The organism is Vibrio sp. 10N.286.55.E10 (assembly GCF_002872555.1).
GTDB classification, from domain to species: domain Bacteria; phylum Pseudomonadota; class Gammaproteobacteria; order Enterobacterales; family Vibrionaceae; genus Vibrio; species Vibrio crassostreae.
On sequence record NZ_MCSD01000035.1, the window covers coordinates 134,935 to 192,605 of the forward strand.

Sequence of the window (57,671 nt, forward strand, 5' to 3'; positions counted from 1 at the left end):
AATTGCAAGAAACAATTAAATGAAATGTAGAATGTGAAAAGGATCGTGTTTTTGTTTTGAGGATCGTTATTTGAGTTGGATAAAAAGGACTTTTTTTCATGGGGATACTTTTTGAGGAACAAAAAAGCCCAGCAATAAGCTGGGCTAAAAAGAAGAAGGGGAAAGCTGAATCAGTTATTCGGCAACACTTTTCATACCGAATGTTTTTAGTGTCTCAATTCTAGCATTGCCGTTCTTAGCGTATACATAGAGACCTGCACTGTCTTCATCAGAGAAGATGTTATTGGTCATCACAGTACGACCTCCATCGGTAAAGACTTCCACAGAAATACTGTCCATAAAGATACGGATGTTTGCTCGATCTTTACTCGCACACTCTAGTGGGCATGTTCTACGTAAGGCTGAACGACTGCCCGATTGAGTACGATCAAAGGCCAGTTCGCCTTTCTTTAGATCCAACTCAATCAGTGTTTTCTGCTCACCTTTACTGCGAATTTCAAATACAATGCTATCACAGTCGCTTGCGGCTAGATCGATGTCAGCAATGATTTCACAGTGAACATTATCACCTGCTTCAAATGCGAATTTTTCACCATCGTTTAACTGGAGCTCTGTATGTCTTTTTGGAGAATGGCGCAATTTTTCAACTTCTTGCACAGGCGTGAACTTCAGTTTCCCATCGTGACATAAAGAGACTTCTCGGGCCAAAGTGATACTACCGTACCAACCCAGTTCACTGGTATCGTAAGTGCCATCACACCATGGCATGAATGGCCATGAACCGATCCAAGCTTGTATGAGAGTGCGCCCATTTTCATCATCGAACACTTGTGGTGCGTAGTAGTCGAATCCCCAATCTAGAGAACCCATCGTAGACCAATGGAACTTACCAGTTCGGTAATCAAGGTCACCAACAAGGTAAACTACTTGACGCTGTTGCATACCCATAGGTGAATACATAAGGACGTGTTTGTCACCCAATTTGAAGATATTTGGGCACTCAAGCATTGTCCCGAGTTCACCCATACTCTCTACACAATAACCTACGAATTCCCAATCGGTTAAATTGTCTGATTTGTGAAGGCAGACTTTACCGAATCCATTGGTCTCGTAGTTTGATGGGTTAATTAGATCGCTCACGCCATCTGTTACACCAGTCACCATGTACCATGAGCCTTCATGCTTCCAAACCTTTGGATCGCGGAAGTCATGTAGGTTAATTCCCTCTGGTGGATCAGATAAGATTGGGTTCCCGTCATATTTGTCAAAGTTAACGCCATCAGTCGACGTTGCCATACATTGAACTTGGCGAGCTTGTGCACATCCCGTATAGAAAAGAGTCATCACACCATCGTTATTCACAGCACTACCCGTGAAGATACCTCCGCCATCCCAGCCGTCATATTCTTCGCTTGGTGCTAAAGCTTCTGGCAGTGTTTCCCAGTGAATGAGATCTTCGCTGACTGCATGTCCCCAGTGCATGGTTCCCCACTTGCCAGTAAAAGGATGATGTTGATAGAAAAGGTGGTATTTACCCTGATATTGAATCAGTCCATGCGGGTCATTAATCCAGCCTACCGGTGCTTGGTAATGGTAATGTTCACGCCAATGGTGCTGCTTAACCGTATCTTTATGCTCAGCGATGTATTCTTCAACTTGATCAATAATTGCCTGATGCTTCTTCTTATCGAATACCACAAGGACCTCCAATGTTATCGAAATATATTTAATTGCAACCTGCAATCAAATATATTTCATTTAATTGCAGCTAACAAATATAGTATGATGAACTTGAGATTGCGCTCACATAAGTAAAGTAGACTCAATTTCTAACTATATGATTTTATTGAAACTTAACTTTTTCTATATATTGTGTAGATCCATTGGAACGTTATTGCAGATCAAATTGGTCAGGAGAACTATGAATAAGCCTATGAGAAGCGGACTGGGCGTTTCGTTAGATGATGTACAAAATCATAATAAGCGCGTCATTCTTAATGCACTTCACAATAGTGGTAGTTGCTCCAGAAAAGAGATCAGCCAATTGGTTGGACTTGACCAAGCGACGGTAACTAGAGCGATAAAACCTCTAATAGAACAAGGGCTTATTGTTGAAACTGGTGTGCGAAAAGCGGCACGTGGTCGAAGCTCTATTTATTTGGGGTTCAATACCCAACATCTACGAATTGTGTCCGTTCGAATACAGCGTACTAACTTCTCAATTGATACCTACGATCTCAATGGTGTTTCGCTAACCAGCCTAGTCAAACCAATTAATACTGATAATAGCCCAGAAGAGCTGATCGAGTATTTGACCAAGCAAGTGAGCGATGTTCTGAATGAGCAGGAAGGTGATATTTTAGGGATCTCGGTTGCGATGCCCGGCCCATTCTTAGAGCAAGATAATAAAATTATACTGATGACCGACGCAAAAAATTGGCAAGATGTTGATTTTATTTCCCACATGCGAGAGCAATTTCCAGACTATCCAATCTATGCAGGCCATGATGCAAAATTGGCTGCACTCGCGGTTTGGCGCCAGCTACAAAGCACTTATGAAGCAAGCGTTTTACTGTATGTATCTCTTGGGCAGGGTGTAGGTTCAGGCCTCGTGATTGAAGGGCAGGTTTATCACGGTAGTTTAGGGACGGCTGGAGAGATTGGTCACACATCAATCAATTTTCAAGGGCCGCAATGTAAGTGTGGCAATCTAGGTTGCCTTGAGCTGTATAGCTCAACAACGGCCTTGGTTGAACGTTACAAGGAAGAGGCCTCATTAACATCCGCGGACTTTGAAATGGTAGTAAATGCATTTCATGACAGAGAATCTGCTGCGATAAACGCGGTTGATTACTTAGCTAAGTGCTTAGCACATGGATTAGTAAACAATATTAACCAATTAAACCCTGATTTAGTGGTAATTGGTGATGAACTGACGCAATTAGGGGCTGATTTCTTAAATCGTGTAAAGGAATACACATTTCGTTTATTACTTCCGGATCTGGCAAGCAATATCGAACTGGTTCTTGATGAAAGTGATGAAGATTTGGTTCATAAAGGAAATTATCACAACGTGATGTCAAATGAGCTACTTTTGCCTTTAGCACATCTAGGGATTAAAGCCACCAACACACCTGAAAGTTCTAAATAAAGTTAGCTAACACAAACCAAAAAAATAGCCGCTAATCAGCGGCTATTTTTAGTTATCTAAACGAAGCTTCAATTACTTCGATCTTTCTACTTCTTCGTCTCTTCTACTTTTTAGTCTCTTCAACGACAGCTTTCATCAATACTGATGTATCCATGCGGCCTTGCCCTTCGGCAGACAGTGCCTTGTAGGCGTTGTTAGTCTTTTCAGTCAACGGAAGTTGGATACCTTGACGTTCTGCTTCATCTAGGCAGAAACCTAAATCTTTGATCATCCAATCAATTGCGAAGCCGAAATCGAACTTGTCTTGCGCCATTGTGGTAGCACGGTTTTCCATCTGCCATGAACCTGCTGCGCCGTTTTTAAGGCAATCAACCAGAGTTGGGATATCCAAACCTGATTTTTCAGCAAGTACCAAGCCTTCAGATAAGCCGTTCAATACACCCGCGATGCAGATCTGGTTAACCATTTTTGCGCGTTGGCCTTGGCCGACTTTACCCATCAGAACTGACGATTTACCGTAAGCTTCGAATACAGGTTGAAGGTCGTTGAATAGCTCTTGCTCACCACCACACATGATAGTTAGCACGCCGTTTTCTGCGCCTGCTTGGCCACCAGATACTGGTGCATCCATAAAGCGAACACCTGATTGCTTCGCAGCCACTTCAAGCTCTTCAGACAGGATTGCAGACGTTGTTGTGTGGTCGACAAGAATCGCGTTTGGCTTCATTGCAGCCAGTGCGCCTGTTTCGCTGGTTGTCATGCTGCGCACGTCGTCATCGTTACCCACACAAACCAATACCACGTCGGCTTCTGCGACACACTCAGCCACAGATTCTGCCGCTTTACCTTGGTGTTTATCAGCCCAGTCTAGCGCTTTGCTGTGAGTGCGGTTAAATACCGTTACTTCGAAACCAGCTTTGACTAGGTGACCTGCCATTGGGAAGCCCATAACGCCTAGCCCGATAAAACTTACTTTCATTTCTTTCTCCTTTTATTTGACCAAGTCATCGCTATGAAAAGATCGAACACTCTCAATCAATGCATCAATAAGCAAGGTCAAAGCCTTTGGCTGATATTTTCTTTCTTTGTACACTAAATACGCTTGGCGATCACCCCGATGATATTCGGGAAGCACTTGAATCAAATTCATCTCTCGGGATACATGACGAAAAGGCAATGATGCAAGCCCTAAGCCTTTTTGCGCCGCGGCTGCCACCGCATGAATGTCGTTGACGATGAACTTAGGTTTAATCGTGATCATCTGCTCTAAGCGGTCGGATTTGTAGAGCGGCATATCAAACACATCATCAACGTTAATCCAATCTTGAAGCTCTAAGTCGTCCGGCTTTTCTATTGTTGCTCGCGAATCTAAGTATTCCCGACTCGCGAAAAATCCGTGTTTGGCTTTAAAAAGTGGTCGAGCAATCATGCCTTCCATGTCCGAGATCTTAAACGTGATCAGTAAGTCACGATCGGTCTGCGGAATAAGCTGCTGCTGGCTCAGGGTGAGGTCGAGCTGAACGTTCGGATATTGAGTGAGGAATTGCTCTACTGTCGACCCTAGAAAGCCACTATAGAAGTTGTGAGGCACTGCGAGCTTAATCTTACCTTGGATAGCATCACGCTCTTCCAACAAGCTATTAAAGCCTTGATGGATAGATTCCATGCCACTGCTCAGTGCAGCAAAGGCCGCTTCACCATCTTTGGTGGCCACCAGCTCACGACCTTTTTTTTCTAAAAGTCGGATATTGAGGCGCTCTTCCAATGCAGTTAATCGACGCGACATAGTCGACACTGGCAGTTGCAGCCGTTTCGAAGCCGATAGCAAAGAGCCCTCTTCAACCACTGCACAGAATAAGAACAGATCATCAATGTTTCCAAATATGGAATTCATACTTCTATATGTGCCTATTTTTCTCATTAATGGATAGGAGTAACCTTATCTCATCAACAACAGAAAATCACGGGAGAAACATAATATGAACAACAAACAATTTTGGGTAACCGCGATTTTATCCTCCCTGACCATGGCGACCATCATGTCTGGGTTAATTTCTGGCTACAAAATGGGGTTCAGCCACGAATGGCCGCCAATCTGGATGCAAAGCTTTTTCATTGCTTGGCCGTGTGCCATCGTGCTCAACCTCACCGTGCTCCCTTTGATCAGAAAACTCTCTGCATGGATTTGTCGCCCGAGAACGCTTTGCGAACCTGAGATCACGGAACGATGATCAAGGGTTAATGTTCAGGAGCTATGTTCTAGACAATATCATTAAGAGGCTGCGACCAAAGAGATGCGTTCAAAAAACGCTGTTCATGGATAAACGCCTGAATTACGCCCATAAAAAAACCGAGCACTAGGCTCGGTTTTTTAATAACTGTTGTTACTGTAAAGATTACAGCTCAGCGTTGTGGTAAACCTGCTGAACATCATCACAGTCGTCAAGCATGTCTAAGAACTTCTGGAACTTCTCAGAATCTTCTTCAGCTACTGGCGTAGTCGTTTGAGGAACAAAAGTGATTTCCTCAACGTCTAGAGTTAGCTCTGGGAACGCAGTGTTTAGTGCTGTCTTCGTTTTGAAGAACTCAGTAGTTGGAGCGAATACAGTGATAACACCGTCTTCTAGCTCAACGTCAGTCACGTCTACGTCTTCCATCATTAGCGTTTCTAGGATGATCTCGTCATCTTCGCCTTTGAACTGGAATACAGCTTGGTGAGCGAACATGTGAGAAACAGTACCTTCAACACCGATTTTCGCGCCAGTCTTAACGAAACATTGGCGAACGTCTTGGAAAGTACGGTTGCCGTTGTCAGTTAGACAGTCAACGATTACGCTTGTGCCACCTGGGCCAAAACCTTCGTAACGAGCTGGTTGGAAGTCTTCACCGCCGCCGCCGTTCGCTTTATCGATCGCTTTGTCGATAACGTGAGCGGGTACTTGGTCTTTCTTCGCTTTAGCAATCAGGTGCTTAAGAGGTAGGTTCATGTCTGGGTCAGAGCTGCCGTTCTTAGCCAGTACGTAAATCTCTTTACCGTATTTAGAATAAACTTTAATTTTTGCGCCTGCAGTTTTCGCCATTGAGGCCTTGCGCACTTCAAAACTTCTTCCCATCGGGATCTTCTCTCTGATTCAATTAACGGTGCAAATTCTAGCAAATTACTGTGTCATTTCAATTCTACAGCACTGCTGGGCAAGGTTTGTCTGCGTTTATGCGACACCCATTACCCGTTTGTATTTTTCTACAGACTGTTCAAACCACACCTTTTCATCTGGGTCACCTAGCTTCATTGCTTCTTCAACAATGGCTTCAGGGCCACATTTCGCTTGCTTCAGTTTCCATACAAGAAACGATGCTTGCTTATCCAGTTCGATTCTATTTTTCTCGCTGGGTGGAAGGAGTGAAAGGTTGATAGACATTGCTAGCCTTCGTCTGTAATACACTTGGCCGAGAAATATATCATAGAGCAGCCTCATAAAACCAATACTATGAGTAACAGAAAGGGTTTATGAGACCCGAAACCAAGCAAGTCGCTGATGCAGGTCAAGCTAGTTTGAGAGAAGTGACGCCCCATGATGCGAAAGTATTGCTTATTCGACTCACCTAATGAGCCGAATAATGAGTTAATCACATCACAAAGGCGAAAGAGTGATTTCTAATCTATGAAACTACTCACTCACCGCGAATACATCACAGCGTGAGGCGCAGATGAAATCATTTTTGTGGAGACCTTTGATTGAGTGACTCCACCAAGTGACGGTGACTTTGCCCCACTCCAATAAGATCGAAGGATGGTGGAACTCTTCTTCTGCCAACTCTGACACTTTGTTGCTGAATGCCCATGCTTGCTTGTAGTTCTTAAACTTAAACACCTTCTCAAGCTGTGGGATGCAGTCTCTTTCCATGATCTGCCAATCAGACAACTCCAACAGTAAAGATTGTTGCTCGTCTTTACTTAGGGCAATCGCGTCGATACTGCAGGCTTCGCATTTTTGTTCATTCAACATTTGTTGGTTCCTTGGGTTCAAAAAGTGGTGGTAGTAACCCCGCATCAATCGCGAGATCAGCTTGCTGTAATAGGTTTTCCTGACTGATTTTGAAGAGCTCAGATAGCTCGTCGATCACGTAATATTTCGGCTGCATGATGTCGATGCGATAAGGAGTTCTTAAAACCGTTTGCAGATCGAACCGCTCGCGAACGGCCAAATCCCCTCCCAACGCATACATGGTTTCCGCCGGAGACGAAAGGATGCCACCGCCATATATTTTCAGTTGTTGGCCTTCTTTTACTAAACCGAACTCGACCGTAAACCAATACAAACGGGCAAGATAAGCGCGCTGTTTTGATGTCGCCGCTTGGCCTAGTTTTCCATAATGCTCAGTGAATGCTGCGAAATCAGCATTAGTAAGCATGGCACAATGACCAAAAATTTCATGAAAGAAATCAGGTTCTTGTAAGTAATCGAACTCATCTCGCGTTCTCAAAAATGTCGCGACGGGGAATTTCTTATTCGCGAGCAAATCAAAGAAACGGTCGAAATCGATTAACGCCGGAACAGGCTGAACCTGCCAACCTGTTGTTTCCTTTAGCACTTTATTTATCTCTGGAAGCTGAGGAACTCTGTCTAATGGCAGATCCAGCAGGGTCAAACCGTGCAAATAGGCATCACAAGCGCGGTCACTAATGACGTCCAGTTGCCTTTTCACCAAGTCGTGCCAAATGGCATCTTCTTCGAGGCTCCACTCAACCCATCCCTCTTGGCTCACGGGCTTAGAATGATATTGAGTCATTACACACCTCCTTTCGAATGTCTCACTTTAAGCCTATCTCCACTCCTTATAAGCGCCAATTTGCGCGATTTTTCGAAATAGGCGATCGTGTAACATTTTATTTACACAATTCCGCCAGACGCTTATTTTGCTGAACTTTTGACTTTGTAAAACCTAAATACCAGACTGAAAACGTTAACTTTTTGTTAAAGGTAAAGGAATGCACGAAAGCAATAAGCCCATTTGGCAGCCAAGCGAGCAGCGTATCGCCGATGCCAACTTAACCCGATTTATCGATAGCCTTGAACAATCTGGGTTAAACCTAGATAGGGACGTAAAAAGCTACGCCGAACTCCATCAATGGTCTGTAGAACATCCGGAATCGTTTTGGAAAAACGTGTGGCAGTTTTGTGAAATGGTTGGCTCGCAAGGCTCTACTAACAAGGCAGAAAGCGAGACCATCAAAGCTCAAGGTGAGAGCCGCTGGCAGCAGCCTAAATCGAATCGTGATGCGGTTTGGTTTCCCAATGCACAAGTAAACTACGCCGAGAACTTGCTGAATTTGGCGTACGTCATGCCTAATGAACTGGCGATTTGGTTTGAGAATGAACGTGGCGAACAACAGAGTTATACATGGAAAACCCTGTGTGAAGCGGTCTCTAGCGTTCAGCAATGGCTTGTCGATAGCGGAGTGAAGCAAGGTGATGTGGTTGCTGCGTATACGCCCTATCTGCCACAAACCGTAATAGCGATGCTGGCAACCACCAGCTTGGGCGCGATTTGGACATCGACCTCGCCTGATTTTGGTGTCGAGAGTGTGATTGAACGATTTGGCCAAGTGAAACCCAAGGTGCTGTTCACCTGTGATGGCTATACCTTCAATGGCAAAACGTTCGATATGACGGACAAGAACCGTGAAATCATCGAGCACTTAACCGATCTAAAACAGGTGTGTCAGATCGGTTACTTGGGAAGGAATGACTTTGAAAATGATGTGTCGATTCGAAGCTGGCACAGCATGATCAATCATTATCAGCCACAACCTGTACGATTTGTGCGTGTCAGCTTCAATGAACCATTGTTTGTACTCTACTCTTCCGGCACAACAGGCAAGCCAAAGTGTATTGTTCACTCGGTTGGTGGCACCACCATCAACCACCTAAAAGAGCATCAGCTTCATTGCGATGTTAAGCCAAACGACCGCGTGTTCTACTACACCACTTGTGGTTGGATGATGTGGAACTGGCACGTCTCTGCGCTTGCCAGCGGCGCTTGTTTAGTGATCTTTGATGGTAGCCCGGTTTACCCGCAACCCAATGTTCTATGGGACTTGGCACAGCGCGCCGATGTGTCGCTGTTTGGTACCTCTGCCAAGTATCTAGAAGCGATCGAGAAGGCAGAACTCTCGCCTATCGAAAGCCACTCTCTTCCTCACCTAAAAACACTGTGCTCGACCGGTTCTGTGCTCTACCCAGAGCAGTTTGATTATGTTTACGAACACATCAAACAAGATCTGCATTTGGCGTCTATTTCTGGTGGTACAGATATTTGTGGCTGCTTTGTGTTGGGTAATCCTATCTCGCCAGTGCATCGCGGTGAATGCCAACAGGCAGGGCTTGGCGTCGACATCAAGGTGTTCAATTCGTCTGGTCACAAGGTTAATCACGAACGTGGTGAACTGGTGTGCACCAATTCCCTCCCAAACTTCCCAGTTGGCTTCTGGAATGATACCGGAGAGCGCTACCACAGCACTTATTGGGATAGATTCGAAAATGTATGGCACCACGGTGACGAAGTCGCACAGAGCGTGCATGGCGGTTATCTGTTCTACGGGCGAGGTGACACTACACTCAACCCTGGAGGTGTTCGTATTGGTACTGCTGAGATCTACCAACAAGTGAACACCATTGAGGGCATCATAGATTCCATCGCCGTCGGTAAAGATGTCGACCGCAATGAGCAGATCTGGCTGTTCGTTCAGTTGCAGCAAGACGTGGTTCTAAATGAAACGCTATTGGCTGCCATCAAGAGCAAGCTCAAGTCCTCTTGCTCACCAAGGCATGTGCCGAGCCAGATTTTTGCTATCAGTGACGTGCCGAAAACACGCTCTGGCAAACTGGTGGAATTGGCGGTGAAACAGGTGGTGAATGGTAAGGATGTAGAAAACCTCGGGGCTATCGCTAACGCCGAGGTTTTGGAAGAGATAAAGCGTGTAGTTTCGCTTTAGTGTTAAGACCTAGAAGAGCGTGAGTGAGAAGCGCCCCTCCACGGATAATGAAGTGACGCTGTGGAGGTTTTTTTGATCTTAGTATTCGATGTTTTTAGGTAGAGTAGTCAGGATATGTCTGTCACTTTTTAACTCTAGCTTTAAGCCGTTCCAACAGACTGCTCGAACTCATTTCGGCCCCGTAGTGTTTTATTCAGTAGCCAAATTGGCAATGTTCTTTAGTTACTTTTTCTTATGTTGCTTGTATTTTTTAGATTGATGTCAGGTTTGAAAACGGTCTTGAATCTAAACTTTCAGACAAATTAGCAATAATGGAAAATCACTTAGTCTCGCGGTATAGGACACTACCTATGTCGAAATAGGATGGATGTATAAGTAATGCAGAACAACTATGTGAGGTTGGAGAAGGTAGTGAGGTATTTAGAATCTCACCTTGATCAACCGATGGTAATAGAAGAGCTATTATCAAAATTTCACTTCTCAAAATACCATTTTCATCACTTGTTCCGAGCCTATTATGGCGAGGGTGTATATGCGATGCGTAAGCGCCTGCTTTTAGAGAGGGCGGCACGAAGTATTGCTTATGGGGATGAGAGCATGACTGAGATTGCTTTTTCTTGTGGCTATGAAAACCAAGCTTCTTTTAATAAGGCGATGCGAAAGCAGTTCTCTTGTACACCATCGTATATTCGTCATCAAAAAACAGTTCCTGCCTTAAAAGGGCAACAACTCACTAGTTTTGAGGACATAAAGATGAATATAAACGTTGTCGATCGCAAGTCTACGGAAGTCCTGTATTCCAGAGGTAGTGGCAAATACAATGATGCTGCTGCAACCGCATGGGGTCAACTGATGCCGTTTGTTTATTCTAATCGCTTAATTCAACCCGAGACAATAACGATAGGAATAAGCCATGACGACCCGAATATAACCCTTGTAGATAATATACGCTACGATGCATGTGCAACGATCGTTACTGAGATGGAATTACCTGAAGGTATCGAGCGCAAGACAATCTTGGGTGGCAAATATGCCAAGGCCTTACACAAAGGTACTTACGAGAAACTCTCTGAAGCTTATAGCTATTTACTCTTGAAATGGCTACCAGAGAGTGGGTTTGAACTGCGAGATCAACCATGCTTTGAGGTATACCTGAATCGAGACCCAAGACGAACTAAACCTGAGAATTTAAAAACCGAAATCTATATTCCGATCAAATAGCTAAGAGAGCTTCCCTTGAGTCAGTCAATCACGGCTGACTCACTTTTGCCCCAAAGTGAGCCAGAGAGGGATTGAACTCAGTTTCAAACCCTGCAACTTGCCTTACTTTTCTCATGCCTAGAGTTCCAACAATGTAGCTAAATGTTTTAATCCACAACAGACTAACCTTTAATCATACTTACGCACGAATATGTTGTTCAACTATTTTTAAGCCATTGAATAATAGAGAACTAAAAGAAAATTTTTGATTGATAACGTGCCTTGAATCGGAAGCAATATGTGCTTGCACGGTTTTCAACTGAAAATTAGAATCAAACTTGATTATATTTATAATTTTCAGTTGGTTAGGTAAAGCTCTTGATATATGCTGTATACATCAATTCGTGCTGGCACGATATTAAAATGTTATAAGCACAAGGAGTGCATTGTGGAAAAGTTTGCAATATTATCAGATATTCATAGTAACATTTTTGCGCTTGAGGCAGTGGTTAAGGATGCTAGAGCGAAAGGTTTTACGGCTTTCATTAATTTAGGTGATATTTTATATGGTCCGATAGCTCCGAGGCAGACATATGATTATTTGAAATCATTGGGTGCTATAACTATATCGGGTAATCAAGACCGACAGATATACGAGGCAACGGAAGCTGAAATAGAATCAAATCCTACAATGCAATTTATTCTATGTGAGTTGGACCAAGAGCCACTCAGTTGGATGAAGCAACTACCATTCGACTTACAAATCACAAATGACATTTATGCATGTCATGGGACACCAACGGATGACCTTGTGTATTTACTAGAGGATATTAGTACTGGAAAACCAATAGTTCGAACTGATCACGAAATACTTGAAAGACTAAATGGTATTACCTCTCCGGTTATCATTTGTGGTCATACACATACACCAAGGTGTGTTGAGCTATCTACGGGGCAATTAGTCATAAACCCTGGTAGTGTTGGTTTGCAGGCATATACGGATGACGAACCAAGTGTTCACTCAATGCAAAACTTTTCTTCAAGAGCATCATACGCGACATTACAGCGAAACACCGATGGTAAGTGGGACGTTGTTTTCCATAAGGTAACGTATGATGTAGAAAGTGCAGTAAGTGAAGCTCAAAAGAGAGGCAGAAATGACTGGGTTCATTTTCTATCCACAGGCAGGTGCTTATAACAAGCATTTAAGGTTTCAAGATACTTTTTCTAATCTTGTATAGATGATTTAGAGCTATAGTTCTAAATCATTTTTGTCCAAAATTGTCACAATATGATTTTTAACCCTTGGCATTTCCTGGTTCAAAAGCTCTCCCTTTTCGATTAGTGCCCCGTAAAACGGCTTTTACCGACAAACGGTTGTGTGCAAGATATATGGAGCATTTCGCTATCAGACAACATCTGGAGTAAAGGCAGCCGATTGAAAACCGATGACTGAATGAAGCAAGTAACGGGAGAAGCATTAAACACTAAACACTTTAAGCAGCCCTTGGTTGGCCGATAAAAACCGATTCTAAACTACTAAGCTCGTGAATCCTCACCTCAGTATGGCCTCGTGCCTTTTCTAAAGTTCTTAATGCGATCTGCTCATCATATTTAAAACAAAAATAGAAAAATAGTCATTTTATAGCCTGAGATAATATTCACTAAAGACGAATCATTTATACCAAAAAAGACTCCACCGCTAGATTGTATCCAAGCTTATGGATATTTAATCGAATTTAAATAATTGCCGTTTCCACAGCTCCATTTCTAGTCAAATGATAATTTGATAGCTATCACATTTAGAACGGTTATTTTCCCATACTATCTCGGCATGTTAATTACTTAAGAGTAATTAACAACCTAGTCATTGTTATTAATAAGCTTGAACCCAACTAGAAATAACAAGCGGTTAATTCCTACGTAAAATAAAATCATTATAAAATGATCGGAGACATTATCATGCGCATAGTATTAGCTTTAGGCGGTAACGCTCTTTTAGCAAGAGGCCAAGCATTAACGGCTGAGAACCAACGTGAAAATATAATCAAATCCGCGGCGAGTATTGCCGCGATCGCTCGCGAGCATGAGATTGTTATCGTTCATGGTAATGGCCCACAAGTAGGTTTGTTGATGGAACAAAACGCAGCTTATAGCGAATATTCACCAGAGACGACCTCGTACCCAATGGATGTGCTCGGCTCTCAAACCTGTGGCATGGTGGGCTACATGTTACAACAAGAGCTAAGAAACATTGATCCTGAATTAGACGTAGCGACGCTAGTCACGCAAACTGAAGTATGCAAAAAAGACCCTGCGTTTGCTAACCCGACTAAATTTGTTGGCCCTGTATATACAGAGCAACGAGCTAAAGAGTTAATGGCTCAGAGCACAATGCAATTTAAAGCTGATGGCGAGTACTACCGTCGCGTTGTGCCTTCTCCTCTGCCCAAAAACATTGTTGAAATTCAGCAAATTGAAACTCTTCTAGATACAGAAAATCTTGTTATCGCTTGTGGTGGCGGCGGTGTTCCCGTGAGTATCGAGCAAGGTAAGAGTACTGGCGTAGAGTGCGTAATTGACAAAGATCTTACGGCTGAATTACTGGCTGAAAAAATCCATGCTGACTTATTTATTATCTTAACAGATGGTTCGATTTTCCGTAACTATGGTAAAGAAGACCAAGCAGAAATGAAGCAAGCAACGCCTGCTGGTTTAGCAGAATTTTCATTCCCTGCTGGTTCTATGGGGCCAAAAATTGATGCCGTTTGTAAATTCGTTGAAGCTGGATTGGGTAATGCGGCGATTGGTTCACTATTTGATTTAGATAAAATAATTACCAATGAAGCTGGTACTCTAATTACGAAAGGCGAAGGTGTTATTTATTATTAGCATTATCGAATGATAATCACAACTAATATAAAACCTTGGGTTAAAGCCTCTTATTTAATAACGAGGCTTTTTTATTAAGGCCATATTAGTGCCAAATGGGATAAATATTCATTCACTCACTCACTGAATTTAATATTTTTATTTTTGGAAACAGCTTCTTTCAAGAAACGGTTTGGTAGCGCAAGGGAAGAGTATTTGCGTTTACATCAATGAATCTACATGGACTCATTCGCATCCGCTTGATTCTCTGGCATCGCCTCAATAAAAGCGGGCAACTGATTACACGCCTCAACAATCGAGTTAATCAACGGATACGGCGACATATCAACGCCAAAGCGCAGCGCGTTATACACCTGCGGCACCAAGCAGATATCGACAATGCATGGTGAATCCGTGAGGCTATACACCGAGTCACCGTGTGCTTTTCTGTGCTTTGCCAACTTCTCTTCTAGAGCACAGAAACCTTGGCTCATCCAATAGTGAAGCCAGTCCATTTTTGCCTCTTGCTCGCACGACAACTCTCGCTCCAAATACTGCAACACACGTAGATTATTCAGAGGGTGAATTTCCATCGCAATGTCCTGAGCCATCGCCAGTGCTTGATAGCGCAATGGTGTTTGCTCTGGAATGAGCGAGGAGTCAGGGCTGCTCTCACACAAATAGTGTTCATCGAGATATTGAAGAATAGCCAGTGACTGATTGAGTTGAACTTCACCATCCACCAGCACGGGCACTAATTGGCTGGCGTTGAGCTCACGATATTGTGGGTCATGCTGCTCGCCGCCATTACGCACCAAGTGCACCGATTTAGACTCGTAGTTGAGTTGCTTCAGGTTTAATCCAATACGCACTCGATAGGCTGCGGACGAGCGCCAGTAACCGTAAAGTATAATGTTCTTGTTCACGATGCTCTCGCTCATACAGAAATCCTATTACGTGGATTATAGCGCTCGATACTGGCTCACTTTTTGGTCAATCGCACCAAAAATGGAGTCACCAGCTGCATCGAACATCTCAAGCTTGATCGAATCGCCAAACGACATGAATTGAGTCGAAGGCTTACCATCACGAATCGTCTCAATCATTCGCACTTCGGCAATACATGAATAACCCACACCGCCTTCGGCAATTGAGGTGCCGTGGTCAGTCCCTTGCTTATTAGAAACCGTGCCCGAGCCAATGATTGCACCGGCCGATAGTGGGCGAGTTTTCGCAGCATGGACTACTAGTTCAGCAAAGTTGAAAGTCATATCGACGCCCGCATTCGGACAACCAAAAGGCTGGTCGTTGTAGGTCGATATCAACGGTAGATGTACCTTGCTGCCTTTCCATTGCTCGCCAAGCTCATCAGGTGTTACCGCAACCGGAGAGAACGCCGAAGACGGTTTAGACTGGAAGAAACCAAAGCCTTTCGCGAGCTCAGCCGGAATCAAGCCGCGCAGCGACACATCGTTCACCAACATCAGTAATCGAATCGACTCGTGCGCCTGTTTAGCACTTGCACCCATTGGCACGTCACCGGTCACAATCGCGACTTCGCCCTCAAAATCGATACCCCACTCGTCGCTAGCAAATTCAATATTGTCACGTGGACCAATAAAGGCATCTGAGCCGCCTTGATACATTAATGGATCGACCCAGAAGCTTTCTGGCATTTCAGCACCACGAGCCTTACGCACCAGCTCAACGTGGTTTACATAAGCGCTGCCATCAGCCCATTGATAAGCGCGTGGCAATGGTGATTCACAATACTGAGTGGCAAACACTTCACTTCCCGTCACATGCCCGTTATTGAGCGAGGTGTATAACTCTTCTAACTGAGGAGCAACGCTGTCCCAGTTATCCAAGGCTACCTGCATGGTGGGTGCAAGATGTATTGCGTGGAAAATCTCCGTCGCTGGCACGCACTGTTTGAGATCTTTACTCACGACCATCAATAGGCCATCGCGAGTACCATTTTTCTTGGTTGCTAATTTCATCCTTGTTGCCTCTTACTTCTCTTGCCAACTGTAGACATATTCTTTGTTTTCAACGCTATCGAGTTCCTCAGAGAACTGCAGTGCATGGCGAGTATCGATCATCACCGCCACTTCGTCGGTGAACTTTTTCTTATGCGCCTGACCTGCCTTAAAGGCTTTAGGGTGAGGCCCATGCGTGAAGCCAGCTGGATGGAAGGTCACCATGCCCGCTTCAATATTGTCGCGACTGAAGAAGTCACCAGCGTGATAGAAAAGCACTTCATCGTAATCATCATTGTTGTGGTAGAACGGTACTTTCAGCGCACCAGGATCGCTCTCAATCGGGCGCGGCACAAAGGTACACACCACAAAGCCTGCGCCAACAAAGGTAGTGTGTGCAGAAGGTGGCAAGTGGTAGCGATGCGACATCAGCGGTCTGATATCGCGCCAATTCACTTTCACCACAGCTAAGTCGCCATGCCAGCCAATTGCATCCAATGGATTGAACGGATAGGTGATCACGCTGACTTTGTCGTGGCGCTTCACCTGAACCTGAGTCTGGTTTTCAGAATACTGAGCGCGGAATTGATCGTTGATCGACGGGGTTTCAAGAACCGCCGGATCAAATACCGCGTGATTGCCGACCATGCCTTTCTCTGGCAACGAGTAAGCCGCGTCTGTGTTCTCAATCATCAAGATAAACATCGGCTCGCTTGGCTCTAAACGCCAGTTGGTCGAGCGCGGGATCATCACGTAATCCCCTTCACTCACCTCTAGATGACCATAGTCACAATAGAGATCGGCGCTGCCTTGATGAATGAACAGCAGCTCATCACCGTCAGAGTTACGCACCAAGAAATCCATCTTCTCATCCATGCGCCATACGCGGATTTTGCAGTCTGCGTTGTGCAAAAGATGAGGCACCGCCCAAGGGGTTATCTGGCTAGCTTTCTCCACCAGCGTAAAATCAAAAGCGCGAGGACGTAAATCGCCCTCCCACTCCGACCAACCTGTTGGCGCATGTTGGTGATGAAAGTGAGCGGCAGGGCCGAAGAAACCACTTCGGCCCGCCTCTCGCTCATAGATTGCCTCTTCAGGGAAGTCGGCATGCGCTTGTTTCGAGCATACCCCCTCCCGATGAGGAAATGAGATCCATTTATGCATCGTCTAATACTCCTCGACGAATCTGGTCCTCTTCAATCGATTCAAACAGCGCCTTGAAGTTGCCTTCGCCAAAGCCTTCGTTGCCTTTACGCTGGATGATTTCAAAGAACACAGGCCCGATTACTGTCTGCGTGAAAATTTGCAGCAAGATGCCGTCTTTGGTCGGCGCACCATCAATCAGAACGCGCAGGTCACGCAACAGATCGGTGTCTTCCCCATGGCCTTTAACGCGCTCATCAACTTTCTCATAGTAAGTATCTGGGGTTGGCATAAAGTCCATGCCGCGATCACGCAGGGTTTTCACTGTTTTGTAGATGTCATCTGTAGCAAGTGCGATGTGTTGAATGCCTTCACCGTTGTATTCGCGAATAAACTCTTCAATTTGTGATTTATCGTCTGAAGACTCATTGATAGGGATACGGATTTTGCCACATGGTGAGGTCATGGCGCGGCTCACAAGGCCTGTTAGCTTACCCTCAATATCGAAGTATCTAATCTCACGGAAGTTGCCGATACGCTCATAAAAACCAGACCACAGGTCCATGTTGCCTTGTTTCACGTTGTGCGTGAGGTGATCGATCTCGTAAAGGCCTACATCAGCTTTCGCCATACGCTCTTCCGCATCATCATAGAATCGGAAATCAACATCATAGATGCTCTGCTTGCCGTAACGGTCTACGAAATAAAGCAAACTTTCACCGATACCGTAAATGGCAGGAATGCTCAGCTCCATCGGCCCTATTTCTGTTTTGTACTCTTCACCACCGCCCTTGAACGCTTGCTCCATGGCCGTCGTTGCTTCGTTCACACGAAAAGCCATGCCGCAGACCGATGGCCCATGTACCTTAGCAAACGCTTCAGCTTGGCTGTGTGGCTGTTCATTGACGATAAAGTTGATGTCACCTTGTCGATACAGCCAAGCCTCTTTTGAACGGTGCTTAGCGATCTCAGCAAAACCAAGTGACACAAACAGCGCTTTAAGTTGCTCAATTCCCTTGTGGTCAACGGCCGTGTATTCAACAAACTCGAATCCATCCGTGCCAAGCGGGTTGTATGTATCCACCATGAACTTTCTCCTTGTACCTATTGGTTTTGTGTTACGTTTTTTGTGAAATGATTGTTTTTTGTCCTTAATTAAATTTGGCCCACAAGCCGAGATAATGGAATGGGTGGAGGAAAATGGGCAATTTCGATGAAACCCTGTCAATTTGTAAAATATTTGTTACACACAGACAGCTAAGGCAGGAAAGTGAGTGCTATCAAGGGATTGAAAGGTGGTGGTTTGATTTACAACTGAGGAATGGATGTTATTGAATTGTTACATACGTACTTTTGTCAGCTGAGGTAATAAATCGAACATTAGACTGATGATGCAAAAAAGCCGCTGTGTCAGCGGCTTGATGAGTTCTAGAACGAAGCTAATTCGAATATAAGAATCGCGTTAATCCCAGTCGAGAATCGACCAATTCGGTTGATCGGCTAACGCTTTTAAACGCGGGCATGGGTTCACCAAATAAGCAAAATCAGCGTGTTCACACAAAGGTAAGTCGTTGATTGAATCCGTATAAAAGTGAATGTCTGAGTAGTTGGTTTCTTGGTTGTCTAACCACTCTTTTAAACGGGTGACTTTACCTTCTCGGTAACTTGGTACACCTGATATTTGAGACGTAAAACGGCCTTGTTTTTCAATCAAATCGATACCAAGTGCGTTTTCGATACCCATCTTACGGCCCACGGCTTCCACTAAGAAAGTTACGCTGGCAGAAATGATCAGCATATCGATGTCGTCATTTTCTAGCTGTTCAATCAAAGGTTTCGACTGCTTGAATTGCTTAGGCAAAATATGCTGTTCGACACACTCTTCAACCAATGCGGTGACTTGCTCTGTTGGCATGTCGGCCAGTGGCTGCATGGAAAATCTTAGGTAATCTTCCATGTTCAGCTTACCTTCTGAATACAGGCCCATTAAGCGCTTATCTTCTTCGATAAAGTTGGGGGCTGTGGCAATGCCCTTTTCAACCAAGAATTCATTCCAGAGCATCGCTGCATCGGCATTGATCAGCGTTTCATCCATATCAAATACATACAAAGGTTTGAACATCTTAGGCTCTCACAGGTTGAATTTCGTTAAGGTTAAACAGGAGTTCAAGTTGGCAGTATGCTATTACGAAATTGTGACAAATTAAGCGTATTTTCGTGGCAGTTGCATTTCACCCATATGACAACCGTTCCTCCTTGCTTACGTCTTAAGTACAACAACTTATGAATTCAATCTGTATTGATAAGCGGTGCATTGGCTATCTAAATGTTTTGATTAACTCGATATGTGTTAGCTAACCAAGTACTAATTAGCTAAAAAAACTCCGACGGATTCAGTCGGAGTTTTATTTGATTGAGTATGCTTTAGCGAGACATCAGCTAGTTGAACCTAAACAATCTTCTGCTCACTTTCGCCCGCGAGATCGCTTTTATCCGACATAAAACTCGCGGCAATCTCTCTCAACTTGCCTTGATTAACAGGCTTAGGTAAAAACTCATCCATCCCCACATCGAAGCATAAGTGCTTGTCTCGCTGTACAACGTTGGCAGTGAGCGCAACGATAGGGATATGTTTAGAAGTCCCCTCCTCCAGCGCTCGAATCTGTTTCGTTGCTTCAAAGCCATCAAGAACCGGCATCTGACAATCCATAAAAATCATCACGTACTCATTGTATTTGAATTTCTCGACTCCAACTTTACCGTTGTCTGCGATGTCGACTTCAAAACCCAACTTCTTGAGCATCATTTTGGCGACTTGTTGGTTCACTCTTGAGTCTTCAACCACCAACACTTTTCCGCTAAATAACGCGGTTTCAGGCTTAGACTCTTCAGCCTTGACGCTCTCTTTCGCCACCACCGCTGGTTTAGTTGTTGGTGCAGGCTCATTATCCTTAAACGCGACTTCACCTCGGTTTGGATAGGTGAAGGTTGAAGTATCCGCCGATCTTGCGAGTACCTCACTGACGGTCCATTTAAGTTGGTTATCTTGATAAGGACGAGCAATGTAGGCAACAAACCCCACTTGCTTAGCGCGTACTTCATCTTGTTTTCTTGGGTCGGCAGAGATCATTACCAATTTAGGACAATCTTTACCAAATCGCTCCATTAACCTTCTTGCTAGCTGGAACCCATCGATGGAAGGCATGACTTTATCAATCAACACCAGATCATAAGGTGACGACTTCGCAACAGACTCTGAAACCAGATCTAACGCTTGAGTAGCGGTTTCACAGCACTTGGAGGTCACGCCAAATGACTGAAGCTGTGTAGAGGTAATACGCATGTTCAGCTGGCTATCATCAACCAGTAGTACAGAGACTTTATTAAAATCAATGTTGCTCTCGTCGACGTCCAAACACGGGTCAAAGTCAGCAGTAAAGTAGAATGTACTTCCCTTACCTTCGACACTGGTTAGCTCAAGCTTACTGCCCATTAGGGTTACGATCTTATCGCATATCGTTAGACCAAGCCCGGTGCCTCCGTAAATACGCGTAGTGCTGCCATCTGCTTGTTGAAACTTATCAAACACCGATTGTTGCTTGTCTTCTGCGATACCGATACCACTGTCGGTCACCTCAAATTTCACTCTGAGCTTTTGTTCTGGTTCGATGACTTCTTCCAAGCGAAGTGAGAGCGTGACATGACCATGCTCAGTAAATTTGATTGCGTTGCCGACTAGGTTATTCAGGACTTGTCTTAACTGGGTTCGATCGCCAATCACCATGGTTGGGATCTTAGGATCAATCGCCAGTTGGAATCTGAGCCCTTTCTGTTCGGCTTTGACTCTGAAGGTCGACTCTACATCAGCAGCAATGCCCATCATTTTCATCGGTTCTTGCTGAAGTTCTAAACGACCCGCTTCAATTTTCGAATAATCCAAAATGTCGTTGATAAGGTCGAGAAGAGTCAACGAAGAGGTATTAAGCATGTTGACGTACTCTTTTTGCTCTTTCGGCATATCCATTTCTGAAAGCAGAGACGAAAGTCCGATAATTCCATTCATTGGAGTGCGGATTTCGTGGCTCATGTTAGCCAAAAATTCACTCTTGTTACGGTTAGCAACTTCAGCCGTCTCTTTGGCTTTAATCAACTCTTGATACTGTTGACGAATGCGTTCAATTGATTGGTTGTAGCTGTTTTCCAACGTCGATATTTCATCTTTATAAGTAGAGTCGGTTGGCGTTAAAAAACGTGGTTTATTGTCTTCAACTTGCTGCTCGTTTATCTGAGAAGACATGGTCATTAAGCGTTTGACTACCAAGCGATAAACAATGGCCAAAGAAACCAATGACAACAAAAAGATTTTCACGGCTTCAAAAGCGAGTAGCAACAGCACTCGCTCTTCGAAGTCATTGAGGATCATACTTAAATCGGATTGCACCGTGAGGGTTGCAAGTGGGAAGTCTTTTCCCCCCATCTGATACACCATTTCCCATGACTGAGAATACGATTGCCCAGCAGTAGGGCTGCCAAGCTCTAAGATTTTTTCATCAGGGTTTTCAATGAGGAGATAACTAACCGAAGGGAGGCGTGAGATGCCCTCTGCTTGCACAAACAACTGAGCACGATCTTCAACCCATAGGCTTGACGTTAAACCAGAAAGGTAGCCAGCTTTAACCTGCTCGATCTGAGAACTGATAAAAGAAACTCGATTTTGGTACTCCACATACAGCCCCAGACCTGTCACTATAACTGTGAATAAGGTACTGATGGCAATGATGGCCCCGATCAACTGTCGAGAGAGTCCAATATAGCGTTTTCCTTTTTTCACCATATAAAAATTACCAATGTTGTTATCTTAGTAAACTACAATTACTCAACTAGTATAGTAGTAGTCATTCATCAAATAACTAGGGAAGGTTATGAAAAAACATCTTATCGTTGCATCCATAGTCAGTTTGTTTTCAAGCAGTTATACTTTTGCAAGCGAACCTCTTCACTACTACATTATTGCCAGCCAAGCGCAACCTTTTCAGATCGAAACTGACGGGTCATCTCACAGAGGAATGGTTTCGGATATCGTTGAAGCCGTGTTTGATGACAGCCAGTATGAGATCAACTACCACACCTACCCATTTAATCGAATGATCGATAAACTCGATGCTAGAGAGAATCCAAACTGGGTAACCTATGGCAGCCCTAGTTGGGGAAATATCCAATCAGTTAACCTGTCTAAAGACCCGATTTACAATGTAAAACACGTATTACTCAGCAGCGGTAAAAAGCCGTTCGAGTTCAATACGATTGACGATTTAGATGGTAAAGCAGTGGTATTGCTGGTGGGATTTGAATATCCAAACTTAGAGCCTTACATACAACAAGGTAAGCTCAATGAGATCCGAGTAAAAGATTATACGGCTGCATTCCGCGTTATTAACCGTGCACCTGGTGATACCGTATTTGTAGAAATGGAATCACGAATCAAATACAACTTAAACGAGCAGAAGCTCAGTATCGACGACTACCAGATGCAAGAGTTTGGTTCAGTAATCAATAACTACCCCATCCACTTAGCGTTTGACCCTGAGATGGATCCTAAGCTCGAGACTTTTATTAACCAACGTTTAGACCAAATGAAAGACGATGGACAGCTTGATGACATCGTCCAAAGTTACTTATAGTTCTAGCGTCACTCTATGGCTCGTTAGCGCCCTCTAGCGACTTCGGATACCGGAACTACAGAAATACAAAAGGCCGCTCTGTTTTTAGCGTACAAGCTAACTAGAGCGGCCTTTTTAATGTGTACTTAATGTGATGTGATCAACGAAGTTGTTGGCGCACTGCCATCAAGATTTTTCCTAAGTGATTTGCACCGGTTCCGTCTCCCCCGTCCCCCCAAAAGTGGTCTTTATGAGAGTGTTCTTTGATCACCGAATCACCCGTGCTCGTTAAAAACAAAGCAAACTGCGGGTTTTGTGTGAATTTCTCGGTCACGATGAATCGCATCACCTCAACACGAATATCGTACCAGTCCTCTCGAACCTGCTCTTCGTATTGTCGGCTTAATGAGAATGCTTCAGCAGGTGTGCAGGCTTCAAGAATCATGTTTCTCAGCGATGGTGAAGAAAACTTCATCGCCTGATAATAGTGCTCACTGGTTGCCCACACTTGCCCATCCACCTTGATCGGGCAAGCGGCGAAATTTGACAGGTATCCGTTCGGATCTTCTGGTTCATAAAACAACACTTCTTCAGCTTGAGCCACAGAGTTCGACATAGCCTTCTCCCTACCAACGACATCGCATATTTTTGCTTTAACTTTAAAATTAGTGGCGTTGCATATTACTGTCAAACAACTTAGTTCAAGAGTATGTCATGTGTGTGCTTTTCATCTGAAAAGCGTAATGTCAAAAGGGAGCAGCTTAGCGGAACAGTAAGGTCAATAACTAAGATATTGATTTAATCTAGATAAGATTTATGAAAGAAACACTTATAAATCAAAGGGTGGCATGGTACCACCCTTCTAAATGCAATGGGGATTATTAGTGAATAAGACCTAACTCCCTCGCTTCTTCCAGACTCAAACCGCTTTCTCTAATTTCTCTTAGAGCCTCGATACGACGACGAGCTTCAGCAGACTTCATTTTCTTTTCTGGTTTGAAAGCTACTTCTTCTTCAGCATCCCACTTGTTTGCAATATTTGTCATTTCATCATGGTTGATAGAATTAATGGACATGTTTTCCTCCGAAAAGCACCATGTAATGGACAGGTAATCTGTAGCAAATGCTTTTTCGCTTGTTAAGAAATTCTGTACTGAAGTGTGATGATTACGACGCTTCATAAAGCTAATTAATAAATGCCTCATTTAAACTTTGCCAAAGCCATTTTCTGCAATTACATTTAAAAGATTCCCCATAATAAATGTGGTTTGATCCAACTCTCATTTCCCCCTCTTTCAATGCTTCTTTTCTGCTGAAAATTCGTGAAATAACCCAAGATAAATTTCGAGGCACTTCATCCTTTTCGTGCTCGTTGCTTCCACTAAATCCAACACATGCTAATGATAATGGTTATCAATATCATAACTGAGTATTTATCATGTCTGTGGGAAATTCAGATAAACCACTTCTCGAAGTGAAGAATCTATGTGTCGACTACATCACCGATGACGGTGATTTCAATGCAGTTAAGTCCGTAAGCTTTAGCATAGGCCAAGGCGAGATTTTCGGCTTAGCCGGAGAATCCGGTTGTGGCAAAAGCACCATCGCATTTGCCATTAACCGTCTGCATAAGCCGCCGGCTTTCATCTCTGAGGGTCAGATACTGTTTGGTGGGCAAGATCTACTGAGCTTATCGGACAGCCATTTGAATACTTTACGTTGGAGTGAGATCGCCATGGTGTTCCAAAGCGCCATGAATTCACTCAACCCAGTATTAACCATCGAAGAGCAGTTTGCTGATGTGCTGCGTCACCACAAAGGCATGACCTACGAACAAGCCAAAGATCGCGCAGAGAAGTTACTCGACCTAGTCAATATTCCGCGCAACCGACTCACGGAATACCCTCATCAATTTAGTGGCGGTATGCGTCAACGATTAGTGATTGCGATTGCTCTCGCGCTCAATCCCAAACTGATCATCATGGATGAGCCGACCACGGCTTTGGATGTGGTCGTACAGCGTGAGATTCTGCAGCAGATACACCAACTCAGAGAGGAGTTTGGCTTCTCAATCCTCTTTATCACTCATGACTTAGCATTAATGAGCCAACTGTGTGACCGCATTGCCATCATGCGCCATGGTCAAATCGTTGAAGTCAATCAAGCCTACGAGATTCGCAACAACCCGCAGCACTCCTACACCCAAAAGCTATGGAGTTCTTTCCCTAATATTCACGAACATGCTCACGCGACAGCTTGCTAGGAGAGCTCTATGTCACAACCTATTTTTCAAGTAAAAAACCTCGTCAAAGAATTCACTGTTGGTGGGGGATTTGGCAAAGAAGAGATCTTTAGAGCATTGCATGGTGTGAGTTTTGACTTACATGCAGGCAAAACACTGGCACTGGTTGGCGAATCTGGCTGCGGGAAAAGCACCTGTGCACGATTGATGACCAAGGTTTACCCTGCGACCGAGGGAGAGATACTGTTCAAAGGCAGAGACATCTCTACGCTCAAAAGCCGTAAAGATATCTTAGATTATCGCAGCCGTGTACAAATGGTTTTTCAAGACCCCTTTGGTTCACTCAATCCAACTCACACCATTGAGCACCATTTAACGCGCCCACTTAAGATCCATAAACAGGTAGCCACTAAACAAGCTCTCACAGAGCGCCTCAAAGAGTTATTAACGCTGGTGGAGTTACCCATAGAAACTCTCGCCAAATACCCTCACGAGCTCAGTGGCGGCCAAAGACAGCGGGTTAACCTAGCTAGAGCGCTTGCGGTTGGCACTGAAGTTATTCTTGCTGATGAACCAACCTCGATGCTGGATGTTTCGATTCGACTTGGCGTGCTCAATCTAATGCAGAAAATGAAGAAAGAGTTAGGGATAGGTTTTTTGTACATAACCCACGATCTTGCCACGGCACATTACATCGCAGAAGAGACGGCGGTGATGTACAAAGGGCAGATCGTCGAATGGGGCTCAACCCAGTCGATCCTTACTAATCCTCAACACCCATACACTAAACTGTTGATCTCTGCCGTTCCTGATCCTGATCTGCCGTTTGGCGAACTCGTCAAAAATGAGCCAAACTATTCAATAGACGCTGATCGTATTCGAGAACAGAGCAGTGAAATACAGCATGAAATCAAACAAGTTGCTGATAATCACTTTGTAAAACAGTGGGATAACGTTGCATGAATGAACTAGACACTTGGTTAGATCGGATCGGAGATTGGTACAAAGACCGAAAGCATGATCAAGTGGACCGGTTAGAACCTTTGATCTTAACGCCTCCAGATGCTCTCTGGGGGCCCTTGATCACGGATGAGCAAAGCAAAGGCATCGCATGTTGGCTAGACGGATGCCTGAGAATCTTTAATTTCTATCGCCACCACGCGGACTCACTGAATCCGGAGTTGGCTTCGCAGGAAGCCAGCAACTCAACTCATCAAGAAAAGGCCTACCAATACCTGATGTTTGCCTATAGCAAGCTCCAAGCCGTATCCTGTGATTCAAAATCAGAACCGGACTTACAAGAGTGGTGCACACAGCGGTTACAACATTTGTGTGTATTGGCTTTGGAATTTACGAACCAACAGCAAGAACCACGTTGGAAAGCAGAATCAGAGAGATTGATCGAATCGCATGTACGCTTTATGGCAGCCCATCCCCGAAACGATGATCAAGGTAGTCTTCAACGCCACCTCCACTGATCAAGCCCTTCTCGATCAAACATCAAATCAGGACCTCATCAAAGTTAGATCCGTAGAAAGCATGATCTAGCCTTGATCATGCTTCAGCGATTAATTCTGTAAGCTATTGAATTTTAATAGTTAGCTGAATTTCAGGCAAAAAAAAGCGAGTCCCTTAGGAACTCGCAAAAATCTATTCAGTATGATGTAACAAAATATGAGCCAATCTATTAATCATAAGAAAGGACAAAGGTTGTCTATTCGGGATAAATATTAATCAACTGGATGCGTTACTTTGTCATCACTTTGTCAGCGTTAGGTGCGATTTTAATCAGCACCTAATGTGTTCAAAACTATCCATTCATCAGCGCTAAATACAGGCTTATCGCTACAGGATAATGACTAGTGGCCAATCGCCATTTCATCGAGCGCAAGGAACACGTTTTCGTCAAGGTGACCTTCGTGAACCTGTTTACACACTTTACGACGCACAGCTAAACCAGAGATCAAACGTTCAATGGACAAGTGTCGATTGCTGGTGCTATCACGATCGTTGTACAGCTCAATCAAACGACTCAGTGTTTCGTATGGAATAACCTCTTCCCCTACTCTCAACCAATCAAGCTTCTCAATGAGCTCTGAGCACTCTTCTTTGATTGAGGCATGTGAGTGCCCTGTCATAGCGGATAAAGCCGTTATACTGCGTTCTAGAGCCTCTGCAGAGGTATATTTAGAGAGAGTAATCATGATCTCGTCAGCGTTGATCTCAACAGAGTGTTTACGTTGCTTAACTCGACGTCCCAATTTGCCTCTTGGCGACGGTGCTTTACGCTGAATTGGCTCAAACTCACCATCGATAATCTCAGACAACTCTTCCAGCTTCTGCTTAGACACCATCTCGTTACGAAGTGGGTTCGGAAGCGTTGGCGCCATATTACGCTTACCGGCGTTGGTAGTACGCGCTCTTGAATATCGTAATACTTCTTCCACATTACATTTGATATCTACTTGATAATCCGTCGTTTTGCCTTTTTCGATCAACGCCGTGATCGTCAAGTGATAACCCCAAAGATTAACCAGGAAGGTATCTTCTTGATCCCCGACTTCGCCCAGTTTTCTCAGTTCACGGATCAGATCCATCGAGAACCGACGCCAATCGATGTTACGGGCTAATTTCTGATTCAGTTCGCTCAACAACATGCAATCAGAATGGCGACGTGCCATACGGCTTCTGAAGTACGAATACATTTGGAAAACCAAGGTATGTTGCTTCAGGATTTCTGGCGGAAATAGGAAGAAATAGTCACGCGTCAGCAGCTCTTCGTAGAACGAAGGTTCCCAAACTAGGATGTATAGGTTGGGTTTAATGCGAATTTCGCCGTCAGAGCCCTCTGTAGGCGCTTCTTCTGATGCAGTAATGGTTCTCGCTAAGAATCGGAAACGATCACTCTTAAAGCCTTCTGGCATGTTCTCACTAAGCCAGCGGCCTGTAAGCTCATGCAGTTGGAAATCCGTAAATTCGATACGATCAATACTGTCGCGGATCGAATCACGTGCCGGGCCACTATCTTTCTTACCACGTAAAGACAAAATGTCAGTGATGTAGAGTGGTGTTTTGTTCGGCGTGTGTTTAGCGTCTAGATGGTAATCATCTTGGTGATGATCATGATATTGAACGGTAAGCGTGAATAACGCGAACAACGTCATCAGATCATCAACTGTCATGATATTTTTAGAAGATCGTGTCTCGATCACAGCTCGAGTACCGGAGATCGAAACCATAGATTTCTGGTAGCTCTTACGAGTTCTAGGAGGCGCTAACGCTTGATCAATAATCCCCGCCCAATTGGTTGGCGAAACAATGAATTGATCCGCTTCATCTTTCATTGTCGGTGGGGTATTCAGTCCATGCTCGTTCAGTAAGCGCTTGTTTACTTTGGTTTGAGCTAGAGCTTTAGAGCGTTTTTGCTTTTCATTTTGCTTCACGCTTTCTGTCACTAAACTGGTGGCACCCAGTACCGATATCAATTGGTTTGGGTTCACAAAGCGATGCAACATAGTTTTACCAGCAAGGCCTTCTTCAAAGCGAACGGGGATTTGTTTGAACAACCCAATATTTACTGCCGCTCTTAGCCTTTGTTGTAAGGCTGCGCGAGTGACTTGACCATCGGTTGATTCAATAATCTCAGTGGTGGAAACGTACCCGTCTTTGCTGCTAAACCCACGAAGTGAAATTAGATTAAGAAGCTCAACTATGCTTTTAGTGACACCTTTGAAGTGTTGATATTGTTCTATCCATTCAACGGCTGTTTCAGATACCTCAAATAAATGACCATCTTTGTGGCTTCGTGCCTTAATTAACAATTTCTCTTCTGGTTTCATTTTTGATCCGTATCACACTAACCGTAATTTCACTATAGTTCCTGAATGATAAAGAAAGAATGATCATAAATAAAGAGAATTTATTGGCTTTTAAATAACTGATCTTTTTGATTAATATGATCTTAAATGATTAAATGATTAAGTGATCTAATGATCTGGACGTAAGTTTGCTTTTAAGTTGCTGAATTTAAAGTGTTAAAATAAATCAGCTTGGAAAGCATGATCATAAAGGACTCGAAACTATGATCATTATACTTAAGAAAGCATGATCACAGAACATCAGAACGATGATCATTAAGTCATTGTAAGCATGATCATTATTGGTTCGAAAGCATGATCATTATACTTATACAGCTTATCCACAGATCGGAATTCAGCATAGGTTTCTAACTCGCTTTTAACTTGTCTCCGTGGACACTTCTGACGCCCAATCTAGCGGAACAATGATCAAGAGAGTGTACTTTTTTATCGTTCCCACCCTATTGAGCACAAAATTTAGTCTGTATTCGCTGATAATGAATTGCTTTGATGGATTGAGCACAGGTGCGTATTAACTAGGAAGCATGATCATGAAATTGTCATGTTTGTGTATTCTTGGTCTGTGTAGATTGAATTTTCAATGGTTGAGCCCTTATAGGCGTTGAATCCCCATTGCAAAAGCATTTGTCCGTAACTTAGCTCCTAAATTATATGCTTCCGGAACGATATTTACTTGATCATTTTTCCGGAAGTTGATCATTTCTAATGTGCAGTTACTTGGATCAATATCGCTAAGTTTGTGCCTTGATCATGCTTCATAATTTGGCGTTATTAATTATCTTACGCGTTACGTATTCCATGATCATTCTTCCGGTTACGCTCTAATCTTATCTTGTTTTCTGGCATTCAAGCTTCTCTTCTATTTTGAATCTTTTGTCCATTCTGCGTTTTTAAATTTTTATTGGCTCGAAAATCTATAAATTAGAATGCAAATCACACCAACCGTAATCTATGATTGTATTTCAATCGTTCCGAAGATTTTTTGCTGAAATTCCATTTACATTGTAAATAAGTGATGCTGTAACACTTTAAATGTATGTCAGAAATAGCATGGTTATACATGATAAAAATGGTCATTTTTTGTGTTTGTCTTAGCCGCTGTTTCATCAAACTGTAAAAATACAGTCTATTTTATGTGATTTCACTCATAAATGTATGTTCATGTTTTTGTTGTGTTTGTTGTTAATCGCTGTACAATTTGTACTTAGTTAATCATTACGGAAACTGGCAATGAAAAGAGAACAAACGATTGATAAGCTCTATCAGCTAGCCGAACAAACTCAACAAGTTCAGGCTGACCGAATTGAGATTATTTTGGAAGAGCGAAGTGATGAACATTTCCCTCCAATGTCTAAAGCTATGATGGAGACTCGTTCTGGTTTAACGCGTCGCAAACTCGATGAAGCGATCACTAAGCTTGAAGCTGATGGCCATCAGTTTACAAAGAACAACGCCAATCATTACTCGATTTCATTGACAGAAGCTCACATGTTGATGGACGCGGCAGAAGTGCCAAAGTTCCACCAACGTAAGCAGCACGCTGACAATAAGCCATGGATTATCAACGTACAAAACCAGAAGGGTGGTACGGGTAAATCAATGACAGCGGTTCACTTAGCTGCTTGTTTATCTTTGAATTTAGATAAGCGCTACCGTATCTGTCTAATTGACTTGGATCCACAGGGCTCTTTGCGTCTGTTCCTAAATCCACAAATTAGTGGGGCAGAGCACGACAGTATCTATTCTGCCGTCGATATCATGTTGGATAACGTGCCTGAAGGCCAAGACGTAGACCTAGAATTTCTTCGTAAGAACGTACTATTGCCAACTCAGTATCCAAACCTGAAGACAATTTCTGCATTCCCAGAAGATGCGATGTTTAACGCTGAAGCGTGGCAAAGCCTTTCACAAGATCAATCTCTTGATATTGTTCGTCTGTTGAAAGAGAAGCTTATCGATAAAATTGCCGATGATTTTGATGTGATTATGATTGATACCGGCCCGCACGTTGACCCTCTAGTGTGGAACGCAATGTACGCGTCGAACGCACTTCTGATTCCATGTGCAGCGAAGCGTTTGGACTGGGCTTCAACGGTTAACTTCTTCCAGCACTTACCAACGGTTTACGAAATGTTCCCGGATGATTGGAAAGGGCTAGAATTTGTTCGTCTAATGCCTACCATGTTTGAAGACGACAACAAGAAACAGGTGTCAGTTTTGACAGAAATGAACTACCTGTTGAATGACCAAGTCATGATGGCAACCATTCCAAGAAGCCGTGCTTTTGAGACCTGTGCCGACACTTACAGCACGGTTTTCGATCTAACGGTGAGCGACTTTGAGGGCGGTAAGAAAACTCTAGCTGTTGCTCAAGACGCAGTACAAAAAAGTGCTCTAGAATTAGAGCGCGTATTACATAGCAACTGGCCTTCACTTAATCAGGGATAACAACAATGGCAATTAAAACATCTGACTTAAATGCAAAGCTATTTGGTAAAGCAAACAAACGTCGCGTAGCAACACCTCAAGAAGCGCAAACTGCTGCCAAAGAACAGGCTCAAGTGATTGAACTTTCAGTTGCGGGCGAAGAGTTGGTTTCATTTGAATTGGTTCGTATTCCGGCAGCCGATGTCGCAACTCGAACGGTTGTTTTTGAAGAGAATGCTCGTGAGCAATCTTTCTTAAACGAGCACGCGCTTTCTGATGTTCTTACTACATTAAAAGAACGTGGTCAGCAATACCCAGCGGTTGGTCGTAAGAACAAAGACGGTAAGATTGAAGTTCTTGATGGTAGCCGTCGTCGTATGTCATGTATTTTGGCTGACAAAGAGTTCCTAATCTATGTTGCCGAAAACATTAACGGCGACCATGCTAAGTTCTTATCTGATGTTGCAAACGCTCATAAACCGCTTTCTCTTTACGAGAAGGGTAAAGAGATGCAAGCGAAGCTGGATAAAGGCGAAGCTGAAGACCAAAAAGCACTGGCGAAAATGTTCCAGTGTAGTGAAGCTTTGGTGAGTGGTGCATTGAAAGCGGCCGCTTTACCACTTGAATTGCTACAAGCTTACCCAAATGTGAGCGACCTTGGTCGTCCAACTATTGTTAAACTGCACAAGCAGTTTGGTGGATTGACGAGTGAACAACAGCAAACATTGCTGACTAAGTGTGATGCTTCTGAAGGTTTTGTTTGGCAGCGTAGTGAAGCTCAAGGCGTAACTCGTCTAACCAAAGACGTGACAGAAACTTTGGAAGGTTGGATTCTTGAATTGGCACCCGCGCCAGCAAAGAAAGCCTCTCCAAAAGTTGAGCTCATTAAAGGCCGTGCTTCATACAGCCGCAAAGGTTCAAACTTAGCGTTGAACCTTAAGAAAGTTGATGATGCGACAATGGAAGAGATCCTTGCTTTCGTACAATCGAAGCTCGACTAAGTCGACGACTTTTCATTCCTACTCTAAAGCCGCTTTATGCGGCTTTTTATTTGGCTGTGATAAACTGTGTTTAGATGAATCTGGACGCTAACTATGACAAACCCAACCAACTCTTTTCTGCATACACTTTCTAATATTGCTCAACATAACGATCACCGTTACGGTGTGGTCTTTGAAGGTGATTTTGATTGGCAAAACTCTGCTGTTTTTACCTTCCTTCAAGACTCATGCACTCCGAGCATCTTCCAGATTGGCGGTACGCCATTTGAAGGTGTAATTCATGTTCCAGTAAAAAAAGGCCAACAACTGCTTGGTCGTGAGTGCCAAGTTCTTGTTTGTGATTTTAGAGAACAGTTTGATGCGAATGGTTTTAGTGCCGCGCTCGGTTCGTTAGTCGGTGGTGGACTGTTGTTGGTGTTGCCGCCAAAAATTGATGGCTCTGAAGATAGCGAGAGCTTTGGTCAACGTTGGTTAAAACTCCATTTCGACAAACTGATCTCTGTTTCACAGCACAATGAAGCAGAGGGGGTTACTCAAGCGACTAACGCTCTTCCTAAGAAGCAAAGCGTTAAAAATGGTTTGGACAAATTCGAACAGCAAAAAATGGCCGTCGAGTTAGTTAAGAAAGTCGTCACAGGACATCGAAAACGCCCACTTATTTTAACTGCAGACCGAGGGCGAGGTAAAAGCTCAACTTTGGGTATTGCAGCTGCGGAGCTTTTGGCAGAGCGACAGGGCTTAAATATTATTGTTACCGCTCCGTCTGTGAAAGCGATTGAGCCGGTATTTTCTCATGCGTTACAGGGACTCGATACGTGTGAAGCAATTAACGCGACTCACATTGGTTATCAAGGTGGAAGTTTAAGGTTTGTCCCACCAGATGAATTACTTAAATCTAAGCCTGATTGCGATCTGTTATTGGTTGACGAAGCGGCTGCAATTCCAATCCCAATGCTTAAATCCATGGTCGATATCTATCACCGTATGGTTTTTTCAACCACGGTACACGGTTACGAGGGTAGTGGACGAGGGTTTGGTATTAAGTTCGAATCTTGGCTTTCTGAGCATCGTCCGGGGTGGAAAGGCTTTAAGCTCGAACAACCGATTCGTTGGAATAACAACGATCCACTAGAAGCTTGGTTGTTTGATTGCTTCCTGCTTGGTAACGACGTATCGCTAAGTGACTCCGCAGTTCATGAGTTAGATAGCTTTTCTGCTGAAGAAAGCAACCAGTTAAACTTGGTCGAGTTGTCAAAAGCAGAATGCTTGGCTAATCCTGAGCAGCTACAGCAATGTTTTTCTCTTCTCGTTGATGCGCATTATCAGACGTCGCCGAACGACTTAATGCAGTTCTTAAATAATCCAGCTATCCATTTATATGCTGCTTGGCAGAAAGATGAATGTCTTGGTTGTATGTTGGTGACGGAGGAGGGCGGTTTAGATAAAGAGTTGACCACTCAGGTTCAACTTGGAAAGCGCAGGCCTCAAGGTCACCTGGCTCCTGTTTTACTCGCAAACCAACTTGGCTGTACTCAGGCTGCGACTAGTCGTTGCCTTCGAGTTATGCGCATCGCAGTTTCAACTCACCATCAAGGTTCGGGAATTGGGCGTTGGATGCTGAAGCTGCTATCACAGCAAATCAGCCAAGCAGATTACCTGGCGACAAGCTTCGGTGCGACCAGTGATTTGATTTCTTTCTGGCGTGATAGTGAATTTGTGCCTGTTCATATTGGCCACCAGCGAGATCAGGCAAGTGGGTGTCATTCTGTTTTGATGGTTAAGGCACTTAACTCAAGCTCTCAAAGCTGGATTAACCAAGTTCAAAATCACTTCGAGCGTAGCTACTGTTTTCTTGTTTCTGGTTCTTTAGTTTCACTTGAAACGGATATGGTGCGCGCACTGCTGCCAAAGAGTGTACAAACCGTGAGTGAGTTTGAAACTCAATTAGTTAGAAATCACGTAAACGGTGGCAATAGTTATGATACGATTAGCTTCAGCGTATTGAATTTGATTCTGCTCAGTAACGATCGAGAAGCCAGTGTTTCTGACTTACTTATCGCAAAGGTCGTTCAACAGAAAGAGTGGGAGATTTGTGTCGAGCAGTTTAATCTTGTTGGTCGTAAACAAGCAGAGAGTCAGTTTCGCAAAGATGTCGGTGTTTTGTTAGCAAATTTACATTGTAAATAGACAGGTCATCATTTTAATAAACTTACCGCTACGAATTAGATTTACAGTGTAAATTAGAATCTTGGATTTACACTGTAAACTGGAACACAATAACGAAATCAGGTTTTACCCGGATTTCCTGATTTAGCCTTTCTGTTTTATCTCTCCATTACAGCCTCTAATCTTTTATATCTGCTGGTCTTTACTATTTGGCCCAACCTCGTACAACATTCAATCGCACGAAATATCTTGGAAAATTCACTAATGTATTTGTAAAGGTGAAGCCGATCATAAAATATGTCAGTCTTATTTATGAGTCATGTTTGCAGAATCGAAAGTAAGTGATGTGACGCTGATTATTCTAATAATGTGATTCTAAGCGCAGAACGAATTATATAGACTGAATAACAACTGAGTCATTAGGGATACTCAATTCGAATGTGGGATAACATCGTTACATTGTCGGAAGATAAGCAACAAGTGATGGCGTGTCTGCCAACTGGGTTTGTGGTCGACGCAAGCTTTGATAATAAGACGCTGCCAGCAACCTTGGAAGCTTTGAACGCATCAAACTATTTTATTTTCGAAGAAGAGGTTTTGCGTTTTGTCACTCTTGCTAAAGAAGGTAAGGGGGAAGCTTATGAAGGAATCTTGATTGCAGAAGTTCGAAATGCCAATGTTACGGTCGAATTATCTGATGATGAGATGCTCGCAAGTCTTGTGGTAACGGGGCCATATAATGGACATGCGCTGCGTGGTAGCGACATTATTCATTGTTTAGCTCAAGCCCACATAACAAAAGGAATTAATAAGTTAGCGCTCAGAAAAGCATTAATGATGAGTAACAAGCTTAAGCCGGGCGAAAAGTTTACTCAGCCAGTCGCCAAGGGGACACAACCCGTAAAGGGTAAAGACGCAAAATTTGCCGCTTTGGTTGAAGATATTACTCGCCAAGTTTTGAAGCCTCGCAATAAAGACGAAGGCAAGATCGATATGCGAGATTTGGGACAAACCATTACCGTTGGTCAAAATGATCACTTAATGAAACGTACCCCCGCAACCAAAGGCATTGCAGGCTTTACCGTCCAAGGTCGAGTTATCCCACCGCTTCCTGGACAAGACAGTTTAATCAAGCCTGGAAAAGGTACCTACATCTCCCCTGAAGATCCCAATCTACTACTCGCCTCACACCCTGGATTGCCCATCATTAAAGATCGAACCATCGAAGTGGATGACGCCTTATGTGTCAGCAACGTCGATGTCTCAACTGGGCACGTTAAATTCAAAGGCAATGTCTTTGTCTCTGGCAACATCGAGCCGGGGATGATCGTCAAGGCGACCGGAAGTGTCACGGTGGGTGGTTTTATTGAATCAGCCGAAGTTCAAGCTCAGGGAGATATCAAAGTCGCGAAAGGTATTATCGGCCACACCACCAAAGAGGGTGAGCCAAAAAGTTGTAAGGTATTCAGTAAAGGTTCCATTACTGCAAGCTACGCACAGAATGCCGAGCTACAAACCGCCGGTGACCTTCGACTTGGTGTGCACAGTATGAGTAATGACATTCGCTGTGGTAACAATCTTATCGTGATGGACAGTTTGAAAAAGCATGGCACGCTCAGTGGTGGCGAAGCCAAAGTCGGTGGAAAGATAGAATGTGTGTTCTTAGGTGTTGAGGGAGACACCGCAACCAAGGTACATGGTTTTGCACGCTACGATGGCTACCGACAAAAGATAGCCGAGCTGAAGGAAACTTATAAACACACTCAAGAGCAAACCATGGGTGTGATCCGCCAAGAGTTAGAATTTAAGAAGCGCCCGAAAGCTGAGAGAAGCGAAGAGCAAGCCCTAGAAATTGAGCAGCAACGTGAGAAGAACAACCTCGCCATTGAAAATACTAAGTCGCAGTTGGATACCCTCGAAGCGGAATTTGAAACCAACCTTGCCGAATGCACCATAGAGGCTCATGAAAAAGTGTATACCCGAGTGACGATCCAGTTTGGTGATGAGACGGTCACTACTAAGCGAACGCATGGTGGCAGTGTATTCTCGTTCAATCAATACGAGATTCAATGTTCATTTAAGATGGAACAAGAAGATATCTCATTGTGATTGAAAGACTCTCAATCTGAATGATTCTGACTAGATCGGTTCGAACCGTTTTCTATATATTCGAATAAAAAAAAGGGGGGGAGCTGATGCTCCCCCCTTTGCTTGTCACTGATATTGATTTAGTTAGATTCTTTAAGTCACATGAGCGCTTTAACTTGCAGCTCTTACCTTACCTTGCTTCAAGTCTGACAGAACTTGCGCTTTTGGCCCGTCAGCAATAATGCAGCCTTTCTCCATTACGATCACTCTGTCGACAATGTCCAACATCGATGTTTTGTGTGTAATCAGAATTAACGTCTCGCTTGGTAGCAATTGGTTAAGCTGGTGCTTGATGTGCATTTCTGAACGGTTATCCATCGCACTGGTCGGTTCGTCCATCAATAGCACTGGAGGACGGCCTAGGAAGGCTCTAGCAATGGCAATTGACTGACGTTGACCACCAGACAGCAAACCACCGCCTTCGCCCACTTGGCGTTCTAAGCCTGCTGGATCTTGCTGAGTAAAAGCGGTAACACCTGCACGGTTCGCAGCATCCATTACATCACGGTCATCGACCAATGGACGACCTAAGGTAATGTTGTCTCTTACTGAGCCATAGAATAGGTTACTGTCTTGCGGTACACAGCCTATATTGCGTCGTACGTCGACATGATGCAGTTGCTCCATGTCGGTGTCATCAATGCGAACATGGCCTTCTGTGGGCTTATACAGGCCCATAATCAGGCGCTCTAGAGTCGTTTTACCTGAACCAATTCGGCCAATGATCGCCACCTTTTCACCAGGTTTAATATGCAGTGTTAAGTCTCTGATAGAAGCGACTGGCGAGTCAGGGTAGTGGAACGTCACTTTGTCTAACGCGATATGACCTTGGATAATCGGGCGATGAATGTAGCGTTTGCCTTCTTCTTGTTCATCAGGCATCGACATGACTTGCTCAATCAGAGTCATCGACGATTTCGCTTGGTTATAACGTGTAGAAAGCAAAGACAGTTGAACAAGAGGACCAATCGCACGGCCACTCAGCATGGTCGCAGCAATCAAGCCACCCATAGTCAGTTCACCTTCAGCAATGAGATACACACCAAAAATGATCATACCTACGTTAGTACTTTGCTGAACAAAGCCGGCGGTGTTTTGGATGCTGTCTGTGATGCGTCGGCTTTTGATATTCCAATTTGCCATGTGCGCAACCGCTTCTTCCCAACGGAATTGGAACTGACTCTGCGCGCTGAAGAGCTTAACCGTCTCTAACCCAGCCAAACTTTCAATCAAGTTCGCGTACTTCTGAGAAGCAAGACGAGAGCCCTCTTCAATAGTACGACGCAGTGGACCTTGGATTAACAGTGCATAGATGATCAGAATAACCACGCCGACAACAGGAACAAATACAAGGTTTCCGGCCATTAACCAAATCAACGCCAAGAACATCAGCGCGAATGGTAAGTCGATTAACGAGCCGATGGTTGCTGAGGTAAAGAACTCACGGATTGATTCGAATTCTTGCAAGTTTTTGGCAAAAGCACCGACAGAAGCAGGCTTTGCTTCCATACGAATCCCTAATACCTTACTAAACAGCTTGGAAGAAATGAGGATGTCGGATTTCTTACCGGCAACGTCAATGAAGTAGCTTCGCATCAATTTGAGCAGCAAATCGAATAGGAACACGACAAAGATACCACTCGCTAGCACCCACAAAGTTTCAAAGGCAAGGTTGGGAACGACTTTGTCATACACCAAGCGTGTGAACATTGGCGCGGCTATCGCGAAGATATTGATCAGAATGGAGGCTATCAACACATCTCGGTAGATGTTTTTTGATTCCCAAATGGTACTCCAAAACCAATGCCCTTTACGTGTTTTTAGAACCTCTGGTGAACGTTCATCATAGCGAAACTGTTTCTTTACCAAGAAGTAGCGGCCGATGAATTGTTCTTTCAGTTCTTCGACAGGAATGATGATTGGCACCATTCCGCTTTCCGCTGTAATGATTTCCGCTTCTTGCTTTTCTAAATCAACGCTGTTGAGAACGCACGCCTCACCTTGTTTAAGTAGTAAAACCGCAGGCAGAATCAGGTGAGGTATCTTTTCCAAGTCGGAACGGTTTTCTTTCGCCACCAATCCTGCTCGCTCTGCAGAACGAGGGAATAGGAAAGGGGTTAGCTTTCCGTCTGATAATGGTAGCCCATTGATCAACGCTTCAGGCGAGTTAGCTAACCCGTAATATCGGCTAACGTAGATCAGTGAGTTCAATAGTGGATCTTGCATGTGATATAACCCTTACAACTATTTATCAACAATGAAGCCTTGGAACACTTCTACGTAGTTATCAGACAAGATATCTAGCTGAGTCTGAGTTTCTATTCGAGACGCGATGGTGGTGACGCCTAGGTTGTGAGCGGTTCTAGAGATCGACGTTAAGGTGAACTTTTGTTTTTCGTCATCCAGGTTATGTGTGAACAGGTAATCTAGCTTCACATAGCTTGGACGGTATTCGTTGATGTAATCCAGAGATTGGAAGTTACGTCCGTAGTTATCGACACCAAACACCGCTTCAGCATTGCGAATGGTGTTACACAATAGTGCCGTGTAGTGCGGAACGTTGATGAAGCAGTTTTCTGGAATCTCAAAGTGCAACAGGTGAGCGATTGAAGTATTTTGTTCAAGCGTCTTACCGATCCAGCGGATGAAGCTTGGTTGAGAAATACTGCTTGGCGAAATATTGATAGCAACAGGGCTTGTTACTTCTTTCGCATTCAGTTTTTCAATTATCTTCTCGATAACGTATTGGTCGAGAATGTGGCTCATTTCAAGCTGTTCTAGTGCGTACAAGTACTGGTTAGCACCGTAACGCACGCCATCTTTTTCAATCGCAGAGAATACTTCTTGGTGATACGTTTTACCAAAGGCATTATTTGCAGCCTGAAGACGGAAGGTAATGAGGTCGTTGATGATCGCTTCTTCAACCAACATACGCCATTGTTGTTTACCCATCACAGCGCCGTGATCGTCTGCGGTTACGTAACCGTAAGCAAGCTCTCGGTTCGCCTTGGCACTTGAGAGTGCGTTATCAACCAACGACATGATTTCGGTACTGTTTTTTCGGGTGTTGCTGTATGTCACACCTAATGCGATGTGTGGATTCGCCGTACCTGTAGGGTCTGAACCTAGGTTTTGAATGCAATTTACGATGCTGCCCGCGACAAGTTTAAGTTCGCTTTCGTCAATGTTCGGCATAATGAAACCAAACTCGTCACTAGAAATACGGGCGATGGTGATATCTGGTGATGAAATTGAAGCCTGTAGCTGTTCAGCCAGTTGATGAACCAAGGCATCACCCTCTTGGTAGCCTTTTTCGTCGTACTCTTCACTAATAAATTCGGCTTTTAGTACCGCTAAACCACCTAAGCTAGACTCTTCTAACCACTGGGTTAACTGAGACATGTAGTAAGCACGGTTACCTAACTGAGATACAGGGTCGATATACGCTCTTTCACGCAGCTTTTGAGCTTCTTTCGCTTGGTTTTTAAATGCCAGTTCAACTTGAGTCGACATGTGGTTGATACCGTCGACAACCAAGGTTAGATCTTTTGTCTTTGGACGAGCTAGAGGTTCGCCAAACTGGTTCTTGGCGATCTGATCCATCTTAGTAATGATCAACGAGAGCGGGCGTAAAGCGCGTTTAAGGATCCAAGATATAGACACTAAACCGAGCAAGAAGATCGTGCCAAAGATGCTTAATAAGCGGATGAATGCTTGCCAAAGTTGATCGTAGGCAGGGCCTGGATGACTTACGATCTCTACTTCTGCCAGTTGCATCCAGCCACTGGTGATCACGCGGCGGTCATGAACAGGCTCGAACAGGTTTAGGTTGGTAAACCACTCCGGTACGCCAGTTGGCTTTACAGGGTATGAGCGGAGAATGTCATCACCGCTGTCGAGAAAGATCAATCGAACGACGGAATAAGAACTGCCATCAAACAGGGCGTTGATTACAGACTCCACTGCCACCTTGTCTTTTTCTTCTAGGTAAGGGGCGAGAGCCAGTCCAACAGTATTAATGGTATTACTTACCTCAGAGCGTTGCTGCTCCTCTAAGTATCCTCGGGTGGTATTGAATTCGATCATAAAAACTGACGTCATCAGCAGTATGAACACTGCAACCATCCCGACCACAAGCTGTTTATATAAAGTCATTGTACCTACTCATCGTAATTGATAATGGGTTTGTTTAATTTTAGAGAGCGCTCACGAGAACGTAAGTCGTTCCATAAGCTCAATCTTGAAGATTTCCCTGCTAATTTACCGCTGCCCGCTGCCGATTTTATCAGCCAAAGATTTTTACCGTTGAAACTGTAAATCGGTCGTAGATCTGGGCGTTTGGAACCGCGTTTAATTTCAGGGTTTAAGTTGTCCAAAATTAGTGGCTCTGCACTCGGTGTTGAGTAGTACGCCAACACCATATGGAATTGGTTTAACTCCAGTGCTTTTACGTACACTAATCGCAATTTCTTATCTGGGACGCCCAGTTCAAGCAAAGAGAAGTATTTTGCGATAGTGAAATCTTCACAGTCACCAGCATTGCTGCCTAAAAACTCCAGTGGTGTTGCCCAATAGTCGTTTTTTCCCCACAGTAAGTTGTCATCGACAAAGTACATCTGGTTGAAGAATTGGTTCACTGACCTGAGCTTCTCTTTTTCACTTAATCTGTCGTATGACGTCATGTTTGAACGCCACGTTGCTACTCGCTTTCCGGCTCTATCGCCGTAGGTTTTGGTCACCGCATCTATCCACCTTTGGTCGCTCTTGTTGAGCGCCACAGAGGTAAAAGAGGTAAGAACTAGCAGCAATAGCGAAATCCGAGACTTCATAGCCTCTGCTCTTGTCTATTTACTGCGTACTGAAAGGCGTTATCAAACATCCAACGTCCTTACTCTTTTAGTGCATTGTTTTGAGCACTTAATAGTGGCTTCAACATGTACTCAAGCACGGTTCTTTTGCCTGTGATGATATCGACTGAGGCAGTCATGCCCGGAATGATTGGCAACTCTTCGTTCTGTCCAAAATTGTGTTTTTCGGTGCGCACACGCACGATGTAGAAGCTGTTGCCTTCTTCATCTTGAGTGGTATCGGCACTGATGTGCTCTAGTACGCCTTCTAGACCGCCGTATTTAGTGAAGTCATAGGCACTGAACTTAACGATGGCAGTCAATTCTGGGCGTAGGAAAGCGATATCTTGTGGGGCGATTTTCGCTTCAACCAAGAGAGAGTCTTCTGTCGGTACAATCTCAACGATGTCCATACCCGGTTGGATAACACCACCGACAGTATTAATGCCCAATGTTTTAACGGTGCCAGTTACAGGAGAAACCACCACAGTACGGTTTACTCGGTCTTCAAGGCCAACAGCCGATTCGGTCATTGCAGAGAGCTTATCTTGCGCTTGATTGAGCTTTTCTTGTTGTTCGGAGCGGAAGTTCAGGGCAGCATCAATACGGCTGAGCATGGATTCTTTGATTGCTGAGCGTAGCAGAGGGATTTTTAGCTCGCTTGAGGTCATTTCTCGGCGAGTGTCGTTCACTTGTCTTTGCAGTTTAAGTAATTCAATTCGTGGTACCACACCTTCATCGGCGAGGGGTTTGGTGATATCCAGTTCTTGGCGAGCAAACTGGTAACTCTGTTTTAGGTTGCGAACCCGCGCCTTAATCTCAACTAGGTCTTGCTGTTTCTGTTCAACTTGTTGATCAAAAACAGAAAGTTGGTTTTTTAGGTTATTCAGATCTTGACGATATTCGGCTTTTTGGCGATTAACCAGTTTAGGCTGAAGCTCGTAGAACTTGGGTGGAAAGGCGAGTTTACCGTAATCAAGCAACACGCTTTTTTTCCACTCTTCAACAGAGAACTCTTCGTTAATGACGACACTGGTTAATGAAGCGGATAGCATCAACACGTTGGCGGTTAAGTTCGCCACTTGTTGTTCACGTTCGCGGAAGTCCGAACGGAATCGAGTGTCATCGATCAACAGTAGCTGCTGACCTTTCTGAACACGTTGACCTTCTTTAACTAAGATCTCTTTAACTAAGCCACCTTCAAGGTTTTGCACCACTTGGATTTGAGAGGAAGGGATCACTTTGCCTTGGCCAACGGTAACTTTGTCGATCTCTGCCCAAGCAGACCACCCAATAGCAGCAATAAAAAACAGAACGATCACCCACAGCATAATACGCGCACTGGTGGGCGTATTGAGGAGTAGTGCCGCTGTTTTATCGTCGACATACTCAAGCTCGGTCTCGTTCAATTTGCTGAAATTTTTCTGACTCATAACAGTCCTTGTTCGCTAAATAAAAGTGCAAGCCTATTGAGTGTATTCTTACTTCTTATAAATGTTAAGATTTTGTTCCTTTAAATCTTTGAATTTATATATTTTTTAAGACTTATCGGTTCTTGAAATCGGTTTTATCGAGCTGATGCTTTCTTAGTTTGTCATACAGTGTTTTTCGCGACACCTGAAGCTCTTGTTGTACTTCTTTTAAACGACCTTGATGGCGATGTAGTGCCTCAATCAAGATAATTTGTTCAAAGCTATCGGTACGTTGGTTTAACGACTGTTGTTGTTCCTCAATGCTGACGTCGAGCTCGTTATCGTCATTTTGCTCACTAATATCGCTGTCGAGCGACGGCTGCTTAATTTGAGTCAAGACTCTGAGTTCGGCATGCTGGCGAAGCTGGCGAATGTTCTCCACCCAATGCGTTGCAATGAGTCGTTGAATCTCTTTTTCTGTAATAACGGGCGGCGGCAACTGATAGCGACTTGCTGCACCGCGAGCAAAGTGTTTGAACAAAGACCCAATATCTTCCGTTCTTTGCGCCAAGGGTAGTAAATTAAATTGGCGCAGTTCACCTGTAATTGTAGTAGGAACTATTTTGGTTGCGATAATGATACAAGTTGCATTGGTCTTGCATGAGTTTTCACGAAGTAGAGTGGGTTTTAGATTCGCTAACCACAGCCATTGATCCTGAGTTAATGATTCTGTCTCATGGATATAGATCGTTCCACCTTGATGCTTCAAGAACAGTTGCAAAACAAACTGATGAAATGTCGCTTCGTCACTGCGTGGCAAATTAAACGCAGCAACAGGGCAAAGCTCCGCAGTTTGATGACTGTGTAAATCATGAGTGTATTGTGCTGTGACCCTTTTCCCCGTTCCTAAATCACCAACAAACAATAGAAGTGGGTTGGTTTTGGTGTCTAAGGTGATCAGTTCTCGGCGTAATGTCTGCATTGATGGCGATTGACCAATCAGTTTTGGACCCACCTGATTTTGCATCGCCAACTCTTTACGCAATAGGTTGTTTTCTTCAACCAGTGCGAGCTTATCTGCGGCTTTTCTTACTGCTGTGAGGAGGGCATCGACCACAAACGGCTTTTCCAGAAAATCATAAGCCCCGGCTTTCATCGCAGATACCGCGGTTTGCACGTCACCATGCCCGGTAAGTACAATGACCTGAAAATGAGGATTTTGGCTCAGTAATTTTTGCGTTAATTGAATGCCATCCATCACCGGCATGTGAATATCGGTAATGACAATCCCGGCTTGCGTGGTATTTATCTTCTTTAGAGCCTCAATAGCATTAGGAAAGCAGACGATATCGATGCCTTCAATCAGCATGGCTTGTTCTACGGAGTCTCGGATAGCGGGTTCATCGTCGACAAAATAGAGTTTGGGCATAGAGTGCAAAGCCGAGTCCTTAGCTGTATGTGAGATTAGCAATAATGTGAAATTCGTTTTCTCGTTAACAATACCAATTCTGCGTCAGTTGTTAACTTTGTATAACGGGATATTAAGCGAGAATACCATGCCTGACGGCTCCAACTGGGCTGCACTGATCGAGCCGTGATACGCTTCAATAATCCGTTTAGATATAGAGAGTCCAAGCCCTAAACCTTCAGGCTTAGTGGTGAAAAACGGGTCAAAAAGTTGTTCAAGCTTGTCGGCAGACATACCAATTCCGTTATCCCAAATGATCACCTGACACATGTCTTCATGCAGTTGCCATTCAACGCCTATCTGTGGAATAGCCTGTTGGGCTGCTGTTTGTTGAACTGTTGTTTGTTGGAGCAAGGTTTGTTGATCTATGGCTTGCTGCTGAAGAGCTTGAGTCGCGTTGTGAATCAGATTCACCAGCACTTGTTCGAGCTCGGTCGGATGAATCGCGATATTAATGTCATCTGGTACCGTGCTTAACCTGAGCGTGATGCCTTGCTTGATCATCAGTGCGCTGAGAATACTGGTGGCATTGTTGACCGCTTGATGCAGGTTGGCTACATGATGCTCTTGTTTGGTGACCTTGCGAGTAAAGACTTTGAGTCGCGCGATGATGTCGGTAATGGTGTTGTTTAGGACAATCATTTTCTCAAGATTACTTTTCACCAAATCGGTTCGTTCCATTTCAAGCAGTTTTAAGCTGTTCTCGCTGTAGGTTCTGAGTGCTGCAAGTGGTTGGTTGATTTCATGATTAATGCTGGCTGACAGCTCACCCAGAACGGCTAATTTGGCGGTTTGGGTTAGCTCTTGTTCTGTCTGCTTCAACTTCGATTGCGACTCTTGGTATTGAAAGATGGTTTGTTGCAGCTGTTGATTGGATTGCTTCAAGTAGTGAGTCCGTTTATCAACGGTTTGCTCTAAGTTTTGGTTGAGTCGGGTCAACGCCACTTTCGCTACGTAGGTTTGGCGCCATGACCAAGCAATAAGCATCACCAAGCTGTAAATCACGACGAAGATGACATCGATCTGCAGTACTTTTATAAGCTCAGCCCGGGTCTCTTTTAGTGCGACCACTTGGTACTGATTGTTACTGACGGCAGCTGGGTAAAGATTAAAAGTACCAAGCTTGAATAACTGGTTGGCCGTGAGCTCTTTTTGGATTTGGTTGGATTGAAGGTTGTTAGAGCGATTAGCGTTAGCTTCTGGCTGAGAGCTTGAAGAGCGAAAGGCTTCGATGATCGAAATTTCGCTTTGACCGTATTGGCGTTGAATTGCGATATCCGTTTGTTGTTGCTGCGTTAGTGGCAACAATGAATGGTAAAGCCACGGAGCTTGGCTTGATAGAAATACCACTTGGTTAGAGTCGAGTACCACAATCTCAAATTCGTCGCTGGTTAGGATGTTTTCGAGGTTCTCTAAGCTCACTTTTACGGTGATAACACCAACAATGTCATTCTCAACATACAGCGGTGAAGATAGAAAGTAACCGCGTACATTCGAGCGGGCACCCAGTGCGACGTAGTGTGTGTTGTTACCTTGAATGGCAGAAGCAAAGTAGGGGCGAAACGAGAAGTTCTCACCCACAAAGGTGCGAGGCTTTTGATAATTACTGGAAGCGACCACAGTACCACTTGGGTCATGGATATATATAGTGTCGGCCTGGCTTTGATTTGACCATTCAAACAGCAATTGATTGAGCTGAGCAGCGGAAATCTTGTCTGTTTGCGGTGATGAGTCAAAATAAGAAAGCAAGCGCGGGTCATGGCTGAGCAAATTCGGGATCTGTTTGAATTTATCCAATTCAGAATCAATTTGTAGGTTGGCTTTATTGGCCGCTTCATTGAGTTGCTGAGTGACGATTTTTTCTTGGAACTGTACTGCCATAAAGTGGGTTGCAGTCAGCCCAGCAGCTCCCAATAACAATGAGAATAAAACAAAGGGAGTCATTAGGTTAGGCAGTATTTTGGTCACTTGGATCTCTGCTTGTCATCGGTTTGTATAAAGATTATCAATATGATGGATAGAGTACCGAGATCTTGTTAACACCGAACAGCTTCTGTGAGACAAAACCATGGCTGAGACTTGTGTTTCAAAGGATTACAGCGCAAAATCACAAAAAAATTGAAAGGAGCAACCAAATGGAACTGACAGATATTCGTCGCGAATACGCTAAGGGTGGATTGAGACGTAAAGACTTGGCCGCAGACCCGATTGAGCAATTCAATCTATGGCTAGAGCAAGCCATTGAAGCGAAGTTGACGGACCCTACTGCCATGACAGTTGCTACGGTTGATGAAAATGGTCAGCCATTCCAACGAATTGTTCTGCTGAAGAATGTTGATAAAGACGGGTTCGTTTTTTACACCAACTTGGGTAGCCGTAAAGCGCACCAGCTTGAGCACAACAGCAAAATCAGTTTGCACTTCCCTTGGCATCCACTTGAGCGACAGGTTCATATTACGGGCACGGCTGAAAAGCTGACGGCTATGGAAAATATGAAGTACTTCTCGTCACGTCCAAAAGAGAGCCAATTGGCCGCGATTGCAAGTAAGCAGAGTAGCCGCATCTCAGCTCGTGGGATTTTAGAAGGTAAGTATCTAGAGCTTAAACAGAAGTTTGCTAAAGGAGAGATCCCAGTGCCTTCTTTCTGGGGTGGCTTCCGAGTTCGTGTCGATAGCATTGAGTTCTGGCAAGGTGGTGAACACCGCTTGCACGACCGTTTCTTGTTCTCTCGCCAAGACAACAGCTGGGATATTGATCGCCTAGCGCCTTAGGTTGCTTGATCGCTTAGCTGTTAACAGATCCAAAAATGCCGTTGATGAGACTTATCAACGGCATTTTTTTGTCTGCATTTTCAGTTGAACAGTAAATCAGTCACTGTGCAGAACAACGGAGATCTGTTTTTTGAGCAGAGTTTCTGGGATCACTGAGCCTAATCCTGAGTCCAATGCATACTCTATTAACTGGCTTTTACTACGTGCATCAAACTTCTGTTTCAATCTAGCGACATGACCTTCGACCGTTTTGATTGAAATGTTTAACGTCGACGCGATGTACTGTGGTTTCTTGCCGAAAAGCAGTAAGAACAGCACTTCTGATTCTCTCGAAGTCAGCCGCTTTTGCAGTTTAGACACGCGCGGCTCTGACCCCGCAAGCGATGCCTGGTTGCCTTTTGTTCCTGTTGCCTGACAAACCCAATGACCGACCTCTAAGATCGCGGTATCGGTAAGCTCTTGGCCATAGAAGATGGTGCCTTGGACGTTGTCGTCGTCATCAAGCCAAGGGGTTTTAGTAAAGATATGGGCGTGCCAGCGTCCGTCTGGATAAGGGTGAATATCGAGGATCTTAAGGGTACTGCGTGTATCCATCACATGTTTGTCTTGAGCTCTGAAATCTTGTGCGCACTCAGTGGTTTGACTGGGCATGTCGAAGTCAGTCAAGCCAGTACAAGTCTCGCCCTGTTTTAAGCCGATCAATTGGTTGTAAGCAAGGTTGGCGTACACGAAGACCGAGTCAGTATCTTTGCAGCCCCAGCAGCCTGGAAGTTGCTCGAATAAAGAACGATGTATGGAGTTGAGTGGATCTGGCAATGTTTTATCTCGCAATCAGAGGTATCACAATGATATCAGTTTCTTATAGTGCTGCAATGGCCATTTGAGTTTGAACTCTACACGAGAAGTAAAGGGTGAATATCAGTTGAACGGACTGCTGACTAACTGTGTCAATCTCGGAGAATCAATGGGCATAAAGGGTAATAAACAGGCAAAAAAAAGCCAGCCTGAAGAGGGGCTGGCCAAAGACAAGATATGCCTTGTCGACATGTAGAAGATTTTCAGTTTAATTTACGAGGGTCAGGTAAATTAAACTGAGGCATCAATTTGATACCCAGAGTGACTTACTACTCTATCGACGAATCTACTCCTAGGAGTGCTTATGCATAAGGGGGGAATTCCCCTATAAATGCTGTTCAATGTGATAATTGAGAACCTAGAGTAAATATTTAAGATTTTGCTCCTGTGATTGGGAGCCTATAGATCTCTTACTACTCGGAATCCTAGATAGTTAGCTGCGGTTGAAGGTGGTACGTACAGTTCGTTATACACTTTCGCTTCTTCAGGAGAGAAGCTCCACGCGCCACCTTTCGCTAAGCCTTTCTGAGCGGTTGTCCATTCCCATACGTTCCCCACCATGTCGTAGAAGCCTGTTGGCGTTGGCAGGAATGACTTAACTGGAGATGTGCTAACGTTTGACCAAGGTGTACCCGCCCAGCCTGTATTGGCTTTGCCAGAGCGGAATTCGTTGCCCCACCAGAAGTTGGTGTCTTGGCCTGCTCTTGCTGCAGCTTCCCACTCTTGTGGCGTTGGCAAACGGTAAGTGAAGCCTGTGTTTTTAGATAACCAACGAGTATAAGCTTTGGCATCATTTTGGCTAACACAAACGACCGGCGAGTTATCTGCTTGCTTAAAGCCAGGATTCTGCCAGTCATTGTCTGAAACGGTTGTGATCTCTGCATTGACGAACGTATCGCAGGTGTTCATCAGTTCTGCGTCTGTCTGGTAGCCTGTGCTTTCAACGAATGCTTTAAAGTCTTGAACACGAGTAGGCGTAGCGGCTAATGCAAAAGGCTGTTTGATGGTCACTTGCTTGGCATTGTTTTCACCCAGTAGGTAGCGACCAGATCCAACCACAATCATTTCTGGGCTCTGAATGTCGTTACCCATAGGGTCGGCAAATTTGGTGCCGACATTCAATGAATTCTGTTTGGCTTGTAATACGGCTCTTAGGTTGTGATCGCGGGCTATTTTTAGCTCTTGATGGAAAGAAAGGTAGCCTTCTTTTTCGATCGTGACCATGTGCTGGCCCGTTGGCAACATCACTTCAACCGGTGTGCTGCCATAGTTCACGCCGTTGATAGAAACATTGTCGTTGTATTGATTGGAACGCACCACCAAGTTAACCCAAGCGACTTCTTTTTGCTGGTCGTTGGCTTGTTGCTCGCTTTGCGTGAAACAGTTTGATGATTGAATACCAAGCAGACGACAAGGTGTGTTCTTATCTGGGCGTGTTTCTAGGTTCGCCGCAATCACCGCTCGGTAACGGTTATCTTCAGAGAAGCCAGAGGATTTCACTTTGTGTTGCAGAACGTGAATATTCAGCGAAGCAGACGCAAGGTGCTCTTTCACTGTGTTCGATTCAGTCGCGTTATCTACCAGACTATGTTGGAACTGTTTTACCGCTTTTTGCAGTGCCAAGGTCACCGTTTGGTCTGAACATTGCGCCAGTGTCATATCGCTGCTGCAACGGTTAGTAAAGCTCACGGTTTGCTCTTCCGTCTGAGTGATCTCGTTTCTTAGTCGTTCTGCTCTTGCTCTTAGCTTGTCTTGATTTAGGGTTGCGATTGAAGCTTCTGCCGTCGCTTTCTCGGCTTGAATAGCCTCAAGTTCCATCATCAAGCCTTGCTGTTTCTGCTCAGAGTCTGAAATCGCAAGCTTGCCTTCTTTTACTGTTTTCCACGCGTCTTGGAATAGGCTTTGAGCTGGCGAGATGTCGAAATTGGGCTCATCAATCATGCGCGTATAATCTTGCTCTAGGCTGGCTTTCGCTTTTGCGAGTGTTTGCTCAGCTTGAGCTGATAACTTGGTTAGACGTGCCGTTTGTTGCGCTTGGTTGTCGACTTCATTTTGTTTGTCAGCCAGTTTCTTCTCAACAGCCGTTAAGTCGGTATGCTTTTCGAATAGTGAGCTTTCAATATCGGTGACAGAAGGTGCGATCGCTGGTGTTGTTGCTTCTGCGAAAACAGCAGGAGTCATTAGGCAGGGAGCAAGTGCAAATAGTAGAGTAGGAAGACCTTGGCGCATGATGGGCTACTTCAATCGTAATTTAGGTTAATCGAATATTCTAAACGAGAACGCCATTTCGTCTGCAGCTACTGTTTATAACGACTATACAAGGTTATAACGATCATACAGTTTATAACTATCAACAAAATGGCGAGTGTTCATTCAGCTTTGTGAAATAGGCACGGCTATCTGATATAGAGCTAAGCGTTTATATCGGCTTAGCTCTATGTAGAAAGGGTGTTTAGCTTTCTTTGCTAGGAAGAAGCTTAACCCAAATAGTGTCGCTGCCGTTGATGGTAACTGTGCGGTTGTAAGACTCGTAACCTTGTTTTGAAATGGTTACTTGGTGACGACCGCTTGGTAGCGCAACCTCAAGAGGCGTGCTGCCGTACTTAATGCCGTTGATGGTTACTGAGTCGTTGTACTGATCAGAACGTACCGTCACGTTAGCCCACTGTTTGTCACTCTTCTTAACGACCGCAGCGTCACTGCCTGTTAAGCAGTAGCGAGTCGAAACATTCAATAGGTTACATGCTGCAACTGCTTCAGGTTTTGCTTGAAGCTGAGCTTGCATCTGCATGAAGTAAGAGTTGTTACCAGAGAAACCACTCTTGATTGCTTGGCTGTCTTGAACATGGATGTTCAGTTGAACACCTTGCAAGTTTTGCTTCGCTAGTGTGCTTTCTGTGAGCTGCTCAAGTAATTGGCTCTTGAACGTTTGCACGGCTTTCTGATTGGTCAGGTGTTTACCCTGTGCAGTACACTCACCCAGTGTCATTGTTGATGAACATGTGGTGGTGTAACTGGTTTCAAGAACCGCACTTTCACGCAATTCTGTCGCGATACGTTTTACACGAGCTTCAACTTTTGACTCTCTCAAGTTTGCTAGCTCATTATTCAGGCGAGCTTGCTTTTGCTTGATTTGAGAAAGGTGAATTTCGCTCTCGTTCATCGCTTGTTCGTTATCGAGCTGAGCCGATTGATTCTCTTTAACCGCAGCCCAAGCGTCTTGGTAACTTTTCTGGAAAGAGACCAAATCCGTTTCTGGATCTTCAAGTAAGCGACTGTACTGTTTGTCGAGTACAGACTTGGCTCTGTTGCGTTTTGCCTTAAGTTCTTCACCTTCGCGTAACAACTTGCTGTTCTTGTTTTGAAGTTGTTTTAGGTTTTCAGTCGCCGATACTTTGGTTGCTGAAATACGCTCAATATCTGAGTTTTTCTCTGTTAGCTTTGCATCGATAGCTGAAACGGGATCGACTTGATTCAGTTCTTCAGCTGATACCGATGCAGATACCCAAAGAGGGGATAGCGCAAGTAAAAGCGCTGAAATTCGAAAGTTAGTCATAGGTCCCTGCAACTTGTAGATTGAAATTGGCTCGTTAATAAAGTGTCTACTTCCTAGTTGTGAGTCACTAGTTATTAGCAATTAACACAGTACCCGTCTTTATACCGTTTTATTGCTATCCAATCTACTCAAAAGCCAAGTTTCGGTACTTCGGATACACTTTTTACAGGTTTATAGCCAATTATTTGAGCTATATAAGAAAATTTATTCATTATGTTAGAGCGGTGAAGCATTTATTGATGACATGGTTTTTCGTGCTTGCATGCTTGTGAAGCCCCTAAACTTGCCGGAACGATTGGTTTTACAATGGCCGTAGTTTATACACTCTTGATCATCTTTCCGGAGGCATGATCAAGACGATCGCGGTGATGATCTTTTGTTTGAGGTCAGGAAATGACTCTCATGATCATTTACAAATTCATCTTGTGCAGATTTCAGAGTATTATTCTTACTATGTTGACCTGAGTACTTTGCTGTCATGCCAAAACCTTTACCCTTTCCAAACCTAGATTTGTCTCCGCTAGGCCTTACTGGCCCTCGTCCCGCAGAGATCATTACCTTGCCTTCGCATATGGATTGTCATGATCACCATTATTCTCAGGTGGTGATTGGTCTAAAAGGTCAGGCGGAATTTGAAGTCAGCGGTAAGGGTAATCTTGTCGGTCCAGGGCAAGGATGTGTGGTGACAGCAAGCTCTGATCATGCTTTCGGTGGTGTGGTCGGTCAGTCGGATATTCTGGTACTTAACATGCCTGTGCCGAGTGACGACGACCCTCTGATGCTAGAGAAGATTAACCAGCTAGAGTCATCAAATGTCTACTTCCAATTAGACGCGCAAATTCAAAAACTTATCCATATGTTGGTACAAGAGATGCAGTCAAGCCCTGATGATCTGCTATTAAGCCGTGCCTGTAATGATACGGTGATCGCATTGATGCAAAGACACATCTCGGCGTTTGAAACCTCAATCAAAGATTCGCGTTTCGACCTTGAAGCTCTGGATCGTTACATCGAGCAACACCTCGCGAATAAGATCTCTGTCGCGCAGCTTGCAGGCAGCGTGTTTTTGGGCGAAAGCCAATTCCACATGCTATTCAAAGAGCAAATGGGCATTACTCCTCACCAGTATGTATTAGGTAAGCGTATCGACCGCTCTCGCCGCTTGATCGAACAAGGTAATCTGAGTCTTGGTCAGGTTGCAGAATTGGCTGGTTTCTCCGGTCAATCTTCCTTTACTCACACCTTTTCACGCCTTCAAGGCATGTCACCATCCCAATACAAAAAGAAAATTTCTGTTAAATAGTGAAACAAAACGGCATATTATTTTAAAGTTTCATATGTGACGTTGTGTTTGTTTTGTTAATAAAGCGAGTTTTTAGCAAAAAACTCGGAGTTTTTGACAAGTAATCCTTATATACTCTAAATACACTGCAGCCATTGTAGAGATCCCCGGGCTAATTCCGGGTGTGAGATTAAGGAAAACGCATGTTTACAGCTACTGATGTGTTAAAGCCAGAATTCAACGAGCAGCCGCTTGCTGATCTATGGTCGCTTATCTCACCATTATATATGGTGGATGAAACCCAATGGCTAGAGCAACTTCTGCCACTAGCTACCCCTTCTGAGTCTGAAAAGCAGCAAATCACAGAGAAAACGACATCATTGATCGAGGCTATCCGTGCGGATAAGACTTCTATCCAGATGATCGATGCACTGCTGCTTGAATACAGCTTAGATACTCAAGAGGGCATCTTGCTGATGTGTCTGGCGGAAGCCTTGATGCGTATTCCTGATTCAGCAACAGCTGATGCACTGATTCGCGACAAACTGAGCGTTGCGGACTGGAAGTCTCACCTTAAGAATTCTGATTCGGTGTTTGTGAACGCATCCACTTGGGGCCTAATGTTAACGGGCAAGGTGGTTGGACTTTCATCTAAAGAGCAGAGTGCAGGTCAAGCGGTTAACCGTTTAGTGAACAAGCTTTCTGAGCCTGTGATTCGTAAAGCGATGCACCAAGCGATGAAGGTGATGGGTCACCAATTCGTTCTTGGTCGCAGCATTGCTGAAGCGCAGAAGAACGGTAAGTCTATGCGTGACAAAGGTTTTACCTACTCATACGACATGCTAGGTGAAGCGGCACTGACTACAGCTGACGCAAACAAATACTTCAAAGATTACCTAATGGCGATTGAAGCTGTAGGTCGAGACACGTATGTCTCTTCAAAATCGAGCCCTGCGCCATCGGTATCTATCAAGCTTTCTGCGCTTCACCCACGTTATGAAGTGGCGAACGAAGACCGCGTACTGAGTGAACTTTGCGACACGCTAGAGCAGCTATTGCGCCGTGCAGTAGAGCTCGATGTTGCAATTACGATTGATGCGGAAGAAGCGGATCGCCTAGAGCTTTCTCTTAAATTATTCGAAAAACTGTACCGCACTGATCTTGTAAAAGGTTGGGGTAAATTTGGTCTGGTTATTCAAGCTTACTCAAAGCGTGCACTTCCGGTTCTAGTATGGCTAAACCGCCTAGCGAAAGAGCAGGGTGATTTGATCCCGCTTCGCTTAGTTAAAGGTGCTTACTGGGACAGCGAAATCAAATGGTCGCAACAAGCTGGCTTTACTGATTACCCAGTTTACACACGTAAAGAAGCGACAGACGTAGCTTACCTTGCATGTGCGCGTTACCTATTGAGCCCAAGCGTTCGTGGCAATATCTTCCCGCAGTTTGCGAGCCACAATGCTCATACGGTTTCTGCTATTGCCGTAATGACCGACCATAAAGACTTTGAATTCCAACGCTTACACGGCATGGGTGATTCTCTGTACAACCATGCGATGGAAGCTTACCAACAGTCGGTACGTATCTACGCACCGGTTGGCAGCCATAAAGATCTACTGCCATATCTAGTACGTCGCTTGCTAGAAAACGGCGCAAACAGCTCGTTTGTCCACCGTCTAGTTGATGCGCGTTGCCCTGTGGCAGAGCTGACTCAACATCCTGTCGATATGCTTCTTGCATTCGATACACTGCACAACACTAAGATTCCATTGCCACCGGCGGTATTCCCAGAGCGTAAGAACTCTTACGGTGTGAACATTGATATTGAAAGTGAAGCGCATCAGTTTGAAGAGCAAGTAAAAGGCTTCTTAAACAACCAATGGACTGCGGGCCCTGTGATCAACGGTGAATCTCTTGCCGAAAGCATGATCAAGGCTGATCAGAACGTTGAGCAAGTGACTGCACCTTATGATCGTCGTATTAATGTGGGGCAGGTGGCTTTCGCTAACCTTGATCATGTTTCCGCAGCGATCACTGGCGCAGACGCAGTATTCGCTGATTGGAACGCAACATCGGTTGAAACCAAAGCGGCGGCACTTGATAAGCTGGCTGACCTGATGGAAGACAACCTCGCTGAGCTGGTGGCAATTTGTCATCAAGAAGCGGGTAAGACAATTCACGATAGTATTGATGAAGTACGTGAAGCCGTCGACTTCTGTCGTTACTACGCAAAACAAGCGGACAACCTACAAGGTTTCGAACTAAAAGGTTTTGATGGCCAAACTCGAATCGCTTCTCGACAAGGTCGTGGTGTGTTCGTTTGTATCAGCCCTTGGAACTTCCCTCTCGCTATCTTCCTTGGCCAAATTACTGCAGCACTAGTGGCGGGTAATACGGTTGTGGCTAAGCCTGCCGAGCAAACAAGCCTGATTGCTGCTCGTGCGGTTGAACTGATGAATGAAGCGGGCTTCCCTGCTGGCACCATTCAGCTACTGCCGGGTCGCGGTGCTGAGATCGGCAGTGCACTAACAAGCCATGATGCGATTGCGGGCGTTGCCTTTACGGGTTCTACGCCAACAGCACAGCGTATCAATGTGTCATTAGCCACTCGTAACGCTAAGCCAGTTCCGTTTATTGCGGAAACAGGCGGCCAGAACGCGATGATCGTCGACAGTACTGCACTGCCTGAACAGGTAGTTCGTGATGTGATTCGTTCAGCATTCGCTTCAGCAGGTCAACGTTGTTCTGCACTACGTGTGCTTTACATCCAAGAAGACATTGCAGACCGCGTGGTTGGATTGATTCACGGTGCAATGGACGAGCTGAGTGTTGGCATTCCACACCTTCATAAAACCGATGTTGGCCCTGTTATCGACCAAAACGCGAAACAGAAGCTAATGGCGCACTTAGAAAACATGACCAATACCCAGAAGAAGGTAGCTCAGCTTTCTCTAGGTACGGATTGTGAACATGGTGATTTTGTTCCACCGAGTGCTTTTGAGGTTGATGACATCAGCTGCTTGAAAGAAGAACAGTTTGGCCCAGTGCTACACATTGTTCGCTTCAAAGCGAGTGAGCTAGCGCAAGTGGTAGACCAAATTAACCAAACGGGCTTTGGCTTAACCATGGGTATCCACAGCCGTAACGAGACAACTTACCGTTGGATCGAAAAACACGTTCGTGTGGGTAACTGCTACATCAACCGTGACCAAGTGGGCGCCGTTGTTGGTGTTCAACCATTTGGTGGTCAAGGCTTGTCAGGTACTGGCCCTAAAGCGGGTGGTCCTCACTACCTATACCGCTTTACTGATGTTCATTTCTCTCAATCACAAGACAAGGCATAAGGAGCATTATCATGGTTCATCAAGTGACAGGTTTTTCTGATGCTTTGCTAGCGTGGGAACAATGGAACCTTACCGACTTTGATTACAAGAGTGCTCAGGTACTTGCGCTGAAATCAGAGATCGAAAGTCAATCTGCGCCTTTGGCGACGGTGGCGACTTATCATCTAGAGCAAGCGTCTGCGCTGCTTTCTGAACAGCACCTAATGGCAGGTCCTACGGGCGAAACCAATGAGTTGTATGCCGCTGGCCGCGGTGTGGCTTTGGTGATTGTTGATGATTGCGAAGAGAAAGTGCCAGCACTGCAAACTGCAATGGCTTTTATTACTGCTGCGCTATTGGCAGGTAACAGCGTTCAATTGTGCAGTGATGATGTGCAGTTCAATACCTTAGTTGCAGACGCAGCTAAGTCGGCGAACTTGCCAACTAACTTGGTGCAAGTTGCCTCGTATGACGCTGCTCAACAGTTGTTGTCTTGCGATGTACGTAGCGTGGGTTACGTGGGTAACTCGCAAACGGCACAAGCTATCAATTTACAGCTTGCTAAGCGTGACGGCGCAATCGTCGGTTTAGTAGCTGAAACGGATCTGGCGACAATGAATGTTGCCAATGATCCACACCTATCGCTGCGCTTCATTACCGAGCGTACGCGAACTATAAATATAACAGCCGTGGGCGGTAACGCGACCTTGCTCGAACTTGGAAGCGAAGCTCACTAACCTTCAGTAAAATTGGCTCTAAGCACTTTTGGTTCTTTCCAACTTTGGTTTTCACCATCTTTGGGTTTAACTGATAGTGCTTTGGAGCCTGAATACCTAACTCAATGCACTTGCTTGCCTTTATGGTGAGTGCCTTGCATTGAATTAGGCATGGAAGGCTTTCTACAAAATGAGGACTATCAAATGATAGAAAACAGTTTTGCAATAACGACGACGTTCATTGCGTATCTAATTATGATGCTAGCGATCGGTGTTATTGCTTACAAACGTACATCTAACTCAACTGACTACTTCCTAGGTGGTCGTTCGTTAGGCCCATGGCCTGCTGCACTTTCTGCTGGTGCATCAGACATGAGTGGTTGGTTGCTACTTGGCCTGCCTGGTTACGCTTACGCTGCTGGCTTTGAAGCATTTTGGCTTGCTGGTGGCCTACTTGTTGGTACTTGGGCAAACTGGTTAATCAGTGCAAAACGTCTACGTACTTACAGCATTACGACTGAATCACTGACGCTGCCTGAGTTCCTATCTCGTCGTTTCAATGATAATTCTAAGCTGATCCA

The 57,671-nt window shown here is 44.5% G+C and carries 44 protein-coding genes (1 of these 44 running past the window's edge); 19 read left to right on the plus strand and 25 right to left on the minus strand.

The features are described from left to right. Positions 1–174: 174 nt before the first annotated feature. Entirely contained in the window at positions 175–1,698 is a 1,524-nt protein-coding gene (locus tag BCV39_RS17175) for a glycoside hydrolase family 32 protein (protein ID WP_102431576.1), read from the minus strand. A 223-nt stretch (positions 1,699–1,921) separates the two neighbouring features. Between BCV39_RS17175 and BCV39_RS17180 the strand changes: the two genes are divergently transcribed. Next, positions 1,922–3,151, plus strand: coding sequence for an ROK family transcriptional regulator (locus BCV39_RS17180; protein WP_102431577.1), 1,230 nt, complete (start codon positions 1,922–1,924; stop codon positions 3,149–3,151). A gap of 103 nt (positions 3,152–3,254) precedes the next feature. Here the strand turns inward: BCV39_RS17180 and BCV39_RS17185 are convergent, their stop codons facing one another. Both BCV39_RS17185 and BCV39_RS17190 read right to left on the minus strand, forming a co-directional pair. Then, positions 3,255–4,130, minus strand: coding sequence for an NAD(P)-dependent oxidoreductase (locus BCV39_RS17185; protein WP_102431578.1), 876 nt, complete (start codon positions 4,128–4,130; stop codon positions 3,255–3,257). A gap of 12 nt (positions 4,131–4,142) precedes the next feature. Then, positions 4,143–5,045, minus strand: a complete 903-nt coding sequence (locus BCV39_RS17190) for a LysR family transcriptional regulator (protein WP_102431579.1) — start codon at positions 5,043–5,045, stop codon at positions 4,143–4,145. 85 nt (positions 5,046–5,130) lie between these two features. Between BCV39_RS17190 and BCV39_RS17195 the strand changes: the two genes are divergently transcribed. Beyond that, on the plus strand, positions 5,131–5,382 hold the full coding sequence (locus BCV39_RS17195; RefSeq protein WP_057622702.1) for a DUF2798 domain-containing protein: 252 nt from the start codon (positions 5,131–5,133) through the stop codon (positions 5,380–5,382). 165 nt (positions 5,383–5,547) lie between these two features. Here BCV39_RS17195 and BCV39_RS17200 read toward each other — a convergent pair whose 3' ends face one another. From BCV39_RS17200 to phhA, 4 genes are all read right to left on the minus strand, one after another. Beyond that, positions 5,548–6,264, minus strand: coding sequence for a YebC/PmpR family DNA-binding transcriptional regulator (locus BCV39_RS17200; protein WP_017057670.1), 717 nt, complete (start codon positions 6,262–6,264; stop codon positions 5,548–5,550). 96 nt (positions 6,265–6,360) lie between these two features. Further along, positions 6,361–6,570, minus strand: a complete 210-nt coding sequence (locus tag BCV39_RS17205; protein WP_102431580.1) for a DUF3283 family protein — start codon at positions 6,568–6,570, stop codon at positions 6,361–6,363. Positions 6,571–6,819: 249 nt separating this feature from the next. Then, positions 6,820–7,158, minus strand: a complete 339-nt coding sequence (locus BCV39_RS17210; RefSeq protein ID WP_102431581.1) for a 4a-hydroxytetrahydrobiopterin dehydratase — start codon at positions 7,156–7,158, stop codon at positions 6,820–6,822. Next, the gene (phhA, locus tag BCV39_RS17215; protein ID WP_048660545.1) at positions 7,148–7,942 is read right to left on the minus strand and encodes a phenylalanine 4-monooxygenase; all 795 of its coding nucleotides are present in this window, start codon (positions 7,940–7,942) and stop codon (positions 7,148–7,150) included. Before phhA ends, BCV39_RS17210 begins: the two co-directional genes overlap by 11 nt. 199 nt (positions 7,943–8,141) lie before the next feature. Between phhA and BCV39_RS17220 the strand changes: the two genes are divergently transcribed. The 4 genes from BCV39_RS17220 (at position 8,142) to BCV39_RS17235 (ending at position 14,240) form a co-directional block, all read left to right on the plus strand. Next, a complete protein-coding gene (locus tag BCV39_RS17220; protein ID WP_102431582.1) occupies positions 8,142–10,148 on the plus strand; it encodes an acetoacetate--CoA ligase in 2,007 nt (668 codons plus the stop codon). Positions 10,149–10,526: 378 nt separating this feature from the next. After that, positions 10,527–11,369, plus strand: a complete 843-nt coding sequence (locus BCV39_RS17225; protein ID WP_102431583.1) for an AraC family transcriptional regulator — start codon at positions 10,527–10,529, stop codon at positions 11,367–11,369. Between the two features lie 427 nt (positions 11,370–11,796). After that, positions 11,797–12,546, plus strand: coding sequence for a metallophosphoesterase family protein (locus BCV39_RS17230; RefSeq protein WP_102431584.1), 750 nt, complete (start codon positions 11,797–11,799; stop codon positions 12,544–12,546). Between the two features lie 764 nt (positions 12,547–13,310). Next, positions 13,311–14,240 (plus strand): carbamate kinase, encoded by a 930-nt coding sequence (locus BCV39_RS17235; RefSeq protein ID WP_102431585.1) that lies wholly within the window; start codon positions 13,311–13,313, stop codon positions 14,238–14,240. Between the two features lie 215 nt (positions 14,241–14,455). Here BCV39_RS17235 and maiA read toward each other — a convergent pair whose 3' ends face one another. The 6 genes from maiA to BCV39_RS17265 form a co-directional block, all read right to left on the minus strand. Continuing rightward, positions 14,456–15,160, minus strand: coding sequence for a maleylacetoacetate isomerase (maiA, locus tag BCV39_RS17240; RefSeq protein WP_102433007.1), 705 nt, complete (start codon positions 15,158–15,160; stop codon positions 14,456–14,458). A gap of 21 nt (positions 15,161–15,181) precedes the next feature. Continuing rightward, positions 15,182–16,219, minus strand: coding sequence for a fumarylacetoacetate hydrolase family protein (locus BCV39_RS17245; RefSeq protein WP_102433008.1), 1,038 nt, complete (start codon positions 16,217–16,219; stop codon positions 15,182–15,184). A gap of 12 nt (positions 16,220–16,231) precedes the next feature. Beyond that, positions 16,232–17,362 (minus strand): homogentisate 1,2-dioxygenase, encoded by a 1,131-nt coding sequence (locus tag BCV39_RS17250; protein ID WP_102433009.1) that lies wholly within the window; start codon positions 17,360–17,362, stop codon positions 16,232–16,234. Further along, positions 17,355–18,428: a 4-hydroxyphenylpyruvate dioxygenase gene (gene hppD, locus BCV39_RS17255; RefSeq protein ID WP_102433010.1), complete on the minus strand. Its 1,074-nt coding sequence runs from the start codon at positions 18,426–18,428 to the stop codon at positions 17,355–17,357. The genes BCV39_RS17250 and hppD overlap by 8 nt, the downstream gene beginning before the upstream one ends. Before the next feature lie 375 nt (positions 18,429–18,803). After that, complete coding sequence (locus BCV39_RS17260; protein ID WP_102433011.1) at positions 18,804–19,463, minus strand: HAD family hydrolase; 660 nt, start codon at positions 19,461–19,463, stop codon at positions 18,804–18,806. Positions 19,464–19,790: 327 nt separating this feature from the next. Then, positions 19,791–22,175, minus strand: a complete 2,385-nt coding sequence (locus tag BCV39_RS17265; RefSeq protein ID WP_102433012.1) for a response regulator — start codon at positions 22,173–22,175, stop codon at positions 19,791–19,793. A gap of 88 nt (positions 22,176–22,263) precedes the next feature. Between BCV39_RS17265 and BCV39_RS17270 the strand changes: the two genes are divergently transcribed. After that, positions 22,264–23,022 carry a transporter substrate-binding domain-containing protein gene (locus tag BCV39_RS17270; RefSeq protein WP_102433013.1) on the plus strand — a complete coding sequence of 253 codons (759 nt, stop codon included), beginning with the start codon at positions 22,264–22,266 and terminating at the stop codon, positions 23,020–23,022. A 139-nt stretch (positions 23,023–23,161) separates the two neighbouring features. Here BCV39_RS17270 and BCV39_RS17275 read toward each other — a convergent pair whose 3' ends face one another. Beyond that, positions 23,162–23,692 carry an NADAR family protein gene (locus BCV39_RS17275; RefSeq protein ID WP_102433014.1) on the minus strand — a complete coding sequence of 177 codons (531 nt, stop codon included), beginning with the start codon at positions 23,690–23,692 and terminating at the stop codon, positions 23,162–23,164. Positions 23,693–23,882: 190 nt separating this feature from the next. Beyond that, on the minus strand, positions 23,883–24,077 hold the full coding sequence (locus BCV39_RS17280) for a hypothetical protein (RefSeq protein WP_048660531.1): 195 nt from the start codon (positions 24,075–24,077) through the stop codon (positions 23,883–23,885). Between the two features lie 362 nt (positions 24,078–24,439). On the opposite strand from BCV39_RS17280, the gene BCV39_RS17285 reads away from it, so the two are divergent. The 3 genes from BCV39_RS17285 to BCV39_RS17295 are packed head-to-tail and all read left to right on the plus strand — an operon-like array spanning position 24,440 to position 26,721. Beyond that, positions 24,440–25,264, plus strand: coding sequence for an ABC transporter ATP-binding protein (locus BCV39_RS17285; RefSeq protein WP_102433015.1), 825 nt, complete (start codon positions 24,440–24,442; stop codon positions 25,262–25,264). A gap of 9 nt (positions 25,265–25,273) precedes the next feature. Next, positions 25,274–26,206, plus strand: a complete 933-nt coding sequence (locus BCV39_RS17290; protein WP_102433016.1) for an ATP-binding cassette domain-containing protein — start codon at positions 25,274–25,276, stop codon at positions 26,204–26,206. Then, a complete protein-coding gene (locus BCV39_RS17295; RefSeq protein WP_102433017.1) occupies positions 26,203–26,721 on the plus strand; it encodes a transcriptional regulator in 519 nt (172 codons plus the stop codon). The genes BCV39_RS17290 and BCV39_RS17295 overlap by 4 nt, the downstream gene beginning before the upstream one ends. Positions 26,722–27,102: 381 nt before the next feature. On the opposite strand, the gene BCV39_RS17300 is transcribed toward BCV39_RS17295, so the two are convergent. After that, positions 27,103–29,082 carry a replication initiator protein RctB domain-containing protein gene (locus tag BCV39_RS17300; protein ID WP_048660528.1) on the minus strand — a complete coding sequence of 660 codons (1,980 nt, stop codon included), beginning with the start codon at positions 29,080–29,082 and terminating at the stop codon, positions 27,103–27,105. 1,269 nt (positions 29,083–30,351) lie between these two features. On the opposite strand from BCV39_RS17300, the gene BCV39_RS17305 reads away from it, so the two are divergent. The 4 genes from BCV39_RS17305 (at position 30,352) to BCV39_RS17320 (ending at position 36,824) form a co-directional block, all read left to right on the plus strand. After that, on the plus strand, positions 30,352–31,569 hold the full coding sequence (locus BCV39_RS17305; RefSeq protein ID WP_048660527.1) for a ParA family protein: 1,218 nt from the start codon (positions 30,352–30,354) through the stop codon (positions 31,567–31,569). 5 nt (positions 31,570–31,574) lie between these two features. Next, positions 31,575–32,549 (plus strand): ParB/RepB/Spo0J family partition protein, encoded by a 975-nt coding sequence (locus BCV39_RS17310; protein ID WP_102431371.1) that lies wholly within the window; start codon positions 31,575–31,577, stop codon positions 32,547–32,549. A 93-nt stretch (positions 32,550–32,642) separates the two neighbouring features. Beyond that, the gene (locus BCV39_RS17315) at positions 32,643–34,736 is read left to right on the plus strand and encodes a GNAT family N-acetyltransferase (protein ID WP_102431370.1); all 2,094 of its coding nucleotides are present in this window, start codon (positions 32,643–32,645) and stop codon (positions 34,734–34,736) included. Between the two features lie 417 nt (positions 34,737–35,153). Continuing rightward, entirely contained in the window at positions 35,154–36,824 is a 1,671-nt protein-coding gene (locus BCV39_RS17320; protein ID WP_102431369.1) for a FapA family protein, read from the plus strand. A 150-nt stretch (positions 36,825–36,974) separates the two neighbouring features. Here the strand turns inward: BCV39_RS17320 and BCV39_RS17325 are convergent, their stop codons facing one another. The 6 genes from BCV39_RS17325 to BCV39_RS17350 form a co-directional block, all read right to left on the minus strand. Then, the gene (locus BCV39_RS17325; RefSeq protein ID WP_102431368.1) at positions 36,975–39,089 is read right to left on the minus strand and encodes a type I secretion system permease/ATPase; all 2,115 of its coding nucleotides are present in this window, start codon (positions 39,087–39,089) and stop codon (positions 36,975–36,977) included. 18 nt (positions 39,090–39,107) lie between these two features. Then, positions 39,108–41,018, minus strand: coding sequence for a LapD/MoxY N-terminal periplasmic domain-containing protein (locus BCV39_RS17330; protein ID WP_102431367.1), 1,911 nt, complete (start codon positions 41,016–41,018; stop codon positions 39,108–39,110). 5 nt (positions 41,019–41,023) lie between these two features. After that, the gene (locus tag BCV39_RS17335) at positions 41,024–41,692 is read right to left on the minus strand and encodes a transglutaminase-like cysteine peptidase (protein ID WP_048660521.1); all 669 of its coding nucleotides are present in this window, start codon (positions 41,690–41,692) and stop codon (positions 41,024–41,026) included. A gap of 59 nt (positions 41,693–41,751) precedes the next feature. Then, on the minus strand, positions 41,752–43,143 hold the full coding sequence (locus tag BCV39_RS17340; protein WP_048660519.1) for an HlyD family type I secretion periplasmic adaptor subunit: 1,392 nt from the start codon (positions 43,141–43,143) through the stop codon (positions 41,752–41,754). Positions 43,144–43,255: 112 nt separating this feature from the next. Further along, on the minus strand, positions 43,256–44,551 hold the full coding sequence (locus BCV39_RS17345; RefSeq protein ID WP_102431366.1) for a response regulator: 1,296 nt from the start codon (positions 44,549–44,551) through the stop codon (positions 43,256–43,258). A gap of 84 nt (positions 44,552–44,635) precedes the next feature. Beyond that, a complete protein-coding gene (locus BCV39_RS17350; protein WP_102431365.1) occupies positions 44,636–46,558 on the minus strand; it encodes an ATP-binding protein in 1,923 nt (640 codons plus the stop codon). 167 nt (positions 46,559–46,725) lie between these two features. Between BCV39_RS17350 and pdxH the strand changes: the two genes are divergently transcribed. Beyond that, a complete protein-coding gene (pdxH, locus tag BCV39_RS17355) occupies positions 46,726–47,361 on the plus strand; it encodes a pyridoxamine 5'-phosphate oxidase (protein WP_017061203.1) in 636 nt (211 codons plus the stop codon). A gap of 96 nt (positions 47,362–47,457) precedes the next feature. On the opposite strand, the gene BCV39_RS17360 is transcribed toward pdxH, so the two are convergent. From BCV39_RS17360 to BCV39_RS17370, 3 genes are all read right to left on the minus strand, one after another. Further along, the gene (locus BCV39_RS17360; protein WP_048664436.1) at positions 47,458–48,192 is read right to left on the minus strand and encodes a helix-turn-helix transcriptional regulator; all 735 of its coding nucleotides are present in this window, start codon (positions 48,190–48,192) and stop codon (positions 47,458–47,460) included. Positions 48,193–48,615: 423 nt separating this feature from the next. After that, positions 48,616–50,445, minus strand: coding sequence for a formylglycine-generating enzyme family protein (locus tag BCV39_RS17365; protein ID WP_102431364.1), 1,830 nt, complete (start codon positions 50,443–50,445; stop codon positions 48,616–48,618). A gap of 223 nt (positions 50,446–50,668) precedes the next feature. Next, a complete protein-coding gene (locus tag BCV39_RS17370; RefSeq protein WP_055319250.1) occupies positions 50,669–51,772 on the minus strand; it encodes a PEGA domain-containing protein in 1,104 nt (367 codons plus the stop codon). A 478-nt stretch (positions 51,773–52,250) separates the two neighbouring features. Between BCV39_RS17370 and BCV39_RS17375 the strand changes: the two genes are divergently transcribed. The 4 genes from BCV39_RS17375 to putP all read left to right on the plus strand — a co-directional run. Then, a complete protein-coding gene (locus tag BCV39_RS17375) occupies positions 52,251–53,075 on the plus strand; it encodes an AraC family transcriptional regulator (protein WP_102431363.1) in 825 nt (274 codons plus the stop codon). 182 nt (positions 53,076–53,257) lie between these two features. Continuing rightward, positions 53,258–56,395 carry a bifunctional proline dehydrogenase/L-glutamate gamma-semialdehyde dehydrogenase PutA gene (gene putA, locus BCV39_RS17380; RefSeq protein WP_102431362.1) on the plus strand — a complete coding sequence of 1,046 codons (3,138 nt, stop codon included), beginning with the start codon at positions 53,258–53,260 and terminating at the stop codon, positions 56,393–56,395. Positions 56,396–56,406: 11 nt separating this feature from the next. Beyond that, on the plus strand, positions 56,407–57,111 hold the full coding sequence (locus tag BCV39_RS17385; protein WP_102431361.1) for a 1-pyrroline-5-carboxylate dehydrogenase: 705 nt from the start codon (positions 56,407–56,409) through the stop codon (positions 57,109–57,111). A 150-nt stretch (positions 57,112–57,261) separates the two neighbouring features. Beyond that, positions 57,262–57,671: the start of a sodium/proline symporter PutP gene (gene putP, locus BCV39_RS17390; protein WP_170960787.1), read on the plus strand. 1,117 nt of this gene lie beyond the right edge of the window; only the first 410 of its 1,527 coding nucleotides appear in the window; it begins with the start codon at positions 57,262–57,264; its stop codon lies off the right edge, out of view.

Excerpts from the sequence above, each read along its gene's own strand:
- BCV39_RS17200 (WP_017057670.1), bottom strand. The coding sequence starts at position 6,264 with ATGGGAAGAAGTTTTGAAGTGCGCAAGGCCTCAATGGCGAAAACTGCA.
- BCV39_RS17315 (WP_102431370.1), top strand. The coding sequence starts at position 32,643 with ATGACAAACCCAACCAACTCTTTTCTGCATACACTTTCTAATATTGCT.
- BCV39_RS17245 (WP_102433008.1), bottom strand. The coding sequence starts at position 16,219 with ATGAAATTAGCAACCAAGAAAAATGGTACTCGCGATGGCCTATTGATG.
- BCV39_RS17210 (WP_102431581.1), bottom strand. The coding sequence starts at position 7,158 with ATGTTGAATGAACAAAAATGCGAAGCCTGCAGTATCGACGCGATTGCC.
- BCV39_RS17370 (WP_055319250.1), bottom strand. The coding sequence starts at position 51,772 with ATGACTAACTTTCGAATTTCAGCGCTTTTACTTGCGCTATCCCCTCTT.
- BCV39_RS17190 (WP_102431579.1), bottom strand. The coding sequence starts at position 5,045 with ATGAATTCCATATTTGGAAACATTGATGATCTGTTCTTATTCTGTGCA.
- hppD (WP_102433010.1), bottom strand. The coding sequence starts at position 18,428 with ATGGTGGATACATACAACCCGCTTGGCACGGATGGATTCGAGTTTGTT.
- BCV39_RS17340 (WP_048660519.1), bottom strand. The coding sequence starts at position 43,143 with ATGAGTCAGAAAAATTTCAGCAAATTGAACGAGACCGAGCTTGAGTAT.
- BCV39_RS17310 (WP_102431371.1), top strand. The coding sequence starts at position 31,575 with ATGGCAATTAAAACATCTGACTTAAATGCAAAGCTATTTGGTAAAGCA.
- BCV39_RS17235 (WP_102431585.1), top strand. The coding sequence starts at position 13,311 with ATGCGCATAGTATTAGCTTTAGGCGGTAACGCTCTTTTAGCAAGAGGC.
- BCV39_RS17180 (WP_102431577.1), top strand. The coding sequence starts at position 1,922 with ATGAATAAGCCTATGAGAAGCGGACTGGGCGTTTCGTTAGATGATGTA.
- BCV39_RS17320 (WP_102431369.1), top strand. The coding sequence starts at position 35,154 with ATGTGGGATAACATCGTTACATTGTCGGAAGATAAGCAACAAGTGATG.
- BCV39_RS17330 (WP_102431367.1), bottom strand. The coding sequence starts at position 41,018 with ATGACTTTATATAAACAGCTTGTGGTCGGGATGGTTGCAGTGTTCATA.
- BCV39_RS17325 (WP_102431368.1), bottom strand. The coding sequence starts at position 39,089 with ATGCAAGATCCACTATTGAACTCACTGATCTACGTTAGCCGATATTAC.
- phhA (WP_048660545.1), bottom strand. The coding sequence starts at position 7,942 with ATGACTCAATATCATTCTAAGCCCGTGAGCCAAGAGGGATGGGTTGAG.
- putA (WP_102431362.1), top strand. The coding sequence starts at position 53,258 with ATGTTTACAGCTACTGATGTGTTAAAGCCAGAATTCAACGAGCAGCCG.
- BCV39_RS17250 (WP_102433009.1), bottom strand. The coding sequence starts at position 17,362 with ATGCATAAATGGATCTCATTTCCTCATCGGGAGGGGGTATGCTCGAAA.
- BCV39_RS17225 (WP_102431583.1), top strand. The coding sequence starts at position 10,527 with ATGCAGAACAACTATGTGAGGTTGGAGAAGGTAGTGAGGTATTTAGAA.
- BCV39_RS17285 (WP_102433015.1), top strand. The coding sequence starts at position 24,440 with ATGTCTGTGGGAAATTCAGATAAACCACTTCTCGAAGTGAAGAATCTA.
- BCV39_RS17185 (WP_102431578.1), bottom strand. The coding sequence starts at position 4,130 with ATGAAAGTAAGTTTTATCGGGCTAGGCGTTATGGGCTTCCCAATGGCA.
- BCV39_RS17280 (WP_048660531.1), bottom strand. The coding sequence starts at position 24,077 with ATGTCCATTAATTCTATCAACCATGATGAAATGACAAATATTGCAAAC.
- BCV39_RS17300 (WP_048660528.1), bottom strand. The coding sequence starts at position 29,082 with ATGAAACCAGAAGAGAAATTGTTAATTAAGGCACGAAGCCACAAAGAT.
- BCV39_RS17375 (WP_102431363.1), top strand. The coding sequence starts at position 52,251 with ATGCCAAAACCTTTACCCTTTCCAAACCTAGATTTGTCTCCGCTAGGC.
- pdxH (WP_017061203.1), top strand. The coding sequence starts at position 46,726 with ATGGAACTGACAGATATTCGTCGCGAATACGCTAAGGGTGGATTGAGA.
- BCV39_RS17345 (WP_102431366.1), bottom strand. The coding sequence starts at position 44,551 with ATGCCCAAACTCTATTTTGTCGACGATGAACCCGCTATCCGAGACTCC.
- BCV39_RS17265 (WP_102433012.1), bottom strand. The coding sequence starts at position 22,175 with ATGGTGAAAAAAGGAAAACGCTATATTGGACTCTCTCGACAGTTGATC.
- BCV39_RS17260 (WP_102433011.1), bottom strand. The coding sequence starts at position 19,463 with ATGTTCAAACCTTTGTATGTATTTGATATGGATGAAACGCTGATCAAT.
- maiA (WP_102433007.1), bottom strand. The coding sequence starts at position 15,160 with ATGAGCGAGAGCATCGTGAACAAGAACATTATACTTTACGGTTACTGG.
- BCV39_RS17205 (WP_102431580.1), bottom strand. The coding sequence starts at position 6,570 with ATGTCTATCAACCTTTCACTCCTTCCACCCAGCGAGAAAAATAGAATC.
- BCV39_RS17195 (WP_057622702.1), top strand. The coding sequence starts at position 5,131 with ATGAACAACAAACAATTTTGGGTAACCGCGATTTTATCCTCCCTGACC.
- BCV39_RS17290 (WP_102433016.1), top strand. The coding sequence starts at position 25,274 with ATGTCACAACCTATTTTTCAAGTAAAAAACCTCGTCAAAGAATTCACT.
- BCV39_RS17295 (WP_102433017.1), top strand. The coding sequence starts at position 26,203 with ATGAATGAACTAGACACTTGGTTAGATCGGATCGGAGATTGGTACAAA.
- BCV39_RS17335 (WP_048660521.1), bottom strand. The coding sequence starts at position 41,692 with ATGAAGTCTCGGATTTCGCTATTGCTGCTAGTTCTTACCTCTTTTACC.
- BCV39_RS17305 (WP_048660527.1), top strand. The coding sequence starts at position 30,352 with ATGAAAAGAGAACAAACGATTGATAAGCTCTATCAGCTAGCCGAACAA.
- BCV39_RS17270 (WP_102433013.1), top strand. The coding sequence starts at position 22,264 with ATGAAAAAACATCTTATCGTTGCATCCATAGTCAGTTTGTTTTCAAGC.
- BCV39_RS17385 (WP_102431361.1), top strand. The coding sequence starts at position 56,407 with ATGGTTCATCAAGTGACAGGTTTTTCTGATGCTTTGCTAGCGTGGGAA.
- BCV39_RS17220 (WP_102431582.1), top strand. The coding sequence starts at position 8,142 with ATGCACGAAAGCAATAAGCCCATTTGGCAGCCAAGCGAGCAGCGTATC.
- BCV39_RS17365 (WP_102431364.1), bottom strand. The coding sequence starts at position 50,445 with ATGCGCCAAGGTCTTCCTACTCTACTATTTGCACTTGCTCCCTGCCTA.